Annotated in this window: 48 protein-coding genes and 2 pseudogenes (1 of these 50 running past the window's edge); 30 read left to right on the forward strand and 20 right to left on the reverse strand. The window is 71.6% G+C overall.

The features are described 5' to 3' along the window. Positions 1-166: 166 nt before the first annotated feature. The 5 genes from ACFYT4_RS29480 to ACFYT4_RS29500 all read left to right on the forward strand — a co-directional run bounded on the left by ACFYT4_RS29480 (position 167) and on the right by ACFYT4_RS29500 (position 7,463). Positions 167-1,144, forward strand: a complete 978-nt coding sequence (locus ACFYT4_RS29480) for a carbohydrate ABC transporter permease (protein WP_389275581.1) — start codon at positions 167-169, stop codon at positions 1,142-1,144. Next, positions 1,144-1,974 (forward strand): carbohydrate ABC transporter permease, encoded by an 831-nt coding sequence (locus tag ACFYT4_RS29485; protein WP_389275584.1) that lies wholly within the window; start codon positions 1,144-1,146, stop codon positions 1,972-1,974. Before ACFYT4_RS29480 ends, ACFYT4_RS29485 begins: the two co-directional genes overlap by 1 nt. A gap of 5 nt (positions 1,975-1,979) precedes the next feature. Beyond that, positions 1,980-3,605: a glycoside hydrolase family 3 protein gene (locus ACFYT4_RS29490; protein ID WP_389275586.1), complete on the forward strand. Its 1,626-nt coding sequence runs from the start codon at positions 1,980-1,982 to the stop codon at positions 3,603-3,605. A gap of 97 nt (positions 3,606-3,702) precedes the next feature. After that, positions 3,703-4,773 (forward strand): SIS domain-containing protein, encoded by a 1,071-nt coding sequence (locus ACFYT4_RS29495; protein WP_389275589.1) that lies wholly within the window; start codon positions 3,703-3,705, stop codon positions 4,771-4,773. 1,217 nt (positions 4,774-5,990) lie between these two features. Beyond that, a complete protein-coding gene (locus ACFYT4_RS29500) occupies positions 5,991-7,463 on the forward strand; it encodes a histidine kinase N-terminal domain-containing protein (protein WP_389275727.1) in 1,473 nt (490 codons plus the stop codon). Between the two features lie 179 nt (positions 7,464-7,642). Here the strand turns inward: ACFYT4_RS29500 and ACFYT4_RS29505 are convergent, their stop codons facing one another. After that, complete coding sequence (locus ACFYT4_RS29505) at positions 7,643-7,900, reverse strand: WhiB family transcriptional regulator (protein ID WP_003953983.1); 258 nt, start codon at positions 7,898-7,900, stop codon at positions 7,643-7,645. Between the two features lie 317 nt (positions 7,901-8,217). Beyond that, positions 8,218-9,186 carry a diacylglycerol/lipid kinase family protein gene (locus tag ACFYT4_RS29510; RefSeq protein ID WP_389275591.1) on the reverse strand — a complete coding sequence of 323 codons (969 nt, stop codon included), beginning with the start codon at positions 9,184-9,186 and terminating at the stop codon, positions 8,218-8,220. 396 nt (positions 9,187-9,582) lie between these two features. Here ACFYT4_RS29510 and ACFYT4_RS29515 point away from each other — a divergent pair. Both ACFYT4_RS29515 and ACFYT4_RS29520 read left to right on the forward strand, forming a co-directional pair. Further along, positions 9,583-9,732: pseudogene (locus ACFYT4_RS29515) on the forward strand (IS110 family transposase); the annotation flags it as partial. A 164-nt stretch (positions 9,733-9,896) separates the two neighbouring features. Further along, positions 9,897-10,313: a hypothetical protein gene (locus ACFYT4_RS29520; RefSeq protein ID WP_389275594.1), complete on the forward strand. Its 417-nt coding sequence runs from the start codon at positions 9,897-9,899 to the stop codon at positions 10,311-10,313. Between the two features lie 240 nt (positions 10,314-10,553). Here ACFYT4_RS29520 and ACFYT4_RS29525 read toward each other — a convergent pair whose 3' ends face one another. From ACFYT4_RS29525 to ACFYT4_RS29535, 3 genes are all read right to left on the reverse strand, one after another. Next, positions 10,554-11,561: an RNA polymerase sigma factor SigF gene (locus ACFYT4_RS29525; protein ID WP_389275597.1), complete on the reverse strand. Its 1,008-nt coding sequence runs from the start codon at positions 11,559-11,561 to the stop codon at positions 10,554-10,556. After that, a complete protein-coding gene (locus ACFYT4_RS29530; protein WP_323371270.1) occupies positions 11,558-11,971 on the reverse strand; it encodes an anti-sigma regulatory factor in 414 nt (137 codons plus the stop codon). The genes ACFYT4_RS29525 and ACFYT4_RS29530 overlap by 4 nt, the downstream gene beginning before the upstream one ends. A gap of 261 nt (positions 11,972-12,232) precedes the next feature. Then, positions 12,233-12,493, reverse strand: coding sequence for a UBP-type zinc finger domain-containing protein (locus ACFYT4_RS29535; RefSeq protein ID WP_389275600.1), 261 nt, complete (start codon positions 12,491-12,493; stop codon positions 12,233-12,235). A gap of 171 nt (positions 12,494-12,664) precedes the next feature. Here ACFYT4_RS29535 and ACFYT4_RS29540 point away from each other — a divergent pair, with 171 nt between their 5' ends. Beyond that, the gene (locus tag ACFYT4_RS29540) at positions 12,665-14,272 is read left to right on the forward strand and encodes a Na+/H+ antiporter (protein WP_389275603.1); all 1,608 of its coding nucleotides are present in this window, start codon (positions 12,665-12,667) and stop codon (positions 14,270-14,272) included. Here the strand turns inward: ACFYT4_RS29540 and ACFYT4_RS29545 are convergent. Beyond that, positions 14,242-15,306 (reverse strand): 1-aminocyclopropane-1-carboxylate deaminase/D-cysteine desulfhydrase, encoded by a 1,065-nt coding sequence (locus ACFYT4_RS29545; protein WP_389275605.1) that lies wholly within the window; start codon positions 15,304-15,306, stop codon positions 14,242-14,244. The two genes, ACFYT4_RS29540 and ACFYT4_RS29545, sit on opposite strands and share 31 nt — an antisense overlap. Before the next feature lie 90 nt (positions 15,307-15,396). Further along, positions 15,397-15,984: pseudogene (locus ACFYT4_RS29550) on the reverse strand (N-acetylmuramoyl-L-alanine amidase). A 290-nt stretch (positions 15,985-16,274) separates the two neighbouring features. Between ACFYT4_RS29550 and ACFYT4_RS29555 the strand changes: the two are divergent. The 3 genes from ACFYT4_RS29555 (at position 16,275) to ACFYT4_RS29565 (ending at position 20,855) form a co-directional block, all read left to right on the forward strand. Next, positions 16,275-17,699, forward strand: coding sequence for a family 2B encapsulin nanocompartment shell protein (locus ACFYT4_RS29555; RefSeq protein ID WP_389275608.1), 1,425 nt, complete (start codon positions 16,275-16,277; stop codon positions 17,697-17,699). Positions 17,700-18,688: 989 nt separating this feature from the next. Next, positions 18,689-19,720, forward strand: a complete 1,032-nt coding sequence (locus ACFYT4_RS29560; protein WP_389275730.1) for a family 2 encapsulin nanocompartment cargo protein polyprenyl transferase — start codon at positions 18,689-18,691, stop codon at positions 19,718-19,720. A gap of 694 nt (positions 19,721-20,414) precedes the next feature. Further along, positions 20,415-20,855 carry a DUF6304 family protein gene (locus tag ACFYT4_RS29565; protein WP_389275611.1) on the forward strand — a complete coding sequence of 147 codons (441 nt, stop codon included), beginning with the start codon at positions 20,415-20,417 and terminating at the stop codon, positions 20,853-20,855. 484 nt (positions 20,856-21,339) lie between these two features. On the opposite strand, the gene snpA is transcribed toward ACFYT4_RS29565, so the two are convergent. Continuing rightward, on the reverse strand, positions 21,340-22,002 hold the full coding sequence (gene snpA / locus ACFYT4_RS29570) for a snapalysin (RefSeq protein WP_389275614.1): 663 nt from the start codon (positions 22,000-22,002) through the stop codon (positions 21,340-21,342). Positions 22,003-22,256: 254 nt separating this feature from the next. Between snpA and ACFYT4_RS29575 the strand changes: the two genes are divergently transcribed. After that, a complete protein-coding gene (locus ACFYT4_RS29575; protein ID WP_389275617.1) occupies positions 22,257-23,216 on the forward strand; it encodes a LysR family transcriptional regulator in 960 nt (319 codons plus the stop codon). Between the two features lie 422 nt (positions 23,217-23,638). Here the strand turns inward: ACFYT4_RS29575 and ACFYT4_RS29580 are convergent, their stop codons facing one another. After that, positions 23,639-25,111: an MFS transporter gene (locus tag ACFYT4_RS29580; RefSeq protein WP_389275620.1), complete on the reverse strand. Its 1,473-nt coding sequence runs from the start codon at positions 25,109-25,111 to the stop codon at positions 23,639-23,641. A 162-nt stretch (positions 25,112-25,273) separates the two neighbouring features. On the opposite strand from ACFYT4_RS29580, the gene ACFYT4_RS29585 reads away from it, so the two are divergent. From ACFYT4_RS29585 to ACFYT4_RS29605, 5 genes are all read left to right on the forward strand, one after another. Then, positions 25,274-26,074, forward strand: coding sequence for a helix-turn-helix domain-containing protein (locus ACFYT4_RS29585; RefSeq protein WP_389275622.1), 801 nt, complete (start codon positions 25,274-25,276; stop codon positions 26,072-26,074). Positions 26,075-26,234: 160 nt separating this feature from the next. Beyond that, positions 26,235-26,684, forward strand: a complete 450-nt coding sequence (locus ACFYT4_RS29590) for an ArsR/SmtB family transcription factor (RefSeq protein WP_389275625.1) — start codon at positions 26,235-26,237, stop codon at positions 26,682-26,684. Beyond that, positions 26,681-26,941 carry a hypothetical protein gene (locus ACFYT4_RS29595; RefSeq protein ID WP_389275628.1) on the forward strand — a complete coding sequence of 87 codons (261 nt, stop codon included), beginning with the start codon at positions 26,681-26,683 and terminating at the stop codon, positions 26,939-26,941. The genes ACFYT4_RS29590 and ACFYT4_RS29595 overlap by 4 nt, the downstream gene beginning before the upstream one ends. A gap of 188 nt (positions 26,942-27,129) precedes the next feature. Continuing rightward, a complete protein-coding gene (locus ACFYT4_RS29600; RefSeq protein WP_389275631.1) occupies positions 27,130-29,385 on the forward strand; it encodes an MMPL family transporter in 2,256 nt (751 codons plus the stop codon). Between the two features lie 295 nt (positions 29,386-29,680). Further along, entirely contained in the window at positions 29,681-30,610 is a 930-nt protein-coding gene (locus ACFYT4_RS29605) for a hypothetical protein (protein ID WP_389275634.1), read from the forward strand. Between the two features lie 360 nt (positions 30,611-30,970). Here ACFYT4_RS29605 and ACFYT4_RS29610 read toward each other — a convergent pair whose 3' ends face one another. The 3 genes from ACFYT4_RS29610 to sodN form a co-directional block, all read right to left on the reverse strand. After that, positions 30,971-33,067, reverse strand: coding sequence for an N-acetylmuramoyl-L-alanine amidase (locus ACFYT4_RS29610; RefSeq protein ID WP_389275733.1), 2,097 nt, complete (start codon positions 33,065-33,067; stop codon positions 30,971-30,973). A gap of 551 nt (positions 33,068-33,618) precedes the next feature. Beyond that, positions 33,619-34,161: an NUDIX hydrolase gene (locus ACFYT4_RS29615; RefSeq protein WP_389275636.1), complete on the reverse strand. Its 543-nt coding sequence runs from the start codon at positions 34,159-34,161 to the stop codon at positions 33,619-33,621. A gap of 438 nt (positions 34,162-34,599) precedes the next feature. Beyond that, the gene (sodN, locus tag ACFYT4_RS29620) at positions 34,600-34,995 is read right to left on the reverse strand and encodes a superoxide dismutase, Ni (protein WP_389275639.1); all 396 of its coding nucleotides are present in this window, start codon (positions 34,993-34,995) and stop codon (positions 34,600-34,602) included. Between the two features lie 150 nt (positions 34,996-35,145). On the opposite strand from sodN, the gene sodX reads away from it, so the two are divergent. Further along, complete coding sequence (gene sodX / locus ACFYT4_RS29625) at positions 35,146-35,565, forward strand: nickel-type superoxide dismutase maturation protease (protein WP_389275642.1); 420 nt, start codon at positions 35,146-35,148, stop codon at positions 35,563-35,565. Here sodX and ACFYT4_RS29630 read toward each other — a convergent pair. Then, positions 35,469-36,098, reverse strand: coding sequence for a CGNR zinc finger domain-containing protein (locus tag ACFYT4_RS29630; RefSeq protein WP_389275645.1), 630 nt, complete (start codon positions 36,096-36,098; stop codon positions 35,469-35,471). The two genes, sodX and ACFYT4_RS29630, sit on opposite strands and share 97 nt — an antisense overlap. 252 nt (positions 36,099-36,350) lie before the next feature. Here ACFYT4_RS29630 and ACFYT4_RS29635 point away from each other — a divergent pair, with 252 nt between their 5' ends. The 5 genes from ACFYT4_RS29635 to ACFYT4_RS29655 all read left to right on the forward strand — a co-directional run bounded on the left by ACFYT4_RS29635 (position 36,351) and on the right by ACFYT4_RS29655 (position 39,923). After that, positions 36,351-37,040, forward strand: a complete 690-nt coding sequence (locus tag ACFYT4_RS29635; protein ID WP_389275736.1) for a class I SAM-dependent methyltransferase — start codon at positions 36,351-36,353, stop codon at positions 37,038-37,040. A 99-nt stretch (positions 37,041-37,139) separates the two neighbouring features. Next, entirely contained in the window at positions 37,140-37,634 is a 495-nt protein-coding gene (locus ACFYT4_RS29640; protein ID WP_389275648.1) for a SigE family RNA polymerase sigma factor, read from the forward strand. Further along, entirely contained in the window at positions 37,631-38,431 is an 801-nt protein-coding gene (locus tag ACFYT4_RS29645) for a hypothetical protein (RefSeq protein WP_389275651.1), read from the forward strand. The genes ACFYT4_RS29640 and ACFYT4_RS29645 overlap by 4 nt, the downstream gene beginning before the upstream one ends. A 101-nt stretch (positions 38,432-38,532) precedes the next feature. After that, positions 38,533-39,024, forward strand: coding sequence for a SigE family RNA polymerase sigma factor (locus tag ACFYT4_RS29650; RefSeq protein WP_389275654.1), 492 nt, complete (start codon positions 38,533-38,535; stop codon positions 39,022-39,024). Continuing rightward, entirely contained in the window at positions 39,021-39,923 is a 903-nt protein-coding gene (locus ACFYT4_RS29655; RefSeq protein WP_389275656.1) for a hypothetical protein, read from the forward strand. Before ACFYT4_RS29650 ends, ACFYT4_RS29655 begins: the two co-directional genes overlap by 4 nt. A 75-nt stretch (positions 39,924-39,998) precedes the next feature. Here the strand turns inward: ACFYT4_RS29655 and ACFYT4_RS29660 are convergent, their stop codons facing one another. The 3 genes from ACFYT4_RS29660 to ACFYT4_RS29670 are packed head-to-tail and all read right to left on the reverse strand — an operon-like array spanning position 39,999 to position 42,745. Continuing rightward, positions 39,999-40,760 (reverse strand): amino acid ABC transporter ATP-binding protein, encoded by a 762-nt coding sequence (locus ACFYT4_RS29660; RefSeq protein ID WP_389275659.1) that lies wholly within the window; start codon positions 40,758-40,760, stop codon positions 39,999-40,001. Then, positions 40,757-41,734, reverse strand: a complete 978-nt coding sequence (locus ACFYT4_RS29665; RefSeq protein WP_389275662.1) for an amino acid ABC transporter permease — start codon at positions 41,732-41,734, stop codon at positions 40,757-40,759. The genes ACFYT4_RS29660 and ACFYT4_RS29665 overlap by 4 nt, the downstream gene beginning before the upstream one ends. A gap of 27 nt (positions 41,735-41,761) precedes the next feature. After that, entirely contained in the window at positions 41,762-42,745 is a 984-nt protein-coding gene (locus tag ACFYT4_RS29670) for an ABC transporter substrate-binding protein (RefSeq protein WP_389275665.1), read from the reverse strand. Positions 42,746-43,278: 533 nt separating this feature from the next. Between ACFYT4_RS29670 and ACFYT4_RS29675 the strand changes: the two genes are divergently transcribed. The 5 genes from ACFYT4_RS29675 to ACFYT4_RS29695 all read left to right on the forward strand — a co-directional run bounded on the left by ACFYT4_RS29675 (position 43,279) and on the right by ACFYT4_RS29695 (position 48,064). Further along, positions 43,279-44,496, forward strand: a complete 1,218-nt coding sequence (locus ACFYT4_RS29675; RefSeq protein WP_389275668.1) for an NADP-dependent malic enzyme — start codon at positions 43,279-43,281, stop codon at positions 44,494-44,496. Positions 44,497-45,067: 571 nt separating this feature from the next. Continuing rightward, the gene (locus ACFYT4_RS29680; RefSeq protein WP_389275671.1) at positions 45,068-46,036 is read left to right on the forward strand and encodes a zinc-binding dehydrogenase; all 969 of its coding nucleotides are present in this window, start codon (positions 45,068-45,070) and stop codon (positions 46,034-46,036) included. 89 nt (positions 46,037-46,125) lie between these two features. Further along, positions 46,126-46,335, forward strand: a complete 210-nt coding sequence (locus ACFYT4_RS29685) for a helix-turn-helix domain-containing protein (RefSeq protein WP_055624179.1) — start codon at positions 46,126-46,128, stop codon at positions 46,333-46,335. Next, entirely contained in the window at positions 46,335-46,889 is a 555-nt protein-coding gene (locus tag ACFYT4_RS29690; RefSeq protein WP_389275738.1) for a Clp protease N-terminal domain-containing protein, read from the forward strand. Before ACFYT4_RS29685 ends, ACFYT4_RS29690 begins: the two co-directional genes overlap by 1 nt. 581 nt (positions 46,890-47,470) lie before the next feature. Then, complete coding sequence (locus tag ACFYT4_RS29695; protein ID WP_389275674.1) at positions 47,471-48,064, forward strand: dihydrofolate reductase family protein; 594 nt, start codon at positions 47,471-47,473, stop codon at positions 48,062-48,064. Between the two features lie 290 nt (positions 48,065-48,354). Here ACFYT4_RS29695 and ACFYT4_RS29700 read toward each other — a convergent pair whose 3' ends face one another. Both ACFYT4_RS29700 and ACFYT4_RS29705 read right to left on the reverse strand, forming a co-directional pair. Beyond that, a complete protein-coding gene (locus ACFYT4_RS29700) occupies positions 48,355-49,344 on the reverse strand; it encodes a helix-turn-helix transcriptional regulator (protein ID WP_389275677.1) in 990 nt (329 codons plus the stop codon). Position 49,345: 1 nt separating this feature from the next. Further along, positions 49,346-50,224 carry a DUF4097 domain-containing protein gene (locus ACFYT4_RS29705; protein WP_389275680.1) on the reverse strand — a complete coding sequence of 293 codons (879 nt, stop codon included), beginning with the start codon at positions 50,222-50,224 and terminating at the stop codon, positions 49,346-49,348. A 171-nt stretch (positions 50,225-50,395) separates the two neighbouring features. Between ACFYT4_RS29705 and ACFYT4_RS29710 the strand changes: the two genes are divergently transcribed. After that, positions 50,396-51,214, forward strand: coding sequence for a hypothetical protein (locus ACFYT4_RS29710; protein ID WP_389275683.1), 819 nt, complete (start codon positions 50,396-50,398; stop codon positions 51,212-51,214). Positions 51,215-51,233: 19 nt separating this feature from the next. On the opposite strand, the gene ACFYT4_RS29715 is transcribed toward ACFYT4_RS29710, so the two are convergent. Beyond that, entirely contained in the window at positions 51,234-51,416 is a 183-nt protein-coding gene (locus tag ACFYT4_RS29715) for a DUF6104 family protein (protein ID WP_003961784.1), read from the reverse strand. Positions 51,417-51,658: 242 nt separating this feature from the next. On the opposite strand from ACFYT4_RS29715, the gene ACFYT4_RS29720 reads away from it, so the two are divergent. Then, positions 51,659-53,500 (forward strand): CU044_2847 family protein, encoded by a 1,842-nt coding sequence (locus ACFYT4_RS29720; RefSeq protein ID WP_389275740.1) that lies wholly within the window; start codon positions 51,659-51,661, stop codon positions 53,498-53,500. Between the two features lie 622 nt (positions 53,501-54,122). Here the strand turns inward: ACFYT4_RS29720 and ACFYT4_RS29725 are convergent. Further along, positions 54,123-56,432, reverse strand: the 3' portion of a protein-coding gene (locus ACFYT4_RS29725) for a multifunctional oxoglutarate decarboxylase/oxoglutarate dehydrogenase thiamine pyrophosphate-binding subunit/dihydrolipoyllysine-residue succinyltransferase subunit (RefSeq protein ID WP_389275685.1). 1,539 nt of this gene lie beyond the right edge of the window; only the last 2,310 of its 3,849 coding nucleotides appear in the window; the start codon falls outside the window, past its right edge — the gene reads right to left on this strand; the stop codon is at positions 54,123-54,125.

Genomic DNA, 56,432 nt, shown 5'->3' on the forward strand with positions numbered 1-56,432 from the left:
ATATAAACACAACAAAAAAAAAAACAAAAAAAAACACACCCCCCCGCCCGCGGCCGGCCCCCCCCCCGCCCCGCGCGCCGGGGCCGCGCGCCCCCCCCCCCCCCCCCCCCCCCCCCCCCCCCCCCCCCGACTGCGTTTCCCCAGCGCCTAGGAAGAGATGGCGAGCATGACCGTGCAGACCGAACGGCCGCCTGCCGGCCCGACGGAGGTACACCTCCCCCCCACGAAGGGCAAGGGCAAGCACTCAGCGTCCCGTAAGCCGGGCGCCCTCGCGCCCTATCTGCTCTTGCTTCCCGCTGTTGCCGCCACCCTGATCTTCCTGGGCTGGCCACTGATCAACAACGGGATACTGTCGTTCCAGAACCTCAATATGAGACAGCTGATCCAGCATCTCACCGAGTGGAACGGGATCGACAACTACAAGGACGTCCTCAGCGGTTCCGAATTCTGGCGGGTCACCGGACGCTCCATCCTGTTCACCGCGGCCAATGTCGTGGCGATCATGATCATCGGCACCCTGGTCGGTCTGCTCCTCGCCCGGCTCGGCAAGAAGATGCGCGTCACCCTGCTGGTCGCGCTCGTCCTCGCCTGGGCCATGCCGGTCGTCGCCGCCACCACGGTCTACCAGTGGCTGTTCGCCCAGCGGTTCGGCGTCGTGAACTGGGTCCTGGCCAAAATCGGCTTCGACTCGATGTCCGACTACAACTGGATGGGCACCCAGTACTCCACGTTCTTCGTGGTCCTCGTCCTGATCGTCTGGCAGTCGATCCCGTTCGTCGCGCTCAACCTGTACGCGGCGACCACCACGATCCCCAAGGAGCTGTACGAGGCCGCCGCGCTCGACGGCGCCGGAGGATGGCGGAGCTTCACCTCGGTCACCCTGCCGTTCCTGCGGCCGTTCCTCTACGCGACGACGTTCCTGGAGATCATCTGGGTCTTCAAGGCGTTCGTCCAGGTCTTCACCATCAACGGCGGCGGGCCCGACCGCCTCACGGAGATCCTGCCGGTGTACGCCTACATCGAGGGCATCGGCAACCAGCACTACGGCATGGGCTCCGCCATCGCCATGCTCACCATCCTGGTCATGCTCGTCCTGACCGCGTACTACCTCCGGATCGTTCTCAAGCAAGAGGAGGACGAGTGATGAATCGTTCCCTGTTCGGCCGCATCTGGCCCAACGCGATCGCCATCCTGCTCTCCGTCGCCTTTGTCTTCCCGGTGTACTGGATGTTCGCGACCGCCTTCAAGCGGACCACGGACATCGTCGCGGACACCCCCGTCTGGTTCCCCACAAACCCGACGCTCCAGCACTTCGAGACGGCGGTCTCGGCCGACAACTTCTGGACCTTCGTCCGCAATTCCTTCACCGTCACCATCCTCGCGGTGGTCTTCTCACTGATCATCGCGCTGGCGGCGTCCTTCGCCCTCGCCCGTATGCGGTTCAAGGGCCGGCGAGGCTTCATCATCGGCTTCATGGTCGCCCAGATGGCGCCCTGGGAAGTCATGGTCATCGCGATCTACTTCATCGTGCGTGACGCCGACATGCTCAACAGCCTGGTGCCGCTGACCCTCTTCTACATGGTCATGATCCTCCCCTTCACCCTTCTGACCCTGCGCGGCTTCGTCGCCGGGGTGCCGAAGGAACTGGAGGAATCGGCCATGGTCGACGGGTGCACCCGCAGGCAGGCGTTCGTCAAGGTGATCCTGCCGCTCCTCGCGCCGGGACTCATGGCCACCTCGATGTTCGGCTTCATCACCGCCTGGAACGAGTTCCCGATGGTGCTGGTGCTGAACAAGCAGGTGGAATACCAGACTCTTCCGCTCTGGCTCTCCGGCTTCCAGACGACGTTCGGCAACGACTGGGGCGCCACGATGGCCGCGTCCACTCTCTTCGCCATCCCGATCCTGATCCTCTTCGTCTTCCTGCAGCGCAGGGCGGTCAGCGGTCTCACGGACGGCGCGGTGAAGGGGTAATCGCAGTGACTTCTCTGACCAGTGGCCTCCGCGCCACCGACCAGCTCAGCCGGGACGCGCTCGCCGTCCTCCAGCCGGGCTTCCCCGGCACCACGGCGCCCGAGTGGCTGCTCCGGCTGATCGGCGAAGGACTGTCCGGCGTCGGACTCTTCGGCCGCAACATCGCCGCCCCCGGGCAGCTGACCGCGCTCACCGCGCAGCTGCGGGCCGAGCGCGACGACATCCTCGTCGCCATCGACGAGGAGAGCGGGGACGTCACCCGGCTCGAAGTCCGCGACGGGTCCTCGTTCCCCGGCAACTACGCGCTCGGGATCGTCGACGACACGGACCTCACCCACGATGTCGCCCGCGAACTCGGCCGCAGGCTCGCCGCGTGCGGAGTCGACTTCAACTGGGCGCCGTCCGCGGACGTCAACTCCAACCCGGACAACCCGGTGATCGGCGTACGGTCCTTCGGCGCCGACGCCGCGCTCGCCGCCCGGCACACGGTCGCGTACGTCGAGGGGCTCCAGTCCTCCGGCGTCGCCGCCTGCATCAAGCACTTCCCCGGCCACGGCGACACCAACGTCGACTCCCACCACGCGATGCCCCGCATCGACGCGGACCTCGACACCCTGCACGCCCGTGAGCTGCTGCCCTTCCGCGAGGCCATCGCGGCCGGCAGCAAGGCCGTGATGAGCGCGCACATCCTGCTCCCGGCGCTCGACTCCGAACGCCCCGCGACCCTCAGCCCGCAGATCCTCACCGGACTGCTCCGGGAGGAACTGGGCTTCGGCGGACTCATCGTCACCGACGGCATGGAGATGCAGGCCATCTCCTCCGTGTACGGCATCGAGTGCGGCTCCGTCCTCGCGATCGCCGCGGGCGCCGACGCGATCTGCGTCGGCGGCGGGCTGTGCGACGAGGACACCGTGCTGCGGCTGCGCGACGCGCTGGTCCAGGCGGTGCGCGACGGCGATCTGCCCGAGGAGCGGCTCGCGGACGCGGCGGCGCGGGTACGGACCCTCGCCGACTGGACGCGGACCGCCCGGAGGGCGCTCGCGGAGCCGGGTGCGGAAACGCAGGAGGGGACCGCGCCCGGCGCCGGACACACCACCGGCACGGGCCGCGACAACCTCCGGGTCGATCTCGACTGGGCCGACCTCGCCGACATCGGGCTGGTCGCCGCGCGGCGCGCGATCCGGGTGACCCGGGGCGAGCAGCCCTTCGAGCCCGTCGCCGACGCGCCGTACGTCGCCGCGTTCGCGCCCGTCGCCAATATCGCCGTCGGCGACGAGACGCCCTGGGGTGTCGCGCCCGCCCTCGCCGAGATGCTGCCCGGCACCACCACCGGCACGTACACCGACTCCGGCACCGGCGAACCGGGGGAGACGGCGGCGCTGGTGGGGAACGTGCTGGGCAAGGCGGCAGACCGTAGGATCGTCGCAGTAGTACGCGATGTCCACCGCCACCCCTGGATGGCGGCCGCCCTGGACGCGCTGATCGCGGCCCGGCCGGACACGGTCGTCGTCGAGATGGGTGTCAACCGGGCCGAGCCGAAGGGCGCGCTGCACATCGCGACCCATGGCGCCGCCCGCGTCTGCGGACGGGCCGCCGCGGAGGTCATCACCGGCAAGGACGCCGGGGCCTGACCGACGCGGACAGTGCTGTGCCGGGGCGCGCCCCCGCGGGCCCCAGGGCCGCCGCGCGCCGCCCCGGCACACGGAACGCCATTTGGAGGCATCCAGCATGTCCGCCACGCATTCGGCCGAACAGAGCGAGCGTCCGGGCCGGATCATGTCCGGTGAAATGGCAGAACAGCCCGCGGTACTGCGGCGCATCCTGGAGCAGGGTGCGCCGCGCATCCGTTCCGTGGCGTCGGCGATCGCGGCCCGCGGCCCGCGCTTCGTCCTGCTCACCGCGCGGGGCACCTCCGACAACGCCGCCCTGTACGCGAAGTACCTGCTGGAGATCCGGCTGGGGCTGCCGTGCGGGCTCACCTCCATGTCCACGACCACGGCGTACGGGGCGCGGCCCGATCTGCGGGACGTCCTCGTGGTGACGGTCAGCCAGTCGGGCGGCTCGCCGGACCTGGTGGCGTCCACCCAGGCGGCGCGGGAGGCCGGCGCGATCACCCTCGCGGTGACCAACAACCCCGACTCACCGCTGGCGGCCGTCTCCGAGTTCCACATCGACGTCCTCGCCGGGCCGGAGAAGGCGCTGCCCGCGACCAAGACGTACACCGCGTCGCTGCTGGCGCTCTACCTCCTCGTCGAGGGCCTGCGGGGCGAGGACGGTTCCGCGGCGAAGGTCCTGCCCGATCTGGCGGCGCAGGTCCTCGGCCGCCAGAACGAGGTACGGCAGCTGGCGTCCCGCTACCGGTTCGCCGAGCGCATGGTGATCACCTCGCGGGGATACGGGTATCCCACGGCGAAGGAAGCGGCGCTCAAGCTCATGGAGACGAGCTACATTCCCGCGCTGTCCTACTCCGGGGCGGATCTGCTGCACGGGCCCCTGGCCATGGTCGACAACATCTCGCCCGTCATCGCGGTCGTCACCGACGGCAAGGGCGGTGAGGCGCTTCAGCCCGTCCTGGACCGGCTGCGGGGGCGCGGGGCGGATCTGGTCGTCATCGGGCCGGCGGCGCAGGTGGCGGGGGCGTCCGCGGGCTTCGTCCTGCCGACGGAGGGGGTGCCCGAGGAGCTTCAGCCGATCCTGGAGATCCTGCCGCTCCAGTTGCTCGCGTACGAGGTCACGATCGCGCGCGGCCAGGATCCGGATGCGCCGCGGGCGCTGGCGAAGGTCACGGAGACGCGCTGACCCTGCGGTGTGCCGTTTCCCGGGGGCGTAGGCGCCTTGGCGTGCCTGTTTCCCGTAGGGTGCGGGGCCCTTGGCGTGCGGTTTCCCCCGGGACGCGCGGGCCCTCTTGGCGTGCGGTCTGCAGGGTGCGGGGCCTCTTGGTGTGCCTGGTTGCCCGGGGCGCGGGCGCCTTGGCGTGCCGTTTTCGCAAGGTGCGGGGCCCTTGGCGTGACTGCCTCCGCAGGGCGCGGGCCCTTGCGGGGGCTCTGCCCCCGTCCCCCCGCGCCTCAATCGCCGGCGGGGCTCAATATGGCTGCCCGCGCCCCCAGCCCAACACCAGCCCGTCCACCGCGCGCAAGGAGCCACCCCAGTCCGTCCGGCGTATGCAAGGAGCCACCCCCGTCCGCCGGATGAGAGGAGCCGCGCCACCCTGCCCGGCGTTCGAGCCCCGGCCACCCCTGCCCGCCGCATGGGGGGAGCCACCCCACCCCGGCGTATGAGCCCGGGCCAATTCCAGCCCGTCCGGCGTTTGAGGACGGAGGGGGCGGTGGTGACCGGCCACGGGGCATGGGGCGCGGACCGGCTCGGTGGGCGGGATCAATTCCAGCCCGTCCGGCGTTTGAGGACGGAGGGCGTGGTGGTGACCGGCCACGGGGCATGGGGCCTGGGGCGCCGTACCGGCTCGGTGGGCGGGGCCAATTCCAGCCCGTCCGGCGTTTGAGGACGGAGGGCGTGGTGGTGACCGGCCACGGGGCATGGGGCCTGGGGCGCCGTACCGGCTCGGTGGGCGGGGCCAATTCCAGCCCGTCCGGCGTTTGAGGACGGAGGGGGCGGTGGTGACCGGTCACGGGGCAGGGGCAGGGGGCAGGGGGCGCGGACCGGCCCGGTGGGCGCATCGCGGGGCACCCGGGGCAGAAATACCCGCGGGCCGCGGCGCCTGACGGGACCCTCAACCCGTCCGGCACCGCAGCCCGGAGTGCTCCGGCCGGCAGGTGTGCGGGCCCGCGCGGCCGTGGGGGAGGACGCGGCGCAGTCAGGGCAGAGAGCGCCGGTTCCTCGTTCCACCCACCTGTGCGGGGAGGGTGGAAGCTCTTGACTCGTCATTATTGTGGACTAGACCATTCACCGATGTCCATGCATCTGCGGACCTCAGTTTGAACTCTCATTTTTCACCACGAGCCCCAACCGCACCAGACCTCACCGCCCTCCTCGCGGGTACGCTCGCAGATGTGCCCTCCATGAACGACCTCGTCCACCAGCACACCGCCCTCAGCGACTCCGATCTTGAGTGGCTCCATCTGCTGGTCTCGGAGTGGCAGCTGCTCTCCGATCTCTCCTTCGCCGATCTGGTCCTGTGGGTCCCCACGCGCGACGGCACCCGCTATGTCTCCGTCGCCCAGATGCGGCCCAACACCGGCCCGACGTCCTACCAGGACGACATGGTCGGCCATCTGGTGCCCCGGGGCCGCCGCCCGCTGCTCGACGCCGCGCTCGACGAGGGGCGGATCGTGCGTGAGGGCGACCCGGAGTGGCGCGAGGAGGTGCCCGTACGCGTCGAATCGATCCCCGTGCGCCGCGAGGGCCGGGTCCTCGGCGTCATCGCCCGTAACACCAATCTGCTGACCGTACGGACCCCTTCCCGGCTGGAGCTGACCTATCTCCAGTCCGCGTCCGACCTCGCGCAGATGATCGCCGCCGGTGCCTTCCCCTTCCCGGGGCAGCAGGTCGACATGGACGCCTCCCCGCGTGTCGGCGACGGGCTGATCCGGCTCGACGCGGAGGGGATCGTGCAGTACGCGAGCCCCAACGCCCTCTCCGCGTACCACCGCCTCGGGCTCGCGTCCGATCTCGTCGGGCACCACCTCGGCCAGGTCACCGCGGAACTCGCCCCCTCACGCGGCCCCGTGGACGAGGCCATGGTCAAGCTGGCCAGCGGCTACGCGCCCCGGGAGGCCGAGGTCGAGGGCAACGGCGGGGTCATCCAGCTGCGCGCCATCCCGCTCAAGCCCAAGGGTGCCCGGATCGGCTCCCTCGTACTCCTGCGGGACGTGACGGAACTCCGCCGCCGCGAGCGCGAATTGATCACCAAGGACGCCACCATTCGGGAGATCCACCACCGGGTGAAGAACAACCTCCAGACGGTCGCCGCGCTGCTGCGGCTCCAGTCGCGCCGGATGGACTCCGCACGCGGCCGGGAGGCGCTCAACGAGGCCGTGCGGCGGGTGGGTTCCATCGCGATCGTGCACGAGACGCTCTCGCAGAACCTCGACGAGCGGGTGGAGTTCGACGAGATCGCCGACCGGGTCATCGCGATGGTGGCGGAGATCTCACCCGGCAAGGTCGGCTGCCGCCGCACCGGCCGCTTCGGCATCCTCGACGCCGAGGTCGCCACCCCCCTCGCGATGGTGCTGACCGAGGTCCTCCAGAACGCCCTGGAGCACGCCTTCCCGGCCGGTGAACGCGGCGCGGTCGAGGTCTCGGCCGTCCGCGGCGACCAGCGCAAGCAGAGCCGGCTGCTGATCACCGTCCAGGACGACGGCAGGGGCCTGCCCGAGGGCTTCGACGCCCAGCGCACGGGCAATCTGGGCCTCCAGATCGTACGGACGCTGGTGGAGGGGGAGTTGGGCGGGACCTTCGACATGGTCCCCGCTCCCGCGCCGGGCCGCGGCACCCGTGTCGTCCTCGACATCCCGGTGCGCGCCGAGAAGTAGCCGGCCACCGGCCCACGGGCCGGCGGGTGGCCGGGCACAGCAGCGAGCCCCGGGACGTCTCCGTGACGTTCCGGGGCTCGAATGCTGTTGGGTCTACTGCTGCGCGGCTGCGGCTCGTGGCGGTGAGTGCGTACTCGCTGTACGCGCCGCCGGATGCCCCGGGCTCGTCGCGGTGGCGATCAGGCGCTGGCGTTACGCGCCCGGTTGCGAGCGGCGCGGCGCTTCATCGCGCGGCGCTCGTCCTCGCTGAGGCCACCCCAGACGCCGGAGTCCTGGCCGGACTCAAGCGCCCACTGCAGGCACTGCTCCATGACGGGGCAGCGACGGCAGACGGCCTTGGCTTCCTCGATCTGCAGCAGCGCAGGACCGGTGTTGCCGATGGGGAAGAAGAGCTCGGGGTCTTCCTCGCGGCAAACGGCGTTGTGACGCCAGTCCATGGCTGCTACCTCTCCTTGGTATTACGTGCGGTTGCTTGTGAATGTGAACGCTTTCACGAATCCCCCCACAAGGGAAGGGCCGACAGCCAAGCACGCTGGCGTGGTCCTGGGTTCGAGGAGGGGTTCCGGCGGTCTGTGGGGCCGTGTTCTGCGGGCCGTCCCGATCGCCATGAAGAGACTCGCAAACCTCGGCGACGGATACAACCCCTTCCGGAAACTTTTTTTTGATTCCTCGGTGTCGACTAGGTCACAGCCGTACTTCCATGGGGTGGATGCCAGTCCGTACGTTCGAGATAAAGGTCTTTCGACCCTTCTACTCACACAATCACACGCAGTGCACGGTGTACGCCTGTGAACGTCACGCTCGTGCGCAGTCCGAGGTGGTCACCATCCATCTGAAAGGGGAGCGGGACCTTTGAATTCAAGGTGAAGTCCGTCATGTCATGGAGCGTGACCGCGTGCTTGCCGTGAGGCCCGCGTTCCGGACTCGACCGGAGCAGCTGGGTGGCGTAGCGGGTGACCGCGGACGTCGACAGCCGGGAGAGTCCGAGCACGTCGAGACCGGTGTCGAAGGACGCCTTCGGCGAGACGTAGATCGGGCGATTGCCCAGGTAGGTCCAGGGCGAGGTGTTCGCCACTATCGACACCACGAGATCACCGATCGGGTCGGCACCGGGGCGCTCCAGGGTGATCGTGCCGCGCCGGCGGTGGGGATAGTCCATGAACTGGCGGACCACCTGGCGTACATAAAGAGGATGCGTCGAACGCTTTCCGAGTTCCCGCTGCTGTTCGACCCGGCCGATCACACTCGCGTCGAAGCCGTATCCCGCGCAGAAAGTGAACCAGCGCCCCGGAACTCCTTCGTCCGCCGTTCCCCCGGTGCCGGCGGCGAATCCCAGTCCGACCGTGCGTTCGCTCTGCTGACTCAGCGCGTCCAGAATCGCGCCGGTCGCCTCCACGGCGTCATTCGGCAGTCCGAGCGCGCGCGCGAAGACATTGGTGGAGCCGCCGGGGACGACCGCGAGACGGGGCAGCCGGTCGGGGTCGGGTCCGTGGTGGAGCAGTCCGTTGACGACCTCGTTGACGGTTCCGTCACCTCCGAGGGCGACGACCAGATCTATGTCCTCGCTCTCCGCGGCCCGCCGCGCGAGGTCCCGGCCGTGGCCGCGGTACTCCGTGGTCACGGCCTCCAGCTTCATCTCGCTGGCGAGCGCGTGGATGAGTACATCGCGGGTGCGAGCACTGGTGGTGGTTGCTGCCGGGTTGACCACGAGGAGTGCGCGCATGGGGTGCAGCGTACCCAGGACCCGGCACCCGCCCCACCCCCAGGGTGCACGGCTCCGGACCGCCCGCCGGGGCCGTGGCCGCGCGCGCCGGCGGGCCGTGGGGTCCGGGCTCCGGCCCCTCCGCGGCTCCGGGCACGCCCAAGCCCAGCCGGCTCCTCCACGGCTCCCCGCAACCCCTGCGGCGCCTTCCGCGCGGACGCCGTGCCCGCCGCCGCGGGTCCGGGCTCCGGCCGTCCGTGCCGCCCCCGTGCGGGCCACCGACAGAGACCTCCGTCCCCGGCTCCTGCTCCCTGTCCCCGTCCTCGTCCCCGTCCCTGTCCCGGTTCGGGTTCGGGTCCGGGTCCGGGTTCGATCCACGGTGCCGGTCGCGGCCGGTGCATCCGTTGCCGCACCCGTGCCTGCCGCACCTACTACGACACATGCCGGGCCCGGGGGAAGACCCACACACAGGCCCTCCTCCGACTGGCCCGACAGCGCATCAGCGTGCTGTTCGCGATGCTCCGCGACGGCACCTTCTACGAAGCCAGAACCCCGCGCCTCGCTTGACGAAAGACAGAGAGGCACCCCCGACCGGCTCCACGAGCGGTCCCCTGCGGACTCCGCAGGCCCCGGCCGCCCGTGTGCCGCCGCTCCCCGCCGCCGCACGGGCCGGCTCCCGGGCCCCGGGACCGGCGCCGCCCCCGGGGGGTCCCGGCGGCTACCCTGCTGGGGTGAGTACTGACCAGACCCCCCGCCCTGCCCGCCTGGCCGCCGCGGCGGCGGTGTCCGGCCTGGAGGGCCTGGCACTGGTCGCCTACGGCGTGTACATGCTGGTGATGGGCCTGCTGGGCAGGCCGGACAGTCCGTCGCAGGCGGAGATGGGCGGAGTCACCCTCATCGCCCTCGGTGTGCTGCCCCTGGCCGCCGCGCGCGGTCTGCTCCGCCGCCGCAGCTGGAGCCGGGGTCCCGCCCTCATCACCCATCTGATCGCCCTGATCCCGGCCTGGACCCTGCTGCGCTCGTCCGGCGCGATGATCCCGCTCGGGATCGTCGTGGCGGTGGTCGCCGTGACGGGCCTGGTGCTCCTGGTGAACCCGACGACCACCGAGGCCCTCGGCATCCGCGGCGCCGGCCCTCGCGACGTGTAGGTCCTCCCGCCCGGTTCCCGCCGGGCTGCCCGGACCCTGACGGGGTCGCGCGCCCTGGTGCCGCGCCTCTCCCCGTAGCCTTCCGGGCACGGGTGAGGGTCCCGGCGTCGGCGACGACGACGCCGTGGCCTCCCGGTGGTGCCAGGGGGAGGACCCCCGGCACCGGACCCCGCGCCCTCACCCGGTCCGATCCCAGCGGAAGGCCCCGGCCCGGTAGGGCATGCGAGGCCCGGCCCGCTCCTACTCCTCGACGAGCAGCTTCTCGCGCAGCTGGGCGAGGGTCCGCGCCAGCAGACGGGAGACGTGCATCTGCGAGATGCCGACCTCCTGCGCGATCTGCGACTGGGTCATGTTGCCGAAGAACCTCAGCAGGAGGATGCGCTTCTCCCGGGGCGGCAGGTCCTCCAGCAGAGGCTTGAGGGACTCGCGGTACTCGACCCCTTCCAGCGCCTCGTCCTCCGCGCCCAGCGTGTCCGCGACCGCGGGGGACTCGTCGTCGGTGTCGGGGACGTCCAGGGAGAGAGTGGAGTACGCGTTCGCGGACTCCAGGCCCTCCAGGACCTCCTCCTCCGAGATGCCGAGCCGCTCGGCCAGCTCATGGACCGTGGGGGAGCGCCCGTGCTGCTGGGACAGCTCCGCCGTCGCCGTCGTCAGCGCGAGCCGCAGCTCCTGGAGCCTGCGCGGCACCCGTACCGCCCAGCCCTTGTCACGGAAGTGGCGCTTGATCTCGCCCACGACCGTCGGAGTCGCGTACGTCGAGAACTCGACCCCGCGGTCCGGATCGAACCGGTCCACCGACTTGATCAGACCGATCGTCGCGACCTGCGTCAGATCGTCGAGCGGCTCCCCGCGGTTGCGGAACCGTCTCGCCAGATGCTCGACCAGCGGCAGATGCATCCGTACCAGCTGATTGCGCAGCTCCGCCTTCTCCGCCGACCCGTCCGGCAGCGCGCGCAGCTCGATGAACATCGCGCGCGCCCCGCTGCGGTCGTGTGGGTCGTGCTGCTTCTGTTCCTGCACGTGCTCGCTCATGTGGGCCGCCTTCCCCCAGGGCTCCGCCTGGGCGGGGGTACCACCGGCAGTGCCGGGGGGCGTACCCCCAGCCTGCGCCTGCTCCGCCGCTGTCCGGCCGTCGAGTCCGTCCACCGGGTGCGGCCGGGCATGCTGCTCCGGGATGTCATGCACCGCGGGCGGCTCGTTCCGCACCGGACCGTCCTCGTTCCACACCGGACCGTCCCCGTCCCTCACGCCGGCCCGGGTCCCGCGCCGCGCTGCTTGTACAGGCTGATCGAGACCGTACGGTCGTCGGCGACCGACGAGTACACCTTGCCGGCCAGCGCGGAGAGCACCGTCCAGGCGAAGGTGTCGCGCTCGGGCGCCCGGCCGTCGGTCGTCGGGGCGGAGACCGTGACCTCCAGCGAGTCGTCGATGAGCCGGAAGACACAGCTGAGGACGGAACCGGGAACCGCCTGCTGAAGCAGGATCGCGCACGCCTCGTCCACGGCGATCCGAAGGTCCTCGATTTCGTCGAGGGTGAAGTCCAAGCGCGCTGCGAGACCGGCCGTGGCCGTACGCAGCACGGACAGATAGGCACCCGCAGCGGGCAGCCGGACTTCCACGAAGTCCTGGGTCCCGGGCTCGCCAGCGATCTGGGACACCCTCACCTCCAAGGTGACACAAGCTCTTTCGGGGCCACGGGGGAAAGGCCCGGGGCCGTCGGTACGCAGTCTGTGCGTAGCCGGTACTTGCCCGGCGACGCTATCGCGATCCATGGTGCCCTGTCGCAGAGACCCCGATGGTCACTGTCACTCATGGTAGGCATATGAGTACACACAGTGGCTAGAGGTCTGCCGGTCCCAATTGAGCGGAAGCGATGGAGGGTTGACGTACCCACGCCTACGACGATCAATCCCCGTGTTTCAGACGAGCGAACCGTCCACGAAACACCACCGCCAGTTCTCCCCCGGCTCAAGACTCCGCATCACCGGATGGCCCGTTTCGGCGAAGTGCGCGGTGGCGTGCCGGAGCGGCGACGAGTCGCAGCAGCCGACCTGGCCGCAGACCAGGCAGAGTCGCAGATGGACGGGTTGTGTGCCCGCGGTCAGGCACTCCGGACAGGTCGCCGACAGAGCCTCGGGCTCCGGGCGGGGCAGCGCTGCTGCGTGCGGACACTCGCTCATGATGGCCAGGTTACGGCGCCGGCGGCGGGCCTTCGCGGCAGGCACCCGTCGACGGCGCGACGACGACGGCGCGATGATGACGGCGCGATGATGACGGCGCGATGATGACGGGCGCGGCCACGGGCGTACGGACTCCCTGGCCGTACCGACACAGGGACATGAGGAGCGCGCATGGAGGCATTGCCACTGGTGGCGCTGGTCGCGGGCAGCGCCGCGATCGCCGGAGCCGCCCGCAGGACCCCCGTAGCGGCACCGCTGCTCCTGGTCGCCGCCGGGCTGATCGCCGGATATCTCCCCGGGGTGCCGGACTACACCCTCGATCCGCACATCGTGCTTCCGCTGGTGCTGCCGCCCCTGCTGCATCTGGCCGCGCTGGACAGTTCGTACCTCGATCTGCGGGCCAACATCAGACCCGTGGCACTGCTCTCCGTCGGCTATGTGCTCTTCGCCACGCTCGCGGTCGGCTACCTCGCCTATCTGCTCGTCCCCGACCTGCCGCTGACGGCCGCGCTGGTGCTCGGCGCCGTGATCGCGCCACCCGACGCCGTCGCCGCGACCGCCATCGCGCGAAAGCTCGGTCTGCCGAACCGGATCACCACGATCCTCCAGGGCGAGTCCCTGGTGAACGACGCGACCGCGATCACCGCGTACAAGGTCGCCGTCGCCGCGGCCGTCGGCGTGGGCGCGAGCTGGGCCGGGGGCATCGAGGAGTTCGCCGTCGCGGCGCTCGGGGGAGTGGCCGTCGGTCTGCTGCTGATGGTCCCCATCCACTGGCTGCGCACCCATCTGCGGGAGCCGCTCCTCCAGAACACGCTGTCGCTCCTCATCCCCTTCGTCGCCTATGCGGCGGCCGAGCAGGTGCACGCGTCCGGCGTGCTCGCCGTGGTCGTCGTGGCGCTCTATCTCGGCCACCGCTCCTGGCAGGTCGACTTCGCGACCCGGCTCCAGGAGGCCGCGGTGTGGAAGATGGTCGCGTTCGTCCTGGAGTCCTCGGTCTTCGCGCTGATCGGGCTCCAGCTCCCGTATGTACTGGACGGGCTCGGCGACTACGGGATCGGCGCGTCCCTGGGCTACGCGGTCGGGATCTTCGTCTTCGTGGTGGTGGCGCGGTTCGTCTGGGTCTTTCCGGCCACCTTTGTGCCGCGCAGGCTGTCGCGGCGGATCAGGGAGCGGGAGCCGGGCGTCGACTGGAGGGCCCCGGTGATCGTCGGGTGGGCCGGGATGCGCGGGGTGGTGTCCCTGGCGATCGCGTTCTCCATCCCCGTGGTGACCTCCGCCGGGGATCCGTTCCCCGCGCGGAATCTGGTGCTGTTCCTGACCTTCACCACCGTCATCGGCACCCTGGTCGTCCAGGGGCTCACCCTGCCGGCGCTGATCCGCGCGCTGAAACTGCCGCAGCGCGACACGTACGCCGAGACCCTGGCCGAGGCGCAGGCCCAGAGCGACGCGTCCCAGGCGGCCGAGCGGCGGCTCGACGAACTCCTCGCGCACGAGCGCAACACCCTGCCGCCGCCGCTGGAGGAGCGGCTGAGAACGGTCATGGAACGGCGGCGGAACTCCGTGTGGGAGCGGCTCGGAACCGTGAACGAGGAGACCGGCGAGTCGGCGGACGACACCTATCGGCGGCTGGCGCGGGAGGTCATCGGAACCGAGCGGGAGGTCTTCGTCCGGCTGCGCGACGAGCGCCGGATCGACGACGAGATGATGCGTACGCTGCTGCGTCGGCTGGATCTGGAGGAGGCGGCGGCCTATCGCGAGGAGGACGACGACGCGTCCTGACGGGGAAGCGGTTCCGCTCTCGATTCCGCTCGCGGGGCCGGGGCCGGGGCCGGGGTCGGGGTCGGGGCCGGCGGGCGGGCGCCTTCGGCCGTGGACCGCGCGCCGTCCGGGGCCCTCTCGGACGGCGCGGGCCGGCCCGTGACCACGGCGGCGACCGTGGTGCCGGGCGCGAACGTGCCCTCGGAGGCGAGAACGGTCAGTCCGTACAGCATTTTGGCCACATACAGCCGCTCCACGGGCAGATGGTGACGCTCTTCGAACTCATCGGCGAACAGGTGCAGTTCAGGGGTGGTACGGGCGTATCCGCCGAAGTGGAAGCGCTCGTCGAGGGTCCAGTCGCCGGTCCGGCCGCCGAAGGTCTCGTGCTGGAGGCGTGCCGTGCCGTCGGCGAGGAAGCCGCCCCGCAGCACCGGGAACCCGATCGCGCGGCCACCGGGTGCGAGTCCGGCGGCCAGACCCGCGAGCGTTCCCCCCGTGCCGCAGGCGACCGCGACGGCGTCGGCGTGACCGCGCAGCTCGCGGCCGAGGCCGGCGCAGCCGCGGACGGCGAGGGTGTTGCTGCCCCCCTCGGGGACGACGAAGGTGTCGCCCGGTTCGCGCTCGGCCGTCGCGAGGATCCGGGCCAGCACGCCGGGGTCGTCCTTGGCGCGGTAGGTCGTACGGTCCACGAAGACCAGGCGCATGCCGTCGGCCGCGCACCGGGCGAGGGACGGGTTGAGCGGGCGCGAGGCCAGCTCGTCGCCGCGGACGACGCCGATCGTCGCCAGGCCCAGCAGGCGTCCGGCGGCGGCCGTCGCCCGCAGATGGTTGGAGTACGCGCCGCCGAAGGTCAGCACCGGGCGGCCGGCGGCGGCGCGCAGACTGGGCGCGAGTTTGCGCCACTTGTTGCCCGGCAGATCGGCGTGGATGAGATCGTCGCGCTTGAGCAGCAGACGTACGCCGTGGCGCGAGAAGCGCTCGTCCTCGACCGGCTGGAGCGGCGACGGCAGCCGGGGCCGCAGGGCGGCGGTGAGGTCGAGCGCTTCCGGGGACATGCCGCCATTGTGACTCCGTGACCGCGCGGGGACACTCGGCGGGGCGCCCGGTGGCCGCGCGGGGCCGGCGGCGCGCGGCGGCGGGGGCGGTTACTTCAGGCGCTCGTGGATGCGCTTGCGCATCGAGTTCATGGTGAAACCCCTGGGGTCGGGCTTTCCGGGCCGCCATTCGAGGTGGCCGATGACGGAGCGCGAGGACCAGCCGTGGACCCGGCAGACCGCGGCGGCGGCCTTCGCGATGGCTTCGAGCTGGACGGCCGGCCAGGGGTCCTCGCCGTCGCCGAGGTTCTCGCACTCGAAGCCGTAAGTAGCGGTTGCCGTCGGCGGTGCGCTCGTTGTCCGGGGGGAGGGCCTTCTCGGCGATGACGGCGCGCAGGACGTCGTCGTCGCCCGCTCCGGCGTGGTTGGCGCGGCCGTAGCCGACGAGATGCACGGTGCCGTCCTTGGCGATGACACCGTGGCAGAGCGGGCCGGGGAGGTCGGCGTGGCCGTCGCGGCAGAGTGCGACGGTGTGGGCCGTGCCCCTGGTGACGGTGTGGTGGATCATCACGCCGTGGACGGGGCCCAGGGGCCCTTGTGGTTGCGGTTGTGCGTGCGCCAGTCGCCGACCTGGACGACCTTCAGTCCCTCGGCGCGCAGCGCGTCGAGAAACCTGCTCGCGGACATGGGTGAGGACATGACCGGCTCCCTGTGGTGCGAGGAGATGAGGTACGGAATGTTCCTTAGCAGCGCTTTTACCCCAACTGCCTTACTGGAGAGGGTTGTTCGGGAAGTGTGCGATCCGATTCGGTCAGCTCCGGTCAAGCCTCCTGGCGGATTTCTCCATTCCGCGGGCTGTGCCCCGGCGGCGGCGAACTAGTCCCATCCATTTGTGTAATGGCGGGGGGACTCTGCGTGCTGGAAGGCTTTCTCTCGCAGGTCAGACCGGGGGTCGGCCTGCGATCAGACCATGATCGAGAGGGAGTCATATGTCGGTTGGTTCGGTCGGCTCTGTCGGCGACGAAGTCCGGGAGCAGCAGACGCCGAAGCAGCAGAGCCTCGGCACCGCAGCCGCGCGGAACCTCGCGACCACCACCAAGTCCGTCCCGCAGATGCAGGAGATCACCTCACGGTGGCTGCTGCGCATGCTGCCGTGGGTCCAGGTGCAGGGCGGCACCTACCGGGTGAACCGCCGCCTGACCTACTCCGTGGGCGACGGACGCGTCACCTTCGTGCAGACCGGCGACCGGGTCGCGGTCATCCCCGCGGAGCTGGGCGAGCTGCCCGCCCTGCGGGAGTTCGGCGACGAGAGCGTGCTCAACGAGCTGGCGAACCGCTGTGAGCAGCGGGAATTCGCCGCCGGCCAGGTGCTCGCCGACGCGGGCGCGGCCACGGACCGGGTCTTCCTGCTCGCCCACGGCCGGGTGGAACAGATCGGCACCGGGCCGTACGGCGACGAGGCCGTCCTCGGCGTCCTCGCCGACGGGGCGTATTTCGGCGAGCGGTCCCTCGTCGACGGGGACGCCTCGTGGGACTACACCGCGCGTGCCGCGACCGCGTGCACGGTCCTGGTGCTGACCAGGGACGACGTACGGAACCTCGCGGAGCGCGCCGACTCACTGCGGGCACATCTCGCCGGGCTGGCCGCCATCCCCCAGCAGCGGACGAACAAGTACGGCGAGGCGGCGATCGACCTGTCCGCCGGCCATGTCGGCGAGGCCGTCGTCCCCCACACCTTCGTGGACTACGAGGCAGCGCCGCGTGAGTACGAACTGAGCGTCGCCCAGACCGTGCTGAAGGTCCACAGCCGGGTCGCCGACCTCTACAACCAGCCCATGAACCAGACCGAGCAGCAGTTGCGGCTGACCGTCGAGGCGCTGCGCGAGCGCCAGGAGGACGAGCTGGTCAACAACCGCGAGTTCGGCCTTCTCGCCAACTGCGACTACGGGCAGCGCCTCCAGCCGCACGACGGCGTGCCCGGCCCCGACGACATGGACGAGCTGCTGTCCCGACGGCGCGGATCGAAGCTGTTCCTGGCCCACCCCAGGGCCATCGCCGCGTTCGGCCGCGAGTGCAACCGCCGCGGGCTCGTGCCGGAGAGCGTGGAGATCGGGGGCAGCCATGTGCCGGCATGGCGCGGGGTGCCGATCTTCCCGTGCAACAAGATCCCGATCACCGCGGCCAGGACCACCTCCATCATCTGTATGCGTACGGGCGAGGCCGAGCAGGGCGTCATCGGGCTCCAGCAGGCGGGTATCCCGGACGAGATCGAGCCCAGCCTGTCGGTGCGCTTCATGGGCATCGACGAGCAGGCGATCATCTCCTACCTGGTCACCGCGTACTACTCGGCCGCCGTCCTGGTCCCCGACGCGCTCGGAATCCTGGAGAACGTGGAGGTGAGCCGCTGGAACTGACCGCGCCCTGAGCGCCGGGGGCGTGCCGCCGTCACCCGCCCCCGGCCCGAGCCCTACCGTCCTGCCCTTGCCGGGCTCCGCCGCGCTGTGTTCCGCGATGGTGTGCCGCGCGGTGTTGGGGCCGAGCCCTGCTGTGCGGTGTCGGGTCGCACGGTGCGGGGCCGGGCCTTGCGGTGTGGTGCGCTGGGGTGCCGCGGAGTGGGGCTTGGCCTTGCGTGTGGTGGTGTGCCGGCGGTAGGTCCGGGGCCACGCCGGGCTCAGCCCCGCGGCTTCCGTACCGCGGTGTCCATGCCACCGGTCCGGGCTGTGCGTGCCTGCGCGCCGGACCGGGTCGCCGCCGGGGCCAGGTGCGCCCCGGGCCGTACCCGCCGTGGACCGCACCGCCGTGGACCGCGCCGACGCGGCCCGTGTGCCGTGGTGGAGCCCGGGTCGTGGCGGTCCGGGCTGCCGTCGGCCGTGCCGCGGTGGTGGTCCGTGCCCGTGCGGTACGGGCTCAGCCGTGGGCCGGGCCGTGCCGTGCCGTGCCGTGCCGTGCCTGTGCGGGGCGGCCCGCTGCCGCTGTCCGTGCCGCACCAGCTCCGGCGTACCCGTCTCGTCCCGTGCCGTGCCGGGCCGCCGGTGCGGCTCGCGCGGCTGTCCGTGCCCCGGCCCCGCCCCTTTCCTGTCCGTCCGCTCCCGTCTCCGTCCGTACCCGTCTCTGTTCCTGCCTCCGTATTCCTGCCTGTCCGTGCGTCCAGCGGTGCGGTTCCGGTGTCGCCGGTGTGCCTCATCGGCAGCCCAGGTCCCCGGGGGCCCGTACGGTCCGCCCCGCGCCCCCACGCGGGCGCAGGTGGTCCGGGCCCCCGGACCACCGTCCGGTTCGGCTTCCGATGCCGGCGCGTCCCGTCCGGCCCGTACATCCGTGAGTCCCCCGTCCGCCCCTTCCCGCGTCCACCCGGACCCGTCCCCCACCGTTGTCACCGCATCCGGAAAGGACCGCCCAGTTGACCATGTCGGAGGCCGTCGAGGGCCGTGAGGCCGTCGCCCTTCTCGAACGCACCCGTGAAGTCGTCGATCCCCGGCTCCGGGCCACCGTCGACTCCCTGCCCGGCTCCCTGCGCCGGGTCGCGAAGTACCACTTCGGCTGGGAGCACGCCGACGGTACCCCGGCCGCCGGCTCCGCCGGCAAGGCCATCCGGCCCGCGCTGGTGCTGGCCTCGGCAGGCGCGCTCGGCGGGGATCCGCAGCGGGCGGTCCGGGCCGCCACGGCGGTGGAGCTGGTGCACAACTTCACCCTGCTGCACGACGACGTCATCGACGAGGACCCCACCCGCAGACACCGCCCCACCGCCTGGACGGTCTTCGGCACCCCCGACGCCATCATCGTGGGCGACGCCCTCCAGGCCCTCGCGCTGAAACTGCTCGCGGAGGACCGGCATCCGGCGGCAGCGGCGGCGTCCGAGCGGCTCACGGCCTGTGTGATCGAGCTGTGCGCGGGCCAGCAGGCGGACTGCGCCTTCGAGGAGCGTGCCCCGGACGAGGTCTCCCTCGACGAGTGCCTGACCATGGCGACCGCCAAGACCGGGGCGCTGCTGGGCTGCGCCTGTGCCCTGGGGGCGCTGTACGCGGGCGCGGGAGAGGAGGAGACGGCCGCGATGGACGCGTTCGGCCGGGAGGCCGGGCTGGCGTTCCAGCTGATCGACGATCTCATCGGCATCTGGGGCGATCCGGGCCGTACCGGCAAGCCCGCCGGAGCGGATCTCGCCGCGCACAAGAAGTCGCTGCCCGTGGTGGCCGCTCTCACCTCCGGCACTCGGGCGGGCGCCGAACTGGCCGCGTTGTACCGCGGCCCGATGACGGGGGCGGCGGTCCTGCGGGCGGCCGAGGCGGTGGACCGGGCGGGCGGCCGTGACTGGGCCCAGCTCCAGGCGGCGGACCGGATGGCACGGGCCGTCCAGGAGCTGTCCCGGGCGGTTCCGGATCTGGGGGCGGCGGGGGATCTGCTGGCCCTGGCGGAGTTCGTCACCCGCCGCACCAGATGACTCGGCGGTACCGGATGTCACGGGGATCCCGTCGGGCGCAGCCGGACGGCCCCCTGGGCCACCGGTTCGACGGGCCGGGCCGTCACCGGGCTGTCCGGTCCGGCCGTATCGCCATATCCTGGAGTCATGGGCAGCGAAGGACGTCGGACCGTCCGCAGCCCGCAGGTCGAGTACAGATGCCCGGCGTGCGGACAGCCTGTCGGTACCGTCATCAAGCGACACAAGACTCTCGGGGCGTTCGTCCCCAGATGGGAGCCGGGCCCCTGCCGCAACGAGGAGTGCGCCGAGTACTCCGGGGAGCGGGACGGCCATCCGGAGGAGGAGCCCCGCGCGGCGGTCGCGACAAGTCCGGAACCGGGTTCCGGTACGGATTCCGGTACGGGCGCGGGTCCGGCCACGAGCTGAGTCCCCGGCGGTCCGGATCCCGGGCCGCCGTGAGCCGGTGAGCCGGTTCGCGTGCGCCCCGACCGTCCGGCCCGAGAGCCCGCGGAGTCCCGTGGTTCGTGTGCGCGGGGGCCTGTTGTGCCTTCCCGGTTTCCGGGGTTCCGGGGGCCTTGTGCAAGGGGTGACGCGGTCGTGCGACCGGGTGGCCCGGCAGGCCCGGAGGCTTCGCCGGGGGTCCGTCGTGCCGGTTTGCCCCGTTGCGGTATCCCGGATGTCCGACGGAGGCCGCCGTACCGCTACAGTCCGCGCCATGTCATCGGAGTCGACTGAAGTCTGGGCGGGCTGGTACCGCGATCGTCGTGGCGCGGAAGCGGTCACGATCGCGGCGTGTGGACGTCAACTGTGCACGCGTATCAGGGGTGTTGGGTACGAGGGGGCGGCCTTCGCCGCCCTGGAGGGCATCGGGGTCGAGGGAGTGCTCTCGTCCTGCGTACTGGAATGGGACATGCCGCTTCCCGTTCACGCGGACGGCTCGGTCCACCGGGCGACGCTGAGCTGTCTGCTGACCCTCGGCGAACCGCTGCCGGACGGCTCGCTCGATCGGGCGGACCTCAATCTGACCCTGCACTACCGCGGGGCCGCGTATGAGTCCGGAGTCGCCGGGGGAGACTTCGACGACGCGCTCGACCGGCTCCAGAAACAGCTGCCGTTCGGCGCCGAACTGGGAGTCCGTGCCCCGGTCGACGCCTGAGCGCGGCCATCGGATCCGTACACCGTCCCCGAACCGGAACACCAGACCTGTACCCGGCCGAGTCGCGCCGTCCGTTCCGTACGGTGGCCCGTCCGGGCAAAGCCCCGGGCGTACGGCTTCCGGAGCGCGCCGTCCGGGGCACGTGCCGTCCGAGGTGCGCGGCACCGCGCCGGACGGCGACACTCCTGCACCTCGGCGACCGGCGCGGACGGCCCGGCGCCGCAGCGACCCGCGCCGACACTCCGCCCGCAGCGCCCCGCGCCGGGCCGCCCGCGCGGGGTGAACCGCGGACAGCGAGGGGCGCCCCGCCGGTCGTGGCGGGACGCCCCTCGGGTCACGGGCGCCGCGTCCGTCCCTCACCCGGGGTCGCCGGGATCGCCGGAGCGCGGGTCCGTGGGCGGGCCGTCAGGGCTGCCCGGTGCGGCCCCTCCCAAGGCCGATGGCACCGGGACCTCGAACAGCGGCCCTCAGCGGCCGTACGGGCTCAGGAGGCGCGGGCGACCGCGGCGGCGAGCGCGTTGGCCCACAGGGCGTCGACCCGGGAGCGCTCCCGCGCGTTCGGGGTGTCGTTCCGGCAGGACGGCCCGGGGCCGCCGCCCGACATCAACTCGCTGCACGGTCCCCGGTAGTTGTCCGGCAGTCCGAGTACATGACCGGTCTCGTGGGAGGTGACGCGGTTCGAGTCGTACTGCTGGTTCTGCCGGTAGTCGAGGAAGATGTAGCCGCGTCCGCGCCCGTCGGTGCTGGCGTACGAGCCACGGGGATCGTTGCCCTCGCGGTAGGTGAAGTCGGCCCGGCTGCCCTCCTGGAGCCGGACGTTGGCGACCGAGTTGTTCCAGACCTGGGTGCTGCGGGCTATCTGGCCGCGGAAACTGGGGGCGCGCGAGGCGTTGTAGGTGACGGTGACCACCCGGGCGCCCGGGGCGGCGGCCCGTTTCGCGGCGACCGAGTCCAGGACGGCCTCGAAGAAGGCCCGGGTCGCCTTGGCGTCCTCGGCCGACCCTTCGTAGGCCGCGTAGGCGGAGTGGGTGGGCTGAGCGGCCGCCGCGGGGGAGTCGGCGGCCGAGGCGGTCGCGGGCACGGCACCGAGGGCGGCCGCGAGGCCGAGTCCCAGTGCCGCGGAGAGCAGGGTTGTGGGGTGGCGCATGGGGGGCTCCTTACTCGTCCGGTGAACGGTTCGGTACGGCCGATTTTCGGGGAGCCGCCCCGCTCGCGGATGATGCCAGCAGCCGATAGCACCGGCGCATCCCCCCGTGGTGCACCCGCATCTGACCGGTACTCGATTCCGCGTCCCTCGCCGCGCTCTTTCCCCGTGCCCTCGCCGAGGCCTGTCCGTGTCCGTCCTTTGTGCCCGAATCTGTGTGTCTGGTGTGGCAGTTGGTGCCGCCCTACTCTTCGGACATGGAGCTCGAGGTGAGGCACCTCCGCGCCCTGTGCGCCATCGCGGACACGGGCAGTCTGCACAAGGCCGCCCGCCGACTGGGCGTCAGTCAGCCGTCCCTGACCACCCAGTTGCGGCGTATCGAGCACGCGCTCGGCGCGGAACTCTTCACCCGGGAGCGCACCGGCTGCCGGCCGACCCCGGTGGGCCGTACCGTCCTCAGCCGTGCCCGGCCCCTGGTGGCCGAGATGAACGCCCTCGTCGCCGAGGCCAAGGCGTCCGCCGCGCGGGCGGGCGGCCCCCGGCTCCGTATCGGCTCCACGGCCAGCCGCGCGCTCCCCGGCTGGCTCGGCCGACTGCGCCGGCGGCTGCCCGGCACCGACATCTCCCTCCATATGGACGTCTCGGCCAACGCGCTGCTCAGAATGGTCGCGGCGGGCCAGCTCGATGTCGCCTTCGTGCACGAGGTGGAGGGCTGCCCGCTGACGCTGCCGGAAGGCCTGTCGGTTCGTGTCCTGGTGGAGCGCGAGCCCCAGTTCGTCTCCATGGCACGCGACCACCCGGCCGCCGCCGCGCCCGTCGTGGAACTGGCCGATCTGGCGGAGGACCGCTGGATCGTGGATCCCACGGTGGACGGCGAATGGGACGGGCTGCGCCGCGTACTGGGCGCGGCGGGGCTCGATCCGCCCGTACTGCACGGGGATTACCACACGGCGGCGGCCCTGATCGCCGTCGGTGAGGCGGTCGCGCCCTGTCAGCCCACTTCGGGACCGCGCGACGACATGGTGATCCGCCCGCTGCGCGGCGATCCCCTCGCCGTACGGCTGCTGCTGTTCTCACCGCCCGGTTCGCGGGAGCTGTACGCGACGGTGTACGCCGACCTGGAAGCGGCGTACCGCGATGTGGCGTCGGGTGCGGCGGCGTACCGGCAGTGGCTGGTGCGGCACAAGAGCCCGCTGCTGTCCGCGCCCGCGGCCTGAGAAGTCACCGGGCGTCCGCGGCCCGGGGCCGGGCGGTCCGTACCCCTGTCCCGATGGGGGCCCGGCACCCCGATCCGGGGTGCCGGTGGCGACGAGCGGATGCCGCGGGAGCCGGTGCACGAGTTCACGACCCGCGGCCCGGTCCACCGGCGCACCGTGAGACCACGCGGAAGGCGTCGTACGCCGACCACTACCGGCGCGGGCTGATCAAGCGGCTGGATGTGCTGGAGTCCGGCTCGTCCAACCACACCCACCGGCCCGTGATCGAGGCCGCCTGGTCCCGCCCGGCAGCCGGGACTCCGGGGCGGCGCCCCGGAGCCGGTGGGCCGGTCGCGGCGGCGGTGGGCCTCGTCCATCGGCGGACGCCCGGCAACTGCCCGATGAGGCGGGCACGTACCGAGAGAGGCCGACCGAAGTGGTGGCTACGTACGGTCTGCCCGGTTGGCCGGAGCTTCCGCGGCGTCGAGCGCATCGTCCGGGCGGTGGTTCTTCCCGAGCAAGGTGCCGATGAGGACAGCGCCGAGCGCGAGGAGGACGGCGGCGACGGTGAGCGCGAGGGAGAAGCCTTCCGTCGCGGCGTGCAGGGGATCGTCCGGTGCCGCCGGGGCGTCGCTGCGGCGCGTGGCCAGCGCGACAAGCACCGCCACCCCCACGGCGCCGCCGACTTGCTGAACGGAGCTCAGGACGGCCGAGCCGAGTCCGGCGTTCTCCTCGGTGGTGCCCGTGAGCGCGGCGACGGTCAGGGCGGGCAGACTCAGTCCGCATCCGAGGCTCGTGACGAGCATGCCGGGCAGCACTCCGGAGGCGTAGCCGTCGCTCGGTGCCACGCCGGACAGCAGCAGCAGTCCGGCCGCGCTGATCAGGAACGACAGGGCGAGGGCCGGACGCACGCCGAGCCTGACCACCGCTCGGGAGGAAAGCCACATGCCCGCAAGGATGCCCGCGCCGAAGGGCAGGTAGGCGATGCCGGCCGTGAGCGGGCGGTAGCCCAGCACGGTCTGCAGATGCACCATCAGCAGGAAGGCCATCGCGTACATGGCGGCGGAGAAGAGCAGCGTCGCCCCATTGGCCACGGCGCGGATGCGGAAGGACAGGAACGACAACGGCACCAGCGGCTCGGCGGTCCGTGTCTCGACCGCGACGAAGGCCACGGCCAGGAGCACGGCCAGAACCAGGGGCGCGACAGCGGCCGTGTCGCTCCAGCCCGACTCCCCGGTCCGGAGCAGTCCGTAGACCAGGGCCACCAGGGCACCGGTGCCGAGTACCGCACCGGGTACGTCGAGGCGCACCGGCCGCCCGGCCCGGCTCTCGGGGACCAGGCGCGGGATCAGCACAACGGCCGCAAGGGCCACCGGCAGGTTGATCAGGAAGATCCAGCGCCAGGACGCCAGGCCGGTCAGCGCGCCGGAGATCACCAGGCCCATCGTGCCGCCCAGGCCCGCGATGCCGCCCCAGATGCCGAACGCCTTGGCGCGCTCCTCGCTACCGGGGAACAGCAGCGCGATCAGTGCCAGCGCGGCCGGGCTGGCCATGGCAGCGCCCGCGCCCTGGACGAACCGTCCGGCCACGAGCTGCCAGGGCTCCTGCGCGAGCCCGCAGACCAGGCTCGCCGCACCGAACAGCGCCACACCGGTCAGGAAGACGCGCCTGCGGCCCAGCAGGTCGGCCATGCGGCCGAACAGCAGCAACAGCCCGCCGAAGGCGAGAAAGTAGGCGTTGACGACCCAGGCCAGGCCCGCGGTGCTGAAGCCGAGATCCTCCCGCACGCTGGGGAGCGCCACGCTCACCACGTTGTCGTCCAGGACGAGCATGAACTGTACGAAGCACAGCACCACCAGGGCCGGTCCGCGGCGCCCGAGGGTGTGGGCTGTGGCTGTGGTTGACATCGACGTCATGCCGAGCGTCCTGTCCTCGTCGAGGGCCCCTGTGAACTGCGGTAGCGCCCATGGCGCGGTGAGTGATTGATCGGCATGCGAATGACGCTATGCACCGGCTGCGCTGACCGCGATGCGCTACCGGGCCACGTTGTATCGCGTTGAGGACATAGGCTGGGGGCCATGACGAAGGCCGTCGTGGGAGCGGTCCCGCCCGGGGTGGGCGCGATCGTCGTCGGGAACTTCCCGTTGGCGTACGGGCAGTGGTTCATCCCCCACAGTCACCCACAGCACCAGTTGGCCTGGGCGCGGCGCGGTGTGCTCGGCGTCGCCGTCGACGGCGACTATTGGGTCCTGCCTCCCACACGGGCGCTGTGGCTGCCCGCAGGGGTGGTCCACCGGACCGGCGCGACCCGCGAGTCGGTGCTGTGCAGCCTCTACTTCGAACCGGACAGATGCGACCTGGACTGGGCGGACCCCACGCCGGTCGGCGTCGACGGGCTGCTGGCCCACCTCATCGCCTACCTCAGCCGCAAAGACCTCCACGACGACTCGCGGCTACGGGCCGAGGCGGTCGTCCTGGATCTGCTGCGCCCTTTGCCGGCCACCCCCATCGACGTCCCGCACCCCACCGACGACCGTGTGCGCGCCGTGGCCGACGCCCTGCTCGCCAACCCCGCCGACTCACGCAGCCTTGAGGCGCACGCACGGGCCGTCGGGGTGAGCCGACGCACCCTGACCCGGCTGTTCGCCCGCGACACCGGCATGCACTTCGACCGCTGGCGCACCCAGGTGCGGCTGCGCGCCGCGCTTCCCCTGCTCGCCGAGGGCCAGCCCGTTTCCCGGGTCGCGGACACCGTGGGATACGCGACACCGAGCGCCTTCCTCGCGGCGTTCCGGCGAACCGTCGGCACTTCCCCGGGGCGCTACCTCAAGGGCGGCGCTTCGTTCGGGGCAGCTGCTCCGAGCGCCGCCGGTGCATGACTCCCGCGAGGTCCGGACCCTGGGGAACGGGGGAGCCCGGCACCCCGATTCGGGCTCCGCGCCCCGGGGCCGACCCCGAGATGTCCCCCGGTTCCGCTCTCGGCCCTGCCTGAAATTCTAGGCATCTGCTAACTTTTCTTTGCATGAGGAAGAGGTCGCCATGAGCGCCCCGGTGCCCAGGGGCGACGAGCTGGTGCGTGTGCTGGCCACGCTCTCCAACCCCCACCGGCTGCGCGTGGTCGCCGCACTGACGCGAGGCGGGCGCAACTACGTCAGCCGGCTGGCCAGGGAGCTGGAGATCAGCAGGGCCCTGCTCCAGGTCCATCTCAAGAAGCTCGAAGCGGCGGGCCTGGTGTCGTCCCGCCTCGAACTGTCGAAGGACGGAAAAGCCATGAAGTTCTACGAGGTCAACGCGTTCGCGGTCGAGCTGACACCACAGAACGTCGCCACCGCCGTCGACACCCTCAGCCGGGACGGCGACCCACCCGGAACGGACCGGGGCGGGAGCGAGGACAGCCGCAGGAGCGGGGAGCGGAACACGAAGGACGGCGGCGCCGGAGGAAACGGCACGGCCGACGGGGACACCGAGGGGCAGGGCGCACCGTCATGAACGAGCAGGCATGGCAGGAGATCATCGGGACGATCGGGCTGTTCTGCCTGGTCATCATCGTCGTCACACTGACCGTCCGGTACTTCACCGCCGGCCGCGGCGCACGCGCCCGCGACGAGACGCTGAAACAGCTCGCCGAGCAGGTGACGGCGGGCCAGCAGCGCACCGAGCGGCAACTCGCCGAGCTGACCGAGCGTGTCACCGACCTCCAGGGCCGTACCGGCGCGCTGGAGAAGATCCTCAAGGACGTCGAGTAGCCCCGTACGACCCCGTCCCACCTTCGGCGATTCCCCACCCCACACCCTCGTCCGGTCCCGTTCGATCCGACCGGAGAAGACCTGGGCCGCGGAGCGGCAACTCCACGGCCCAGGAACGGAAACGCCGTACCACATCGCCTCTCGGCGAGCTCCACGGGAACGACCCTCCGAAAGAAGGAGAGCAGCTCATGCTGCCCAGAATCAAATCCGGCCGGTCCCGGCCGGCCCGGGCGATCGAGAACCTGTCCGACTGGTCGGCCCGCCATCCCTACCGGGCGATCACCGGCTGGCTCGTCCTCGTACTGGCCGCCGTCATGTCCGGCGCCCTGCTCGGCGGCACACCGGCCCGGCACAGCGATCCCGGTGAGGCGGGCCGTGCCCAGCAGATGGTCAACGCCCAGCAGGCGGGCGCCGCGATCCGCGAGAACATCCTGATCCAGGCCGACAGCGAGGCCCGGCGCCGGGCCGCGACCGCCAACCTGGTCGCGACACTGCGCCGGGCCCCCGAAGCGGCGGCCTCCATCGGTTCCCCGCTCGGCCCCGGCGGAAGCCGCTGGGTCTCCGGGAGCGACGGTTCCCATCTGGTCACCCTGGAGGTCCGGGGCCCCGACGAGTCGCTGGAAGCCCACTACGACACCGTCGTGGCCGCCGTCGACCGCGTACGCGACCGGCACCCGGACGCCACCGTCGTCCAGGCCGGCGACCTGAGCCTTTCGCAGGCGGTCAACGAGGGCATCCAGGGCGACATGGACCGCGCCGAGACCACCTCGCTGCCGCTCACCGTGCTGATCCTGGTCTGTGTCTTCGGCTCTCTGATCGCGGCGGGGATTCCGCTGCTGCTGTCCGCGACGGCGGTGGCCGCCTCCTTCGGGCTGCTGGAACTGGCCTCCCGATGGGTGCCGTTCAACAGCGCCGCCTCCGCGATCGTGCTGCTCATCGGCATGGCGGTCGGCATCGACTACTCCCTGTTCACCCTGCGCCGGGTGCGTGAGGAGCGCGCGGCCGGACGCTCCGTCCCGGAAGCCGTCGCCAACGCCTCCCGTACCTCCGGACACGCCGTCGCCGTCGCGGGCCTCACCGTGATGGTGTGCCTGACCGGTCTGCTGCTCACGGGCATCGACGTCTTCAAGGGGCTCACCCTCGGCACGCTTCTGGTCGTCGGTCTCGCCGTGCTCGGATCCCTGACCGTGCTGCCCGCGCTGCTGACCGCCCTCGGCGACCGGGTCGACCGGGCCAAAGTGCCCTGGCTCGGGCGGCGGCGGACGGCCGCCGGCGAGTCCAGGATCTGGACCTCGGTGGCCACCGCGGTCGTCGGGCGTCCGCTGATCGCGGGGTCCGCGGGGGTGCTGGCGCTGATCGTGCTCACGCTGCCCGCCTTCGGCATCCACCTCCAGGACGCGGCACAGACACAGAGCCTGCGGCCCGGGGTCTCCCCGGCCGTCGACGCGGGTCTGCGGATGCAGACGGCGTTCCCCGGAGCGTCCGTGCCCGCCCGGGTGGTGATCTCCGAGGACGGGCCCGCGGTGCGGGACGCCGTGGAACGGCTGCGTGCCGAGGCCGCGGGAAGCGGCGGGGCGCTGCGGGAGCCCATCACCCTCTCCCCTGTCGGGGACGTGCTGGTGGTCCGGGTGCCACTGGCCGGGAAGGGCACCGACCCCGTCTCCGTACGGGCGCTCGAACTGCTCCGGGACCGGGCGCTGCCCGCGACCGTGGGGACGCTCGACGGTGTCTCGTACGCGGTCGGCGGCCGGACCGCCATGCCGTCCGACTTCGCCCACCGGGTCGACGACAGGACGCCGGCCGTCTTCGCCTTCGTCCTCGCCCTGGCGTTCGTCCTGCTGCTCGCGGCGTTCCGTTCGTTCGCCGTCGCGCTGATGTCGATCGCGCTGAACCTGCTGTCGATCGGGGCGGCGTACGGGGTGCTGGTGTGGGTCTTCCAGGGCGGGCGGCTGGAGTCGGTGCTCGGCTTCGAGTCCTACGGGGGAGTGGTGAGCTGGATTCCGCTCTTCATGTTCATCATCCTGTTCGGGCTGAGCATGGACTACCACATCTTCATCCTCAGCAGAATCCGCGAGCGCTGGTCCACCGGCGACGGCACCGGCACCGGCTCGGTGAAGGCGGCGGTCGTGGGAGGCATCGGGGGCAGCGCCGGGGTGGTCACCAGTGCGGCGGCCATCATGACGGGGGTGTTCTCGGTCTTCGTGACCCTCTCGGCGATCGAGTACAAGATGCTCGGCGTCGGCATGGCGGTGGCGATCCTCATCGACGCGACCGTCGTCCGGGGGGTGCTGCTGCCGGCGGCGATGGTGCTGCTGGGGGCGCGGGCGTTCGGGACGGCTCCCGGTGCGGCGGGCGGGGCTGATCCGGACGAGGGAGCGCAGGACGCAGTCGCGCCGGAAGCGGCCGGGCGCCGCCGTCGGGCTCCGCTGTCCGGTGCCGACTGAGCGGGTTCGGCCGGGGGCGGCTCTGCCGGCCGGCCGGGCGGGGCGGATTCCTCCGGCCCGGACTCCCACGGCTCCCTGCGCCCGGCGCCGACCGCCCCGCGCCGATCGCCCGGCCCGGGTGGACTTCCCGGGGCGGACTTCCCCGGACGGCCGGGACGATTCCGCCCACCTGTGGGCAACCCGGGGCCGGGGGATTCATCAGGTCGCGGCAGGCCACCGCGTCGGGCCGGACCCGTCCCTCCGGGGGTCCGGCCCGGGACGGGGAACGCCGGAGGCGGCCCTGCATGATGGCCCCATGACCGGACAGAGGAAGCGGCTGATACCCCGGCCCCGGCGCGGGGCGTTCGTTCCGGCCGTGGCGCTGATCATGACCGCGGGCTTACTCGCCTCCGGCGACGGCGCCGAGGCGCCCGCCGGAACCCGGGCGGATGTGCCCGAACTGCCCCTGGACCGCTACGAACTGAGTGCCGACGAGCACCTCGCCTTCCGGCGGGCGCAGCGGCTGCTGGCCCAGCGCTGCATGGTGGCCCTCGGCTTCACCGGCTTCCCGCTGGACCCGAAGACATGGGGGAGCGGGGGCCGCACCGTCACCCTGACCGTGGTCGGGGTCGGCCCCTACGGCCTGCTGGACGCCGGCCAGGCCCGCCGTCTCGGCTACGGCGTCGACACCAAGTGGATCGCCGCGGAGATGCCACGGGACAGGGCGATGACCGAGCGCGAGTCCGAGGTCATGTACGGCCGTCCCGGGGACCGGGACACCGCAGGCGGTCGCCCGGTCCCCCACGGCGGCTGCGCCGCCGAGGCGGACCGGCGGCTCAACAGAGGAATCGCCGACACCGGGCGTATGTGGGCCTACGTCTCGGGCCGGAAAGCGGAGCTGGACAAGAAGGCCGACAGGGACCCCCGGGTCCTGCGTGCCTGGGGCATCTGGTCCCACTGTCTGGTCGACCGGCGCCTCGGACGGTACGAGAACCCGGTCGAGGCCCACCAGGACAAGGCGTGGCAGCGCGGCCAGGACGGCGACACGACCCGTTCGGCGAGGGAGATGGCCACGGCGAAGGCGGACGTGGAGTGCAAGCGGAAGCACCGCACGGTCGCGGTGTGGAGCGAGGTCCAGAAGGAGCTCCAGCGCGCCGACCTGTCCCGGAACAGGGAGAGCTACGAGGCGGTGCGGAAGGACCTGGAGGTGCTGCGGGCCAACATACGGCGGGCGTCGGCCGGATGACCGGTGGTCCCTGAGCGGGTGCGCCGGCTCGTTGCCGTAGCCGCGCGCGCCGCGTACCTCCGGCAGCCAGGCACCCACCGCCTTCCGGCAGCCAGGTGCCCTCCCTCCCTCGGCGGCACGTGCCTGCTCTCCGGCGGCCAGGCACCCGCGAGCGGCGGTGGTACGGCCTCCGGCGGCCAAGCACCCGCCCTCCCACGGCGGCACGTACCTGCTCTCCGGCGGCCAAGCACCCCCGTTCCGGCGGCACACACACCCTCCGGCAGCCATCACGTTCCGGCAACCGTGTAGGAAACGACGCCGCGCCCGGCTCCTCCTGTTCGGGGGAGCCGGGCGCGGCGGTTGTCGCGTGGGGCGGGTGGGCTACTTGAGGTGGATCAGCCCGTCCACGGTCACGGCGGGCCGGCCGGTGGTGCCGACGACCACGATCTTGATCGTGTGCTTGCCGCTGGTGGCCCAGTTCTTGGTCCAGATCGCCTCGCGGTACTTCGTGGTGGCGGACTTCAGATCGACCGTGTGGGTCTTCACTCCGTCCACGTACACATACATCTGGCCGGAGGTCGCCGCGCGCGAGACCACCACTGCCGCCGAGCGGCTGGTGAAGGTCCACGACAGCGAGGCGTTCTTGGCGCTGCTGGTGTAGGACTTGCCGCCGAAGTAGCTGCTGGAGGACTTGCTCGTCCAGCTGCCGGTCCTGGTCGCGCTGGTCTCCTGGAGGATCACCGGGGTGCTGCCGACCGAGACGTTCCCGCGGTTGTTCGCCCGGTCGAACGCGGTCATCGACCAGGTGGTGGCGGCGCTCAGCCTGGCGGTGTGGGGAGCGCTCGTGATCGTCGGGCCGTACGTCTTGGCCACCGGGGCGGTGAGCCGGACCTCCTTCAGCGCGGCGTCGTCCGACGCCTTCCACGACAGGGTCATCGGGACGGCGGAGGCGCTCACCGAGCCCGAGCGCAGCCCCGGGGTGGGACCGGAGGTGAACGTGGGGGCGGTGACGTCCCCGACGACCGTCGCCGCCGTCGACAGCGTGGTCTTGCCGGACACATGCGTGGCCCGGACCTGAAGCCGGTGGCTGCCGGGGGAGAGCTTCGTCCCGGCCGTGGTGACCGTGCCCGAGGTGGTGGCGACGGGCTGGCCGTCGACCAGCAGTTCGTACTTCGAGATGAAGGCGGGCGGTGTGGTGGCCTTCCAGTTCACCGTGACGGCGGCCTTGGTGTAGTACGTGGAGCCGGAGACTCCCACACCGGTGAGGGAGGTGACGGCGAGTCCGGTGACGGAACCGCCCGCCAGGTCCCGGACGGTCGCGAGCTGGTTGTAGACCAGGTTGCCCGGGCACTCGGTGGCGTAGCCGTCGCGGTGGCCGTGGATGGTGTTGAAGGTCAGCTTGGCGCCCGCCTGCCAGGAGCCCTTGGAAGCGGAGGAGCCCGCGGCGCCCGCCGTCAGGACGGTGGTGCCGGTCGGGGAGACCCCGTACTGGCCGAGCTTCCACGCGGCGATCCGGGCGACCGACTGCAGCGCGGCCTGCGAGGGCGCGGTCTTGGTGTATTCGCCGAGAATGGAGATACCGGTGGTCTCGTTGTTGAAGCCGTAGGCGTGCGCGCCCACCACCGGCCGGTCCACACCTCCCTTGCGGCCCTCGTAGATGGTGCCGCACTTGTCGACCAGGAAGTTGTAGCCGATGTCCTTCCAGGTCTTGCCGAGGTGGTACGCGTACACGCCCCGGATCACCTCGGGCGCCTGGGCGCAGGTGTAGTTGTTCGAGCCGGCGGTGTGATGCACCGTCACGGCCTTGACCGTCCCGCCGGGGAGATACGTGGGCGCCTCGGGGCTCAGGGTCTCGTCCGCGCCCCAGCCGGAACGCGGAGTGATCACCGGCCGGGGGGCCGTGGACGGCGGGCCGGCGGACGGCGCCGACTGCGGCGCGGACCGGGGGGCCTCCGCGGTCGGCGGGCCGTCGGGTGCGGGTGCCTCGGAGGACGTGGAGGGGGTGGCCTCCGGGGTGCTCGGGGCCGCCGAGGGCTGCGGCGCGACCGGGTCCTCGGTGGCGGGCGTTTCGTCGGCGGACGGCGACGGGGTCTCGTCGGCGGGCTCGGCGGGCAGTGCGTAGGCCGCGGGCTCCATGCCCGAGACCTTGCCGGTGCCCGGGTCGATCATGTCCAGCCGCAGGCCCTTGGGCAGCTTGGTGACCTGGCCGCCCGCCGTGGCGCGTACCTCGACGCCCTTCGAGGGGCCGACCCAGAGCGGGTCGGTGCCGCCACGGGTGGCGCCGTCCTCGCGCTCGCCCGCGTCACCGTCGAGGCTCTGCCAGTCGGACCACTTCCCGGACGAGGCGTCCTTCGTCCGTACCTCCACGGTCCCGGTGACCCGCGCCGAGGGGTCGGTCCAGGTGACACCCACCATGCTGAACGGCTCGGTGTCGCGCTTGCCGAGCTTCGCCGAGGCGCCGTCCCGGGCGACCTCCATCCCCGCGGCCCGGACCTGGCTCTTGCCGGGCCGGGCCTTTCCGTCCTCGCCGGCGCTGCTGCCGGGCGCGCCGGCCGTGCCCTGGATCACCAGGACCCCGGCGACTCCGGCTGCCACCACTGCACCCGTACCCCACCAACGACGAGCTCTTGTACCGGACGGCACAACATCCCCCCCATGGGAACCTAGAAAAGTTCGATGCTCAATGAAATCACTGGTGCGCAACTTACCCGAGTTGTTTGGCCCCACCGTGTCGGGGGAGACTTGTACGCCGTACCCGGCGCCCGGGCCGGTGGCGTACGACGGGAGGGAACGGCCCCTCGGCCACCGAACGCCGTTGGTACGGCTCGGTGTCGGCCTTCTGCGGGGCACGGGTGGCACGATCCCGGGTGGCGCTGCTCCGGGCGGTGCTGCCCTGGTCCCATAGGCTCCGATACGGGCGGTTTGCGCGCGGGTGTCCCGGGCGCGTCGGCTCCGGCCGAGGGGCGGTTCGGGCCCGGAGCACGGCGGTTCGGGCGGTCCCGCTTCGGACGGGGTGGGGGAGCCGTGTGTTACCCGGCGGTCCCGGTGGCCTCGTCCAGCAGCAGATACAGCAGGCCGGTGAGGCTGCCGCCGCTGACGATCTCCCGCCGGTCGATCATCCCCCGGATCTCCGCCATCGGAATCCACTCGATCCGGTCGGTCTCGTTCCGCTCGACGGGCGGTCCCGTGTACGTGGCCCCGTCGGCGCGGAAGACATGGTGCTCGGAGTCGGTGATGCCGTTCGCGGGCTGGGAGTACACCAGGGGCTTCATCCCCGCCACCCGCCAGCCGGTCTCCTCCTCGACCTCCCGGGCGGCGGTCTCCTCGGGCGTCTCACCGGGCTCGATCAGTCCCATGGGCAGTTCCCAGCCCCAGGTGTCCGTCACAAAGCGGTGCCGCCACATCATCAGCACCCGCTTCCGGCCGTCGACCACCACCGCGACCGCGAGATGCCGCAGCCGGACGACATGGTGCTCGAAGCGGTGACCGTCCGGCTGCTGGACGTCCACCAGCCACAGATCGACCCAGGGATTCGCGTAGATCCGCCGTTCCCCGTGGACGGTCCACCGCATGAGCCCAGCTCCTCAGGTCGAAGGGGCTCCACCCTCCCACTCCGTCCCGGGACCGGTCCCCGCTTTCCCCGCCACGTCACCCGCTGGTGGCACCCTCTCTCCCACCCAAGCCCCGCCGACCCGTGCGCGAGTGGCCGCAGGCCCCGGGGACGCGGATGAGACGGATGACGGTGTGCCGCACAGCGCGAGGGCCAGGACCCCCTGGACCCCGACGGCAGCTTTCCGGGGCGCGGCTTCCGATCACCCGACTCCTGCACCCCGGGATTCGCCCTGGCCGACTCGCACGGAACCGCCGGGTGGTACCACGGCCACGTCCCCGGCGCGGTGTGCGCTCGGGAACAGGGGAAGGGCCCGGCCGCCGAGGCTGCCGGGCCCTTCCAGATGCCGTCTGACCTGCATGGAGACCGCCTGGGTGGGCAGTCGCAGGATCCGGGCGGCTCAAGCCTTCTTCGTCTCCCAGAAGATCTTGTCGATCTGTGCGATGTAGTCCAGCGCCTTCTGGCCCGTCGCCGGGTCCGTCGAGCCCTTGGCCGCCGAGAGCGCCTTCAGCGCCTCGTTGACGAGCTGGTGCAGCTCCGGGTATTTCTCGAAATGCGGAGGCTTGAAGTAGTCGCTCCACAGCACCGAGACGTGGTGCTTGGCGAGCTCCGCGCGCTGCTCCTTGATGACGGTGGCGCGGGCCCGGAAGTGCGGGTCCTCGTTGGCCTGGTACTTCTCCTGGACGGCCTTGACCGACTCGGCCTCGATACGGGCCTGGGCCGGGTCGTAAACGCCGCAAGGGAGGTCGCAGTGGGCGCTGACCTTCACCTTGGGGGCAAACAGGCGGGAGAGCATGGAGCTGTCCTTCCTCGTGATCGTCTTCTCAGGTGGGACATTACTCCGTGGGAGACCCGTTTTCGCGAGTGCCCCCTAGGGCTTAGGGCAAAAGTCCGGGGTCACTATGGGACTGGCGGCGGAACGTACCGTGGGACTCGGAGGTGGCGGATGACTGGACAGGGGCGGGAGCCGAAGGCGCCGTTCGGGGTGGCGGAAGTGACGGGACCGTCGATGTATCCGACCCTCAGGCACGGGGACCGGCTGCTGGTGCACTACGGCGCCGAGGTCAGGCCGGGCGACATCGCCGTACTGCGCCATCCCCTCCAGCAGGACCTGCTCATCGTCAAGCGGCTGATCGAGCGGCGTGACGGCGGCTGGTGGGTGCTCGGGGACAATCCGGGGGCCGAGGGCGACAGCCGGCTGTTCGGCACCGTCCCGCCCGAGCTGCTCCTCGCGCGGGTCCGGGGCAGGTACCGGCCGCTGGAGCCGGGTCAGCGCTCGCTGCGCGCGCTCGCCTCCTGGATGTTCGGCGCGCTGAGGCCCGTGCTCTGCGACCGCTCCGTCTCCAGGCGCTTGCGCGCGCGGTAGGCGGCCACATTGGCGCGGGTCGCACAGCGGTCCGAGCAGTAGCGGCGGGAGCGGTTGGTCGAGGTGTCCAGATAGGCGTTGCGACAGGGGGGCGCCTGGCACAGGCCGAGCCGGTCGACCCCGTACTCCGTCAGATGGAACGCCAGCCCCATCGCGGCGATCGCCGCGTACCCCGCCGTCGCGTTCGACGGGTGGTCCGCCAGGTGCATGTGCCACTTGGGGCGGCCGTCGTCGTCCCGGAAGTCGTGGCCCGAGATCTGCGGGCTGACGGGGAACTCCAGCAGCAGGGAGTTCAGGAGGTCGACGGCCCCGGTCTCGTCGCCCGCGTCGGCCGCGGTGAAGACCGCCCGCAGCCTTCCCCGTACCGAACGGAACCGGGTCACATCCGCGTCGGTGGCCCGGCGCGCCGCCTGGCCGGACGGGCCGAACAGCTCACGGATGGAGTCCACCGAGGTGAGGGAGTCCTTGTTGCGGGCCGGCTCCTCGGTGTTGACCAGGCGCACGGCATAGTCCGAGTAATAGGCCAGTTCCACTTGTAGTCCTTACCGGGGCGGTCTAGGGTCGGGATGCTCGAAGTAATGGACGATTGCCATTACAGGGTATTACGGAGGGGGGTTTCCGTGTCGGAGACAGGGAGCGGGGCACGGGCCCGGGAACAGGCCGGGACGGCGGCGGGACGGAAGGCGAAGGTGACGGGGACAGTGGCCGGGGCGGGGACGGAGGCGGCGGCGGGAGCCGACTGGCGGGCCTGGCAGAGGAGCTGGGACCGCCAGCAGGAGTGGTACATGCCCGATCGCGAGGAGCGGTTCCGGGTCATGCTGGACATGGTCGAGGCCACGGTCGGTCCCGAACCACGGGTCCTGGACCTCGCGTGCGGTACGGGAAGTATTACGGACCGGCTCCTGAATCGGTTCCCGAACGCCACCAGTACGGGGGTCGACCTGGACCCCGCCCTGTTGACCATCGCCCGGGGCTACTTCTCCGCCGACGAACGGGTCACCTTCGTCACCGCCGATCTCACCGACCCCGGCTGGACGTCGAAGCTGCCGCACGGCACCTACGACGCCGTACTCACCGCGACCGCGCTGCACTGGCTCCGCAGCGGACCCCTCGCCACCCTCTACGGACAGCTCGCCGGAATCGTCCGCGACGGCGGTGTCTTCCTGAACGCCGACCACATGATCGACCACACCACCCCGCGCATCAACGCCGCCGAGCGCGCCCACCGCCATGCCCGGATGGAGCGTGCCAAGGAGAACGGTGCCGTCGACTGGGCGCGGTGGTGGGACCTCGCCGCCGAGGACCCCGTACTCGCCGGGCCCACCGCCCGGCGCTACGAGATCTTCGGCGAGCACGCCGACGGCGAGACCCCCTCCGCCCGGTGGCACACGGAAACCCTGCGCTCGGCCGGATTCGCCGAAGCGCGACCGGTCTGGTCCTCGCCCTGCGACAGCCTTCTTCTGGCGCTGAAGTAGCTCCCCTGAAAAGGCGGGGCCCAGGTGCAACTTTCTGCTACTCCCACCGCACTGGAGGGGTGGATGGTTCGCGTCCGCGGACCGGGAAAGGGTCGGGGGATGACGCGGAACGAGGAAGACGCCGCGCTGCACGCCTTCGTGGAGGCAAGGCGTACCGCGCTGTTCCGCAGCGCCTATCTGCTGTGCGGGGACCGGGACGAGGCGGACGACCTCGTCCAGACGACGCTGGTGAAGGTGGTGGTCACCGGTCGGCGGCAGATGCGCCTGGACAACATCGAGGCCTACACGCGCAAGACGCTGATCAATACCTTCATCGCCTCCCGGCGGCGGTTCTGGCGGCGCGAGCATTCCTACGGCGAACTGCCCGACCGCGCCCAGCGGGAGGCCGCGGACACGGAAACGGGACTGGTGATCCGTGCCGCTCTCGGCCGGCTCAGCGCCAAGCAGCGAGCCGTCGTGGTGCTGCGCTACTGGGAGGACCTGAGCATCGCCGAAACCGCGCGGCTGCTCGGAATGCGGGAGAACACGGTCAAGAGCCACGCGGCTCGGGGGCTCGCCGCGTTGCGCGCCGAGGTGCAGGAGGAGTTCGCATGAGCGACATCAGGCTGCTGCTGGAGCGCGTCGCCGAGGAAGGCGGGCGGACCACGGTCACCTCGGAGACGGTCCACGCGGGCGCCGCGAAGCTGCGCCGCAGGCGCAGGGCGATGGTGGCGGGAGCGTTGGCCGCGGTCGTCTTCGCCGGGGCGGCGGCCGTCCCGGTGCTGGACCAGCTCCGTGATCGCTTCGACCAGACCTCCGCCGCGGGGGGTGGCAAGCGCACGGCAAAGGCCGCCGACGCCCAGAGCCGTCGGCTCGCCGAACTGCTGCCCTCAGGCGTCCAGGAGATCGAAAGGATCGGCACCAGCACCAGCCCGCTGGTGCTGGTGAAGGAAGGACTCTTTCCCGGCGACCCCGACCCCACTTTCCACCGCAGCAGCGACGTGAAGTCCTCGGGACTCGGTCCGCTCGACGGTCACTACCGCATCACCAGGGCAGGGAACGAAGGCGGCATCAGCATCAGCGTCGTGCCCGCGAAGGTCGTCAGCAAGACCCCCAAGGGGCTCGGCGTCGGCTTCTGCACCCACGCCGTGCCCGGATCGATCGGCGAATGCGTGACGGACGTACTCTCCGACGACCGGCCGACCCGCGTCACCTGGCGCCAGCCCGGGAGCGGCGGCGGGACCGCACGCCTCGTGGGATACCTCACACTCAAGAGCGGCGATGTGCTCGTCGTCAATGCCTACAGCAGCTCCCCGTCCAGCACGCCCCCCTCGGTACCGGACTATCCGCCGCTGAACCGCACCGAACTGAACGAGCTGCTGCTCGCGTCCGAACTTCTCCCGAAGGACTGAACAACCTCCCCCGGAATTTCCGTGCGGGCGCAACCGGTCCCTCCTCCCACCGCACTGGTGAGGATGAGAGGGTTCGCACCTGCGGACCGGGAAGGGGCGGGATGACGCGGACCGAGGATGATGCCGCGCTGCGCCAGTTCGTGGAAGCACGGCGGACGGCGCTGCTCCGTAGTGCCTTTCTGCTGTGCGGGGACCGGGACGAGGCCGATGACCTCGTGCAGACGACGCTGGTCAAAGTGGTGCTCGGTGGTCGGCGCCATGTGCGTCTGGACAACATCGAGGCGTACGCGCGCAAGACGCTGATCAACACGTTCATCGCGTCCCGCCGCCGGTTCTGGCGGCGGGAGCACGCGTACGGAGCACTTCCCGAGGTGCCCGAGCAGGTCTCCGACCACGACACCGGTGTCGTGGTCCGGGCCGCGCTCGGGCGGCTCAATGCCAAGCAGCGCGCGGTGGTGGTGCTGCGGTACTGGGAGGACCTGAGCGTCGCGGAGACCGCGAGGCTGCTCGGGATGCGGGAGAACACGGTCAAGAGCCATACGTCCCGGGGGCTTGCGGTGCTGCGCGCCGAGGTGCGGGAGGAGTTCGCATGAGCGACATCAAGGTGCTTCTGGAGCGAGCCGAGCAGTCCGCCGAGGGCAGTGGGCGGTCCGCCGTCACCACGGAGACGGTGTACGCCGGTGCCGCGAAGGCCCGTCGGCGGCGCAGAGGCGCGGTGGCCGGCGCGGTCGTGGCGGTGGTCCTGGCGGCGGTGGCCGCCGTGCCGGTGCTGGACGGCCTCGGCACCGGACCGAAGGACGACAAGTCCTCCGTCGCGGCGCAGGGGATCACTCCCGAGGACAGCAGGGGCAGGGAACAGGCAGAGCAACTCGGCAAGGTGCTGACCGCGCTGTTCCCGAACATCACCAAGGTCGAGAAGGAGAAGGCGGGGCCGCTATGGCTTCCGGGGCAGCAGATCGCCCCGGGAGCCAAGCTCCCGGTCATTCCGGAGATCGGTCCGCTCGACGGGCACTATCTGGTCACCAGTGTCGTGGAGGGCGAGAAGCGGTACACCGGCCTGAGCTTCACGGTGATGGAGAAGGAGACCGTCGAACGGCTCAAGGCGCCCGTCGACGTGCTGAGCGACACCTGCAAGTCCACCCCGAGGTTCCCGGTGAACAACTGCAAGCGCCAGGAGCTGCCCTCCGGACAGACGCTCACCACGTGGGCGGGGACAGGGACCTTCGAGTCCGACGTGCCCTGGACCGTTGCGACCCATGCCCTGCTCACCCTCCCCGACGGTGGGGTTCTGCTGTTCGCGGACGGCCAGCAGGCCGCGAGCGACAGGGCCTTCGCCCTCACCCGGTCCGACGACGGGCGCGGGAGCCCCAGGGAGTTCCACCACGGTCTCAGGAAGCCCGTGAAGCGCTCGCACGCGTATGACTTCGTGGGGCTCACCCCTGCGGAAATCCGGGATCTGGTCGCCCGGCCCGAGCTCCTTCCTCCGGACTGAGGGCCCCGGCGGATACGGACGTGGGCGGTACGGACTGTTCCGTACCGCCCACACCCGCGTGTACTGCTCCGTCCGTCAGAGGACCTTCGACAGGAACGACTTCGTCCGGTCGTGCTGGGGGTTCGTCAGTACGTCACGCGGGTGGCCGGACTCGACCACCATGCCGTCGTCCATGAACACCAGCGCGTCACCGACCTCACGCGCGAAGCCCATCTCGTGCGTGACCACGATCATCGTCATACCGTCCTCGGCGAGAGAGCGCATGACATCGAGGACATCGCCCACCAGCTCCGGATCGAGCGCCGAGGTCGGCTCGTCGAAGAGCATCAGCTTGGGCTCCATCGCCAGAGCACGGGCGATCGCGACCCGCTGCTGCTGGCCACCGGAGAGCTGGGACGGGTAGTTGCCCGCCTTGTCCGCGAGGCCGACCCGGTCGAGGAGCCGTTCCGCCCGGGCGCGGGCGACCGACCTGGACTCGCCCCTGACCTGGACGGGCGCCTCCGCGATGTTCTCCAGCGCGGTCATGTGCGGGAAGAGGTTGAAGCGCTGGAAGACCATGCCGATGTCCCGGCGCTTCAGGGCGACCTCGCTGTCCTTCAGCTCGTACAGCTTGTCGCCCCGCTGGCGGTAGCCGACCAGTTCGCCGTCCACGTAGAGCCGTCCGGCGTTGATCTTCTCCAGATGGTTGATGCACCGCAGGAACGTCGACTTGCCGGAACCGGACGGGCCGATCAGACAGAAGACCTCACGCGGGGCGACCTCCAGATCGATGCCCTTGAGGATATGGGCGGCGCCGAAGGACTTGTGGACACCCTCCGCCTTCACCATCGCGCTCATCGGACACCTCCCGCGTCGCGCCTGCCGAGGCCGGCGAGGTTGGCTCTGACCCGCTGCCAGGGGGTAGGCGGCAGACTGCGCTGCGACCCCCGGGCGTACCGCCGCTCCAGGTAGTACTGGCCGACCGTGAAGACGCTGGTCATCACGATGTACCAGATCGACGCGACGAACAGCATCTCCATCACCGCGTACGACGTGGAGCCGATCTGCGAGGTGGAGCGGAGCAGCTCGTTGTAGGTGACCGCGTACACCAGCGACGAGGTCTTGAGCATATTGATGAACTCATTGCCCGTCGGCGGGATGATCACCCGCAGCGCCTGCGGCAGGACGATCCGGCGCATGGTCTTGGACTGGGTCATGCCGAGCGCGTGGGACGCCTCGCTCTGGCCCTCGTCGACCGAGAGGATGCCCGCGCGGCAGATCTCCGCCATGTACGCGGCCTCGTTGAGACCCAGGCCCAGCAGGGCGCACATGAACGGCGTCATGACGTCGGTCATCTCGTCCTTGTAGATGCCCGGGATGTTCAGCACGGGGAAGATCAGTGCCAGGTTGAACCAGAGCAGCAGCTGGACGTAGACCGGGGTGCCCCGGAAGAACCAGATGTACAGCCAGGCGACCCAGCTGGTCACCGGGTTCTTCGAGAGGCGCATGACCGCGAGGATCACGCCCAGCACCACGCCCAGGATCATCGCGAGCACGCTGATCATCAGGGTGCGGCCCGCGCCCTTGAGCACGGACTCGTCGAAGACCTTGTCGCCGACCGCGCTCCACTGGACGTCGGCCTGCGAGAACGCGTAGATCAGACCGGCCAGCAGCGCGATGACGACGACACCGCTGATCCAGCGGCCGATGTGCCGCACGGGAATGGCCTTGATCGCCTCGGGCGCCAGCCCACCCGGGCCCCCGGGGTAGCCGGACTCCTTGGAGACCTGCCCCCCGGGCGGCTTGTCGAACTTGTCGGAACTGTCAGTCACGGTGACTGCCCTTCGGGGACGCTTCGGTCACTTGCCGCCGTTGATCGCGGCCTTGTCGATCGCACCGCTGGTGGCGCCCCACTTCTCCAGGACCTTCTTGTACGAGCCGTCCGCGATGATCGCGTCGACCGCCTCCTTGAGCGCGTCGCGGAGGCCGGTGTTCTCCTTGTTCACGGCGATCCCGAACGGTCCGGCGTCGATCTGCTCGCCGACCACCTCGAACGCGTTGCCGCCGTCCGCCTTGCGTGACAGGTCGAGCGCGACCGGGTAGTCGTTGACACCGGCCACCGCCCCGCCGGACTTCACCCGGGTCTGCGCCTCGGTGTCGTTCTCGAAGGACTCGATCTTGACGGCGGGCTTGCCCGCGTCCTGACATGCCTTGGACTGGGTCTGGAGGGCCTTCTCGTAGGTGGTGCCGCGCTGGACGGCCGCGGCCTTGCCGCACAGGTCCGCGATGGACTTGATCCCCTGGGGATTGCCCTTCTTGGTGTAGACGGCGGTGCCGGCGACGAAGTAGTCGACGAAGTCGACGCCCTTGCCGAGCTTCTTGCCGTTCTCGTCCAGGCCCTCCTGGCGCTGTTTGTTGTCCGTGATGGACGACATGGCCACATCGTGGCGGCCCGAGTTCAGGGCGGTGATCAGACCGTCGAAGGAGCCCGAGGTGAACTCGAACTTCACGCCCAGCTTCTTGCCCAGCTCGGCGGCGATGTCGGGGTCGACACCGACGATCTTGCCGTTCTCGACGGACTCCATGGGGGCGTACTCGGCGTTGGTGCCGACCTTGATCACGCCCGACTTCTGGTACTTCTCCGGGAGCTTGTCGAAGAGCGGAGCGCTGTTCGACGTTCTGTCGCCGCTGCCCGATTCCTTCGAGCCGCCGTCGGTCTGGTCGCCGCATGCGGTCAGCAGCAGGGTGCCGGCGACCGCGAGGGCACCGACCGCTGTGAACCGGGAGACAACGGACTTCCGGTGCTTCGCGGGGGCAGTGCTGCGTGTGGTGCGTGCGGTCATTTTCAGGATCCTCCGGCGTGTCAGAGAGCTGCCATTTCCTGGTCGTATCGCGGACACGTACCCGTCTTCGAGTGCCGCGACCTTGTATGTTTTCGGCATCTTGCCATTCGGACTAGCCCATTCAGGTCCCCGGGCATGTCAAAATCGGGTAACGGGACACCCCCGACCCTCCTCAGGCCGGTACATCAGGACCGGACCATTCACGGGAATGCCTCCTTCCTGCCGGAAGATCTGCGGTCCCCGGTCGTCAACAGGCCGGATCAACAGGACATAATTATCCATGCCCTGACATGAGGCGATGAGTGCTGCCCCTGAGGGGATATGGACTCGTCGTCAGCCGCCTCGTTCGGGTATGAAGGACTCTTACACCCCTCATCAGGGGCTCAGGGCGCGTGTGCGGCGCGCCCGCGCGTACGTACCTCCCCCCACCGGGCGGCCAGACCGCCGAGGCGGGGCACGTACGCGGTGCCCGCCCACCCCTCCTCACCAGGAGTGGAAACCCTCAACCGATGAAGACTTAAGGGGTCACCCCAATGGCAGCGGAGATCGTCAATCCTCCCAGCGACACCGATAACGGCACCGAAGGCTCTCCCGGGGAGCCCTTCGATCCCGCCTTCGCGCTGCACCGCGGCGGAAAGATGGCCGTGCAGGCCACGGTGCCGATCCGGGACAAGGACGACCTGTCCCTCGCGTACACCCCCGGCGTCGCCAAGGTCTGCAGCGCGATCGCCGAGCAGCCGGACCTGGTCCACGACTACACGTGGAAGTCGCAGGTCGTCGCCGTCGTGACCGACGGCACCGCGGTGCTCGGACTCGGTGACATCGGCCCGGAGGCATCGCTCCCCGTGATGGAGGGGAAGGCGATCCTGTTCAAGCAGTTCGGCGGTGTGGACGCGGTGCCGATCGCGCTCGCCACGACCGACGCGGACGAGATCGTCGAGACGGTGGTGCGTCTCGCGCCGTCCTTCGGCGGCGTGAACCTGGAGGACATCTCCGCGCCGCGCTGCTTCGAGATCGAGCGCAAGCTCCAGGAGCGGCTGGACATCCCCGTCTTCCACGACGACCAGCACGGCACGGCGGTCGTCACCCTCGCGGCCCTGCGGAACGCGGCGAAACTGACCGGGCGCGGCCTCGGCGAGCTGCGCGCGGTGATCTCGGGCGCGGGCGCGGCCGGTGTCGCCATCGCGAAGTTCCTGCTGGAGGCCGGTCTGGGGGATGTGGCGGTCGCCGACCGCAAGGGCATCGTCAGCCGCGACCGCGATGATCTGAACGCCGTGAAGCGCGAGCTGGCGGAGCTCACCAACAAGGCCGGGCTCTCCGGCTCGCTGGAGTCCGCGCTGGCCGGCGCGGATGTGTTCATCGGCGTCTCGGGCGGCACGGTGCCGGAGGAGGCCGTCGCGTCGATGGCCCCCGGCGCGTACGTCTTCGCCATGGCCAACCCGAACCCCGAGGTCCACCCCGATGTCGCGCACAAGTACGCGGCGGTCGTGGCGACGGGCCGCAGCGACTTCCCGAACCAGATCAACAATGTGCTCGCCTTCCCGGGGATCTTCGCGGGCGCGCTCCAGGTGCGGGCGTCCCGGATCACCGAGGGCATGAAGATCGCCGCCGCGAACGCGCTGGCGGACGTCGTGGGCGACGCGCTGGCCGCCGACTACGTCATCCCCTCGCCGTTCGACGAGCGGGTGGCCCCGGCGGTCACCGCCGCCGTCGCCGCCGCCGCGCGGGCCGAAGGCGTCGCCCGGCGCTGAGGCGCCTGCGCGCCGAGTCCGCCGCCGTACGGAACGGGCCGTGTCGCCCACCCGGGGTTCGAGGGGTTCCCCGCGGGGCGCGACGCGGCCCGTTGCGCTGTCCCGCCCGGCGCGAGGTCGCGCATGGCGCCGCCGCGCGGGCCCCGGCGTGTGGCTGTGGGCGTGTGGCTCCGTGCGGGCCCGGTCGCGCCGGGGCGCCCGCCCGCCCGGGTGAGGTGCGGAGGGCGGAGTGCGTACGGAAGCCCCGGGCCGGGTGGCACGGTGACCGGTCCGCGGGCCGAGGTCCCCCCGGGCCGAGGTCTCCCCGGCCCGCGCGATCCCTCCGGAGCGCGGTCGGCCCACCCAGGTCGCGGCGGTCGCGGCTGTGGGGCTCCGACCCGGTGAAGGCCCGAGGTGTGTGCCGGTACGGGCGGGGCGATCCGCGCGAGGCCGTGGTCTGCCGGCGGGGCGGAAGCGGCCGTGGGCCGTCGGTGTGGGCCGTGCCCGGTCGACGTCCGCCGCGCCGGGGACGCGGCGCGTGTCACACCCGGGACCCGTTCCGCCCCGGTGGGGACCGCCCTAGGGTCGGGCCATGTTCGCCGCCTACGCAGCCCGTATCGACCGTGACAATCCGCTGAATGGCCTGGAGCTGGGCGAGCGCCCGGCTCCCGAGGTCCGCCCCGGCTGGACCACCGTCACCGTCAAAGCCGCCTCCCTCAACCACCACGACCTCTGGTCCCTGCGGGGCGTCGGCCTCCCCGCGGACAAACTGCCGATGATCCTTGGCTGTGACGCCGCGGGGATCGACGCCGACGGCAACGAGGTGGTGCTCCACTCCGTCATCGGCGAGAGCGGGCACGGAGTCGGGCTCCACGAGCGCCGCTCCCTGCTCACCGAGCACTACCAGGGCACCTTCGCCGAGCAGGTCACCGTGCCCGCCTGGAATGTGCTGCCCAAGCCCAAGGAGCTGAGCTTCGAGCAGGCCGCCTGTCTGCCGACGGCCTGGCTCACCGCGTACCGCATGCTCTTCACCAACGCCGGGGTGCGCCCGGGTGACTCCGTCCTCGTCCAGGGCGCGGGCGGGGGCGTCGCGACCGCCGCGATCGTCCTCGGCAGGGCCGCGGGGCTGCGGGTGTACGCCACGAGCCGGGACGAGGCCAAGCGCAAGCGGGCGGTGGAGCTGGGCGCGGAGGAGGCCTACGAACCGGGGGCGCGGCTCCCGGGGCGGGTGGACGCGGTGATCGAGACGGTCGGGGCGGCGACCTGGTCGCACTCGATCAAGTCCCTGCGCCCCGGCGGGACGCTGGTGATCTCCGGCGCGACCAGCGGTGACCGGCCCGCCCACGCCGAGCTGACGCGGATCTTCTTCCTGGAGCTGAAGGTCGTCGGCTCCACGATGGGTTCCAGGGACGAACTGGAGGACCTCCTCTCCTTCTGTGCGGCGACGGGGGTACGGCCGGTGATCGACCAGGTGCTCCCGCTGGACCGGGCGCGGGAGGGGTTCGAGCGGATGGCCGGTGGTGAGCTGTTCGGAAAGATCGTGCTGACACCCTCCTCCTGAGCTGCACTTCTTCGGGGGCACTTCGAGACTACGGCCATGCACGTCAACCGGGGTTGACTGTGGACAACTGTCAATGTAAATTGACAGTCATGACTGAGGCAACCGATCTCGCCGAGCGCGCGGGCGACCGTGACCCACGGGTCGGGCTCCGGGCGGTCGCCGCGCTGCGGCGGCTGCTCGAACAGCTTGAGGCCGTACAGGTGCGCAGCGCCCGCAATCAGGGCTGGTCATGGCAGGAGATCGCGGCCGAGCTGGGCGTCAGCCGGCAGGCCGTGCACAAGAAGCACGGGAGGCGATGATGTTCGAACGGTTCACCCCGGAGGCCCGGGACATCGTGAAACAGTCCGTGGCCGTCTCCGAGCGGGCGGGCGCGGATGCCGTCACCGAGGAGCATCTGCTGCTCGCGCTGCTGGGGCAGGAGGGTACCCGGGCGGCCTTCGCCTTCACCGCGCTCGGGATCACGGACCGGCGCGACTCCGTGGAGAGCGCCCTCTCCGAAGCCCGTCGGCGCGCGGGGATCTCCCGGTCCGAGGCGGAGGCGCTCGCGGGCCTCGGCATCGATGTCGACGAGATCGTGGCGCGGGTCGAGGAGAGTCACGGCCCGGGCGTGCTCCGGACCGGCCGCAGGGCCGGCCGCCGGTGGTCCCTGAGCCGGCCCTTCACCTCCGCCGCCAAAGGCACTCTGGTCGATTCCCTCCGTATCGCCACGGGCCGCGGTGACCGCCGTATCGGCGGCGAACACTTCCTCCTCGCGCTCACGGCCCGGCCCGGCGTGGTCTCCGAGGTCCTCGCGGACCACGGAGCGACGTACACGTCGGTGGAGCGGGTGATGTACGGCGCCGCCCCGGCCTAGGGTCTCCGTCCGGATCGTGCCGGGCTCGTGTGCCCCGGCACCGCGCCTCTCCGCCGCAGCCCTGCGGGCACGGGAGGGTGCCCCGCCGCGTCGGTGCCGGTCACCGATGGCCCCCACGGCCCTTCGGCCGGGTGGGGGTCCCTCCCGGCGGAGCCAGGGGGAGTACCCCCAGCACCAGGCCCCGCTCCCCGGCCCGGCCCGATCCGAACGAAAGACCCAAGGCGTACCGATCACGAGCGTCGCCCCGGCGCTCGGCGGGGCGACGCTCGCGGCGAAGGCCTCCGCGTGGTGGCGCCGGCCAGGACCGCACCGCGCGGAGGTCTTCGTGCCACCGCCGATGTCGGGCTGTCCGGCTGCCCGTCTGCCCGGCCGTCCACGGCAGGCGGCCGCCGGTCGAAGGAGCCCATTCCCGGCCGTCCGGTCGCCCATGCGGCCTCGCCGGCCCGCCCGGACGCCGGGACGGGCGTCTCCCAGGCCGCGGCTCCGGCGCGGGCGGACGGCCTGCGTGGCGTGGTACCGATGCGTCCGGTGCGCCGGAAACGTCCACCAAGGGAGTCAGCACGTACGAAGGAGCACACGCCATGGGGAATCTGGTTGCCGTCGAGTTCATGTCGCTGGACGGCGTCATGCAGTCCGTTCTGTCGGCGGACGAGGACCGCGAGGGAGGGTTCGACCAGGGCGGATGGGTCCTGCCGTACGTCGACGAGGTCGTGGAGACCTTTATGAGCTCCGCCACCGCCGGGGCGTCGGCGATGCTCGTGGGGCGTAAGACGTACGAGATCTTCGCGGCGACCTGGCCGCACGCCGACCCCGCCGATCCCGCGGTCGCGGCGATGAACGCGATGCCCAAGTACGTCGTCTCGCGCACCCTCGGCGACGATCTCGGCTGGGCGAACTCCCTGCGGCTCGGCCCGGATCTGTCCGCGGAGGTGGCAAGGATCAAGAGCGCCACCGAGGGGGACATCGTGGTGCTCGGCAGCGGGGAACTGCTCCGGGCCCTGGTCGCTCTGGACGCCGTCGACGAGTACCGGCTGCTCGTCTTCCCGCTGGTCCTGGGCCGAGGGAAGCGGCTGTTCGACGAGGAGACCGTGCCGAGCCGCCTGTCGCTCGTGGACACGAAGACCTCCACGAGCGGCGTCCTGATCGCCACGTACCGGCCCGTACCGCCGCAATAGCACACATCCCCGCTCCTGCCGACGCCGTCGCCGCCCGCGGGCCGTCCTCGCCGATGCGGGTGCGTGGTGCGGCCCGGACGGCGGCCCGACGGCCCGGCGGTGCGCCATGCGGCCGGGGTACGCCCCAGGACGGACCCCGGCCGCCCCAGGTCGGTCACCCGCCCCGGCACATCGCCCCTCGGCCCGCCCGAGGGGCGATGTGCGTCTGTCGCACGTCCGCCACCGACCGACGCCCGCCGGGTCGAGTACGGGTCGGGCCGGGCACCGGTCAGGCATAGGCCGGGCGTCGGTCAGTCGGACTCCCGGCGGTCGGACTTCGGCAGATGCAGCAGCGCCGTGATGTGCGCCGCGGCCGTGGAGAGAAGGCGGCGCGCCTCGGCGAGCTGAAGCTCCGTGACCCCGTGGTCCCTGGCCGCGTCGCGGATGTCGTCCCGGAAGCGGTCCAGCAGACGGTCCAGGTCCCGGCTGGGATCGCCCGTCGAGGGGGTGTCGGTGGACCAGTCCGGTGCGGCCTGCGGCGCGGCCCCGGGTGCGGCCTCCGGAGCGGCATCCTGCTTGTTGTGCGGCGGCCACCCGCTGCGGGCCAGGCCGCTGATCTGCGTGGACAGCTCGGTGAGCCCCTCGCGGACGCCCGTCGGCCAGTCACCCCGGGCGAAGTGGCCCTGGACCTGGTCCTGGACCTGCCTGGCGATCCGCTGCATCTCGTCGCGTGCCATCTCCTGCGCCTCCTTGGCCTGGCGGCGGGCCTGCTGCGCGTCCTCACGGGCGCGCCGGGACTCGTCCTTGGCGCGGCGCGCCTGCTCCTGCCACTCGTGGGTGACCTTGCGCCACTCCTCCTTGGCCGTGCGCCAGGAGTCGTTCGCCTTGCCGGAGGACTTCCTGCCGGGCGCCTTCCGGGTCTCCGACGCGGCGGCCCGCATCTCGCTGCGCAGTTTGCCCGCCGCGCCGCGCACGTCGTCCCGGATCTCCGCGGCCAGCTCCGACACGGACTCGCGGATCTCCAGCTCCAGATCGGCCAGTTCACCGCTGCGCCCGGCCAGCTCCTCACGGCCGGCCTCGGTGATCGAGTAGACCTTGCGGCCGCCCTCGGTGGCGTGGGTGACCAGCCCCTCGGCCTCCAGCTTGGCCAGCCGCGGATAGACCGTGCCCGCCGACGGCGCGTACAGGCCGTGGAAACGCTCCTCCAGCAGCCGGATCACCTCGTACCCGTGGCGCGGAGCCTCGTCCAGGAGCTTGAGCAGATACAGGCGCAGACGGCCGTGGGCGAAGACGGGTGGCATGTCAGAGCACCTTTCCGGTGGTGGGGGCGTCGGCCGGGTCCGGGTCGGCGTCCCGGGGCGGCTTGCGCAACAGCGCTATGGAGCCGGAGACGGTCGTCGCCTTGAGGGTGCCCGTGCCCGCGCCGAGCGTCCCGGTGATCTTCTTCGCGCCCCACTCGCCGCTGACCCGCAGATCGTCGAAGGCGTTGGCGACCGAACCGCTCGCCGTCTCCGCGTTCACCCGGGCGTCCGCGGGATGCGGCAGCCGGATCGCCACCTCGCCCGAGACCGTGTTGAGCTTGAGGTCGGCCGGCCGGACCTCGGCCTCCTCGTCGAGGGAGGTGAGGTCCACGAGCATGTCGCCGCTCACGGAGTCCGCCCGCACGGACGCGCCCGCGCTCTCGATCACCGTCAGATCACCGGACACGGAGTTGTAGCGCAGATCGCCCGTGACCGCCTGGGCCTCCAGATTCCCGGAGACGGTGTCGGCGCGGACCGCGCCGGAGAGCCGTACCAGGGTCGTGTCGCCGCTGACTCCCCGTACGGTCGTCGCGCCCCGGATGCCGGAGACCACGGCTCCCGCGCCCACGACACCGACCTCGACACGGGCCCCCGCCGGAACCGCGAGCGACACGACCGCGCTGCGGTTCCAGCCCTTGCGGTCGAGCCACTTCAGCCAGTCCGTCCAGGGCAGGTCCTCGTAGGCGACCGCGAGGTTCGAGCCCTCCCGGGTGACGATCAGCGGCGGGCCGTCGATCCGCGCGACCTCCAGACGGGCGGAATCCTCGTCCGTCCCCACGACGTTGACCGTTCCATTGACGATACGGACGCTGAGCGCGGTCACAGGGGCGTCGAAGGTGAGCTTGCGCGGCTCCGAGACCTCCCACGTCGACTCTGCCATGTCGCTGACCTCCTGGATGGACCCGGCCCCATGACGCAACATATCGCGTCTTCTCGTCAATACGATATATCGCGAATGAAGGATGTCAAGCCTGTTGACGTCCCCGCCGGGCAGAGCGCCAGTACGTCCATAAGGGGTCATAGCGGGGCGAAGTCATCTAGCGTTGGTCACATGAACGCGACACCCGTGGGCGCGCTGCTGCTCTGCCGGGCCGAACCCTCCGCCGTACGTTCTCCCGCTCAGCTGCTGCGCGAGCGGCAACTCCTCGCCCCCTCGGGCGACGGGTGGAGCGTTCTGGTCCCCGAGGGCACCCCCTGGCGGGAGGACGAACCCGTCGACCGGGTCCTCGGGGGCTGGGCGGCGGCGCTCGCCGTCGCCGTCGGCTCGGGACGGCCCGTGCTCGCGCTCTGGTGGGACGCCGACGGGGCGGGATTCACGCTGGCGTCCGGCTTCCGCAGACCCGTCGGATACGTATGGCTCGGGGACGGGACACCGGTGGGGGAGGACGAGGCGATGCTGACCTTCGCGGAGCGCGTCGGGCTGGATCCCGTACTCGACGTCCAGGACCTGGAGCCCCTCACCCTGCCCGATCCGGGCGCGGACGCCCAGGTCCGGCTGACCGGGCTGGCCGCGGTACTGACCCGGGCGGGACTCGAACTCCCGCGCGGACTCACCCTCGGCGCGCCGGCCGACCGGCTCCTCGCCGCCGCACGGGAGGCGGGCGCGGAGACGGTCGAGTGGGCGGGCTGGCGCGATGCCGTACGGACCGAACTCCACGCGGTGGAGGAGAGCCTGGACCACTGGCTGCGCGAGCCCCGCGACCGCACCGGCCCCAAACTGCTGGGCGTGGCGCAACTGGCGGCGGGGGTCCCGCTGACGGCCTGGGGGCTGCGGCGGGGCGGCGCCGGCTGGGTGGCGGCCGGGGCGGTGCTGATCGCGCAGGGCGCGCTGACGCTCGCGTACGGGCTCCGGCGCGCGGGACGCGGGTGAGGTACCTGCGAGCCCCCTGCTACTCGTCCTCGTCCTCGTCGTCCAGGCGCGCCAGCCAGGTCGCCAGACGCTCCACCGGGACCTCGAAGTCGGGGTTCAGATCGACGAACGTACGCAGTTGCTCGGCGAGCCACTCGAAGGTGACCTCCTCCTCGCCGCGCCGCTTCTCCAGTTCCTCGATGCCGCGATCGGTGAAGTACAAAACATGCTCCAGGGACGGATGGGGACTACCCCATCAGACTACGGCGACACGGTACATCGACTACCGGCGGCCGGAAACGGCTGCTTTGCGGCCGGATGGGGAAGTAACGTGTCGCCACTCGCACATCGCGCAAGTGAGCGGGTGCCGGGGTGGGTTGGCCGTGAAGAACGGGGGATACCGTGAGCGGACGCGTCCAGCGGATCGAGCTGCCCGGGGGAGCGATCGTGCTCGCCCGGCTCTCCGTGCCCGAAGGGGCACAGGGAGGCAACAACGAGGGCAAAGGTTTCATCGAGAACCCGGCCGCCAAGGTCCACCAGCTGGAGCGGCTGATCACCGAGGTCGGCGCCTCCGTGCTGGAGGCAGCGGCGGCGGCCCGGCCCGATGAGGCGAGCGTCTCCTTCGGGATCGAGCTGACCGCGGAGTCGGGCGCGGCGCTGGCGGTCCTCGCGGCGGGAGATGCGGCGGCGTCCGTGCAGGTCACGCTGACCTGGCAGCTCAAGGACCAGCCGGTCGTGGCCGGGGGTCCGGCCCAGGCGCCGATACGGGGACAGGCGCCGATACGGGCGCCGGGCGCGCAGCCTCCGGTCGTACGGGCCCCCGCGGCGGGTCCGCAGCGCCCCGGAACGGCACTTCCCCCGGCCACGCCCGCCCCGGCCCCGGCGTCCCGGGTGGCCGCGCCCGCCCAGGCACCCGGGGCCCTGCCGGCGGCTGTCCCACCACCTGCCCGGCAGGTGCCCGCGGCGGCCGGACACCCCCGTACGGCTCCGCCCGCACAGGCCCGCCCGGTCGGCGCGGCCGCGCCCGCGGGGACGCCTCCGCCCGGTCGCACACCCCCGGCGGCCGGAGTGCCCCAGGGCCCCGGAGCACCCGCGCCTGCCCGGGGCGGGCCCGGCCCGGGCAGGCCCGCGCAGCCCGGTGGACCCGCGGCGGCTGCGGCATCCGGCGCGCCTGCGTCTGCGCCTGGGCCTGTGTCCGCGCCCGCGCCTGTGTCCGTGGCGGCTCCGGGGGCGGGGGCTCCCCGGGGGGCCGGGGTGGCCGGGGTGGGTCAGCACCGGCAGCCGGTGGCGCCCGGGGTGGTTCAGGGCGGCGGTGTTCCCGGTGCGGCTCAGAGGCCCGGTCAGGGGGCCGGTGTGCCTGCTGTGGCTCAGGGCGGCGGGCAGTCGCGGCCGGGGCAGACGGTGGGCGGGCCCGGGGTGGCCGTGGCCAGGCAGGGGCCGGTGGCTCCGGCCGGTGGGTCTCCCCGGGCGGCCGGGATGGCTCAGAGGCCCGGTCAGGCGGCTGGTGCGCCCGGGGTGGCTCAGGGTGGCGGTGCGCCTGGCGTGGTTCAGGGGGGCGGGCAGTCGCGGCCCGCGCAGGGAGCCGGGGTGCCTGCGGCAGTCCGTAACGGTGCGACGCCTCCGGCCGGTCAGGGGCCGGTGGCGACGGTGCCGGGACGGATACCGGGGGCACCCGCGGCGGCCCGGGCGGCCGGAGCGCCGGTGGGGGCTCAGCCCTCTCGGACGGGTCCGCCCGCCCAGGCGGCCGGGGCGCCGCCGATGGCTCAGCAGGGTCAGGTACCGGGTGCGCCCTCGGGGGCGCGGCCGCCCCAGGTGCCGGGGGCGGTCCGGATACCCGGGCAGCCCCGTCCGGCGGCCCAGGCGGGCGGGACCGCGCCCTCCGCCCTGGCTGTCGCCGATCTCGCGCCGCAGGCGCCCGGAGGGGCGCAGCCCTGGGCGGCGCCTGCCCCTCCCCCTGTTTCGGCACCTGTTCCTGTTCCCGCGACGGCAGCGGCAGCGGCACCGGCGTCCGAGGCCGTCACCGCGCTGTTGCCTCCGGTGCCCGCACAGGCCCCTCAGCCACCGCTGAACGCGGAGATCCCGCAGCCCCGGGTGGCCCAGACGCCCCAGCCACCTCCGCGAACACGCAGGTCAAAGGCGCCCCGCCATGCCCGGCAGACCCGGGGGATCTCGAAGTCCGCGCAGCCGCAGGGGGGGCCGCAGGCCACGCAGCCCCTGCCCGTGCTCCAGCCGCCCCCGCGGCCACCGCATCCGCCGGCGCCGCCCCAGCCGCCGTCCCAGGCCCCTACGGTTCCGGCCACGCCATAGGCCCACGGGCCCGCCACCGGGGCTCTGCCCTGGATCCGGCGCGTCACTTGCCGGCGGGGCTGGTTGTGTCGGCTCTCCGGGTTGGTTGGGGTCGCCTGGTCCCGGCCTTCGGGGCTCTGCCCCGGACCCGGCGCCTCAATCGCCGGCGGGGCTGATTTTGCTCGGCTCGCCAACCCAGCCGCCCCAACCCGCCCAGGCCCTCTCCCCAGCCGGCCTGGCGGATGGGGCGGGCCGTCGATTCAGCCGGTCCGGCGTGTGAGGACGGCCCCTGGGCCATTCCAGCCCGTCCGGCGTTTGAGGACGGACCTTGGCCGTGGGTGCGGGTAGCTCGCCGGGGCCTGGGCGAGGAGGGCCGTCGATTTCAGCCGGTCCGGCGTTTGAGGACGGACCTTGGCCGTGGGTGCGGCCCACTCCGCCGGGGCCCGGGCGACGAGGGCCGTTCCCTTCAGCCCGTCCGGCGTTTGAGGACGGACCCGTAGCACGGGCAAGGTTCACCTGGGCGGGGCCGCCCGCGCCCGGAGCGAACCGGGACAACCGAGCGACCGGAGCAACCGGCAAGGGGCCCGGCCCCACGCGGAGTTCGCGTGGGGCCGGGCCCCCTCAAACGCACCGCGCCCGAGCGCTACGCGTCGAAGACCTCGCTCACCAGCTGCTGCTGCTCCGCCTGGTGGCGCTTCGCCGAGCCCACCGCGGGGGACGAGCTGTGCGGGCGGGAGATCCGCCGCAGGCGCTCGCCGTGGGGGACGTCCGCGCCGACCGCCAGGTCGAGGTGGTCGATCAGGTTGAGCGCGATGAACGGCCACGCACCCTGGTTCGCCGGCTCCTCCTGCGCCCAGAGGTACTTCTCCGCGTTCGGGAACTTGGCGATCTCGGCCTGGAGTTCCGCGCCCGGCAGCGGGTACAGCCGCTCCAGCCGGATGATCGCCGTGTCCGTCGTACCGCGCTTGCGGCGCTCCGCCTCCAGGTCGTAGTACACCTTGCCGGAGGTGAAGACGACCTTGCGCACGGCCGCCGGGTCCACCGATTCGTCGCCGATGACCGGACGGAAGCCGCCCGCGAGGAACTCCTCCGCCTTCGACGCCGCCGCCTTGAGCCGGAGCATCGACTTCGGGGTGAAGACGATCAGCGGCTTGTGGTGCGGGTTGTGGACCTGCCAGCGCAGCAGGTGGAAGTAGTTCGACGGCAGGGTCGGCATCGCGACCGTCATGTTGTTCTGCGCGCACATCTGGAGGAACCGCTCCGGGCGGGCGGACGAGTGGTCCGGGCCCTGGCCCTCGTAACCGTGCGGCAGCAGCAGGGTGACGCCGGACGTCTGGCCCCACTTCTGCTCGGCGGAGGAGATGAACTCGTCCACCACGGTCTGCGCGCCGTTGACGAAGTCGCCGAACTGCGCCTCCCACATGACCAGCGCGTCGGGCCTGGCGAGGGAGTAGCCGTACTCGAAGCCCATCGCCGCGTACTCGCTGAGCAGCGAGTCGTAGACGTTGTAACGGGCCTGGTCGTCCATCAGGTAGAGCAGCGGGGTGTAGTCCTCGTTGGTCACCTGGTCCACCAGCACCGCGTGGCGCTGGCCGAAGGTGCCGCGCCGGGTGTCCTGGCCGGACAGCCGGACCGGGGTGCCCTCCATCAGCAGCGAGCCGATGGCGAGCGTCTCGCCCATGCCCCAGTCGATCGTGCCGTCCTCCACCGACGCCGCGCGCCGCTGCATCTGCGGCATCAGACGCGGGTGGACGGTGATGTGGTCGGGGATGTTGACCTGGGACTCGGCGATCCGCTTGACGACCTCCTGGGAGATCGCGGTGGTGACGGCGACCGGGAACTCGGCCTGCGGGTCCGGGACCTGCGCCGGGGCCGGGTGGCTGGTGGCCTCGCGGACCTCCGCGAACACCTTCTCCAGCTGGCCCTGGAAGTCCTGGAGTGCCTGCTCCGCCTCTTCCAGCGTGATGTCGCCGCGGCCGATCAGGGACTCGGTGTACAGCTTGCGCACCGAGCGCTTCTTGTCGATCAGCGCGACCATCTGGGGGTTGGTGAACTGCGGGTTGTCGCCCTCGTTGTGACCGCGGCGGCGGTAGCAGATGAGGTCGATCACGACGTCCTTGTTGAACGTCTGGCGGAACTCGAACGCGAGCCGCGCCACCCGGACGCACGCCTCCGGGTCGTCGCCGTTCACATGGAAGATCGGCGCCTCGATCATGCGGGCCACATCAGTCGCGTACATGGACGAACGCGACGACTCCGGGGCGGCGGTGAAGCCGACCTGATTGTTGATGACGACGTGGACCGTGCCGCCGGTGCGGTAGCCGCGCAGCTGCGACATGTTCAGCGTCTCGGCGACGACACCCTGGCCCGCGAAGGCCGCGTCACCGTGGAGGGCGACCGGCAGGACGGTGAAGTCCGTACCGCCCTTGTTGATGACGTCCTGCTTGGCGCGGGCGACGCCTTCGAGGACCGGGTCGACGGCCTCCAGGTGGGAGGGGTTGGCGACCAGGGAGACCTTGATCTGCTCGCCGTCGAGCCCGGTGAAGGTGCCCTCGGCGCCCAGGTGGTACTTGACGTCACCGGAGCCGTGCATCGACTTCGGATCGAGGTTGCCCTCGAACTCGCGGAAGATCTGCGCGTACGACTTGCCGACGATGTTGGCGAGCACGTTCAACCGGCCGCGGTGGGCCATGCCGATGACGACCTCGTCGAGCCGGGACTCGGCCGCCGAGTCGATGACCGCGTCGAGCAGCGGGATGACGGACTCGCCGCCCTCCAGCGAGAACCGCTTCTGGCCGACGTACTTGGTCTGGAGGAAGGTCTCGAACGCCTCGGCCGCGTTCAGCCGGCGCAGGATCCGCAGCTGCTCCTCGCGCTCCGGCTTGGAGTGCGGGCGCTCCACCCGGTCCTGGATCCACTTGCGCTGCTTGGGGTCCTGGATGTGCATGAACTC

Source organism: Streptomyces sp. NPDC004609 (assembly GCF_042873655.1).
GTDB lineage: Bacteria > Actinomycetota > Actinomycetes > Streptomycetales > Streptomycetaceae > Streptomyces.

Excerpts from the sequence above, each read along its gene's own strand:
- ACFYT4_RS29480 (WP_389275581.1), top strand. The coding sequence starts at position 167 with ATGACCGTGCAGACCGAACGGCCGCCTGCCGGCCCGACGGAGGTACAC.
- ACFYT4_RS29485 (WP_389275584.1), top strand. The coding sequence starts at position 1,144 with ATGAATCGTTCCCTGTTCGGCCGCATCTGGCCCAACGCGATCGCCATC.
- ACFYT4_RS29495 (WP_389275589.1), top strand. The coding sequence starts at position 3,703 with ATGTCCGCCACGCATTCGGCCGAACAGAGCGAGCGTCCGGGCCGGATC.
- ACFYT4_RS29500 (WP_389275727.1), top strand. The coding sequence starts at position 5,991 with ATGAACGACCTCGTCCACCAGCACACCGCCCTCAGCGACTCCGATCTT.
- ACFYT4_RS29505 (WP_003953983.1), bottom strand. The coding sequence starts at position 7,900 with ATGGACTGGCGTCACAACGCCGTTTGCCGCGAGGAAGACCCCGAGCTC.
- ACFYT4_RS29510 (WP_389275591.1), bottom strand. The coding sequence starts at position 9,186 with ATGCGCGCACTCCTCGTGGTCAACCCGGCAGCAACCACCACCAGTGCT.
- ACFYT4_RS29535 (WP_389275600.1), bottom strand. The coding sequence starts at position 12,493 with ATGAGCGAGTGTCCGCACGCAGCAGCGCTGCCCCGCCCGGAGCCCGAG.
- ACFYT4_RS29540 (WP_389275603.1), top strand. The coding sequence starts at position 12,665 with ATGGAGGCATTGCCACTGGTGGCGCTGGTCGCGGGCAGCGCCGCGATC.
- ACFYT4_RS29545 (WP_389275605.1), bottom strand. The coding sequence starts at position 15,306 with ATGTCCCCGGAAGCGCTCGACCTCACCGCCGCCCTGCGGCCCCGGCTG.
- ACFYT4_RS29555 (WP_389275608.1), top strand. The coding sequence starts at position 16,275 with ATGTCGGTTGGTTCGGTCGGCTCTGTCGGCGACGAAGTCCGGGAGCAG.
- ACFYT4_RS29560 (WP_389275730.1), top strand. The coding sequence starts at position 18,689 with ATGTCGGAGGCCGTCGAGGGCCGTGAGGCCGTCGCCCTTCTCGAACGC.
- ACFYT4_RS29565 (WP_389275611.1), top strand. The coding sequence starts at position 20,415 with ATGTCATCGGAGTCGACTGAAGTCTGGGCGGGCTGGTACCGCGATCGT.
- snpA (WP_389275614.1), bottom strand. The coding sequence starts at position 22,002 with ATGCGCCACCCCACAACCCTGCTCTCCGCGGCACTGGGACTCGGCCTC.
- ACFYT4_RS29575 (WP_389275617.1), top strand. The coding sequence starts at position 22,257 with ATGGAGCTCGAGGTGAGGCACCTCCGCGCCCTGTGCGCCATCGCGGAC.
- ACFYT4_RS29580 (WP_389275620.1), bottom strand. The coding sequence starts at position 25,111 with ATGACGTCGATGTCAACCACAGCCACAGCCCACACCCTCGGGCGCCGC.
- ACFYT4_RS29585 (WP_389275622.1), top strand. The coding sequence starts at position 25,274 with ATGACGAAGGCCGTCGTGGGAGCGGTCCCGCCCGGGGTGGGCGCGATC.
- ACFYT4_RS29590 (WP_389275625.1), top strand. The coding sequence starts at position 26,235 with ATGAGCGCCCCGGTGCCCAGGGGCGACGAGCTGGTGCGTGTGCTGGCC.
- ACFYT4_RS29595 (WP_389275628.1), top strand. The coding sequence starts at position 26,681 with ATGAACGAGCAGGCATGGCAGGAGATCATCGGGACGATCGGGCTGTTC.
- ACFYT4_RS29600 (WP_389275631.1), top strand. The coding sequence starts at position 27,130 with ATGCTGCCCAGAATCAAATCCGGCCGGTCCCGGCCGGCCCGGGCGATC.
- ACFYT4_RS29605 (WP_389275634.1), top strand. The coding sequence starts at position 29,681 with ATGACCGGACAGAGGAAGCGGCTGATACCCCGGCCCCGGCGCGGGGCG.
- ACFYT4_RS29610 (WP_389275733.1), bottom strand. The coding sequence starts at position 33,067 with ATGGAGGTCGCCCGGGACGGCGCCTCGGCGAAGCTCGGCAAGCGCGAC.
- ACFYT4_RS29615 (WP_389275636.1), bottom strand. The coding sequence starts at position 34,161 with ATGCGGTGGACCGTCCACGGGGAACGGCGGATCTACGCGAATCCCTGG.
- sodN (WP_389275639.1), bottom strand. The coding sequence starts at position 34,995 with ATGCTCTCCCGCCTGTTTGCCCCCAAGGTGAAGGTCAGCGCCCACTGC.
- sodX (WP_389275642.1), top strand. The coding sequence starts at position 35,146 with ATGACTGGACAGGGGCGGGAGCCGAAGGCGCCGTTCGGGGTGGCGGAA.
- ACFYT4_RS29635 (WP_389275736.1), top strand. The coding sequence starts at position 36,351 with ATGCCCGATCGCGAGGAGCGGTTCCGGGTCATGCTGGACATGGTCGAG.
- ACFYT4_RS29640 (WP_389275648.1), top strand. The coding sequence starts at position 37,140 with ATGACGCGGAACGAGGAAGACGCCGCGCTGCACGCCTTCGTGGAGGCA.
- ACFYT4_RS29645 (WP_389275651.1), top strand. The coding sequence starts at position 37,631 with ATGAGCGACATCAGGCTGCTGCTGGAGCGCGTCGCCGAGGAAGGCGGG.
- ACFYT4_RS29650 (WP_389275654.1), top strand. The coding sequence starts at position 38,533 with ATGACGCGGACCGAGGATGATGCCGCGCTGCGCCAGTTCGTGGAAGCA.
- ACFYT4_RS29655 (WP_389275656.1), top strand. The coding sequence starts at position 39,021 with ATGAGCGACATCAAGGTGCTTCTGGAGCGAGCCGAGCAGTCCGCCGAG.
- ACFYT4_RS29660 (WP_389275659.1), bottom strand. The coding sequence starts at position 40,760 with ATGAGCGCGATGGTGAAGGCGGAGGGTGTCCACAAGTCCTTCGGCGCC.
- ACFYT4_RS29670 (WP_389275665.1), bottom strand. The coding sequence starts at position 42,745 with ATGACCGCACGCACCACACGCAGCACTGCCCCCGCGAAGCACCGGAAG.
- ACFYT4_RS29675 (WP_389275668.1), top strand. The coding sequence starts at position 43,279 with ATGGCAGCGGAGATCGTCAATCCTCCCAGCGACACCGATAACGGCACC.
- ACFYT4_RS29680 (WP_389275671.1), top strand. The coding sequence starts at position 45,068 with ATGTTCGCCGCCTACGCAGCCCGTATCGACCGTGACAATCCGCTGAAT.
- ACFYT4_RS29685 (WP_055624179.1), top strand. The coding sequence starts at position 46,126 with ATGACTGAGGCAACCGATCTCGCCGAGCGCGCGGGCGACCGTGACCCA.
- ACFYT4_RS29690 (WP_389275738.1), top strand. The coding sequence starts at position 46,335 with ATGTTCGAACGGTTCACCCCGGAGGCCCGGGACATCGTGAAACAGTCC.
- ACFYT4_RS29695 (WP_389275674.1), top strand. The coding sequence starts at position 47,471 with ATGGGGAATCTGGTTGCCGTCGAGTTCATGTCGCTGGACGGCGTCATG.
- ACFYT4_RS29700 (WP_389275677.1), bottom strand. The coding sequence starts at position 49,344 with ATGCCACCCGTCTTCGCCCACGGCCGTCTGCGCCTGTATCTGCTCAAG.
- ACFYT4_RS29705 (WP_389275680.1), bottom strand. The coding sequence starts at position 50,224 with ATGGCAGAGTCGACGTGGGAGGTCTCGGAGCCGCGCAAGCTCACCTTC.
- ACFYT4_RS29710 (WP_389275683.1), top strand. The coding sequence starts at position 50,396 with ATGAACGCGACACCCGTGGGCGCGCTGCTGCTCTGCCGGGCCGAACCC.